General features: G+C 70.3%; 51 protein-coding genes, 8 pseudogenes and 1 riboswitch (2 of these 60 cut by a window edge). Of the genes and pseudogenes, 32 read left to right on the top strand and 27 right to left on the bottom strand.

All coding sequences use genetic code 11. From position 1 onward, the window contains the following. A pseudogene (locus tag E4N62_RS37900) lies at positions 1-263 on the top strand (NAD(P)/FAD-dependent oxidoreductase); its annotated part reaches 417 nt to the left of the window's first position; the annotation flags it as partial. Between the two features lie 15 nt (positions 264-278). Here E4N62_RS37900 and E4N62_RS37895 read toward each other — a convergent pair. Then, positions 279-461, bottom strand: a pseudogene (locus E4N62_RS37895) (MFS transporter); the annotation flags it as partial. Positions 462-513: 52 nt separating this feature from the next. On the opposite strand from E4N62_RS37895, the pseudogene E4N62_RS37890 reads away from it, so the two are divergent. Next, positions 514-1,177 (top strand): annotated as a pseudogene (locus tag E4N62_RS37890) (pentapeptide repeat-containing protein); the annotation flags it as partial. Between the two features lie 232 nt (positions 1,178-1,409). Here E4N62_RS37890 and E4N62_RS37885 read toward each other — a convergent pair. After that, positions 1,410-1,910 carry a hypothetical protein gene (locus tag E4N62_RS37885; protein ID WP_230221913.1) on the bottom strand — a complete coding sequence of 167 codons (501 nt, stop codon included), beginning with the start codon at positions 1,908-1,910 and terminating at the stop codon, positions 1,410-1,412. Between the two features lie 7 nt (positions 1,911-1,917). Between E4N62_RS37885 and E4N62_RS37880 the strand changes: the two genes are divergently transcribed. The 7 genes from E4N62_RS37880 (at position 1,918) to E4N62_RS37850 (ending at position 9,247) form a co-directional block, all read left to right on the top strand. After that, complete coding sequence (locus tag E4N62_RS37880; protein WP_268270275.1) at positions 1,918-3,411, top strand: M1 family metallopeptidase; 1,494 nt, start codon at positions 1,918-1,920, stop codon at positions 3,409-3,411. Positions 3,412-3,681: 270 nt separating this feature from the next. Further along, complete coding sequence (locus E4N62_RS37875; protein WP_230221909.1) at positions 3,682-4,308, top strand: prephenate dehydratase domain-containing protein; 627 nt, start codon at positions 3,682-3,684, stop codon at positions 4,306-4,308. Continuing rightward, on the top strand, positions 4,305-4,982 hold the full coding sequence (locus E4N62_RS37870) for a cupin domain-containing protein (RefSeq protein WP_230221907.1): 678 nt from the start codon (positions 4,305-4,307) through the stop codon (positions 4,980-4,982). Before E4N62_RS37875 ends, E4N62_RS37870 begins: the two co-directional genes overlap by 4 nt. Positions 4,983-5,002: 20 nt before the next feature. Continuing rightward, the gene (locus tag E4N62_RS37865) at positions 5,003-5,773 is read left to right on the top strand and encodes an SDR family oxidoreductase (RefSeq protein WP_230221905.1); all 771 of its coding nucleotides are present in this window, start codon (positions 5,003-5,005) and stop codon (positions 5,771-5,773) included. Positions 5,774-5,787: 14 nt separating this feature from the next. Next, positions 5,788-6,537 (top strand): SDR family NAD(P)-dependent oxidoreductase, encoded by a 750-nt coding sequence (locus tag E4N62_RS37860; RefSeq protein ID WP_230221903.1) that lies wholly within the window; start codon positions 5,788-5,790, stop codon positions 6,535-6,537. 98 nt (positions 6,538-6,635) lie between these two features. Further along, on the top strand, positions 6,636-8,090 hold the full coding sequence (locus tag E4N62_RS37855; RefSeq protein WP_230221900.1) for an MFS transporter: 1,455 nt from the start codon (positions 6,636-6,638) through the stop codon (positions 8,088-8,090). Then, positions 8,087-9,247, top strand: a complete 1,161-nt coding sequence (locus E4N62_RS37850) for an aminotransferase class I/II-fold pyridoxal phosphate-dependent enzyme (RefSeq protein WP_230221898.1) — start codon at positions 8,087-8,089, stop codon at positions 9,245-9,247. The genes E4N62_RS37855 and E4N62_RS37850 overlap by 4 nt, the downstream gene beginning before the upstream one ends. Here E4N62_RS37850 and E4N62_RS37845 read toward each other — a convergent pair. After that, on the bottom strand, positions 9,225-10,298 hold the full coding sequence (locus E4N62_RS37845; RefSeq protein WP_374117171.1) for a GNAT family N-acetyltransferase: 1,074 nt from the start codon (positions 10,296-10,298) through the stop codon (positions 9,225-9,227). The two genes, E4N62_RS37850 and E4N62_RS37845, sit on opposite strands and share 23 nt — an antisense overlap. 186 nt (positions 10,299-10,484) lie before the next feature. Here E4N62_RS37845 and E4N62_RS37840 point away from each other — a divergent pair, with 186 nt between their 5' ends. Then, the gene (locus E4N62_RS37840) at positions 10,485-10,748 is read left to right on the top strand and encodes a hypothetical protein (protein WP_230221893.1); all 264 of its coding nucleotides are present in this window, start codon (positions 10,485-10,487) and stop codon (positions 10,746-10,748) included. A gap of 72 nt (positions 10,749-10,820) precedes the next feature. Here E4N62_RS37840 and E4N62_RS37835 read toward each other — a convergent pair whose 3' ends face one another. After that, a complete protein-coding gene (locus tag E4N62_RS37835) occupies positions 10,821-11,396 on the bottom strand; it encodes a TerD family protein (protein WP_230221891.1) in 576 nt (191 codons plus the stop codon). A 213-nt stretch (positions 11,397-11,609) separates the two neighbouring features. Here E4N62_RS37835 and arfB point away from each other — a divergent pair, with 213 nt between their 5' ends. Continuing rightward, positions 11,610-12,038 (top strand): alternative ribosome rescue aminoacyl-tRNA hydrolase ArfB, encoded by a 429-nt coding sequence (gene arfB / locus E4N62_RS37830; RefSeq protein ID WP_230221889.1) that lies wholly within the window; start codon positions 11,610-11,612, stop codon positions 12,036-12,038. A 15-nt stretch (positions 12,039-12,053) separates the two neighbouring features. Here arfB and E4N62_RS37825 read toward each other — a convergent pair whose 3' ends face one another. Further along, positions 12,054-12,566 carry a flavin reductase family protein gene (locus E4N62_RS37825; protein ID WP_230221887.1) on the bottom strand — a complete coding sequence of 171 codons (513 nt, stop codon included), beginning with the start codon at positions 12,564-12,566 and terminating at the stop codon, positions 12,054-12,056. Between the two features lie 692 nt (positions 12,567-13,258). On the opposite strand from E4N62_RS37825, the gene cdgB reads away from it, so the two are divergent. The 3 genes from cdgB (at position 13,259) to E4N62_RS37810 (ending at position 17,990) form a co-directional block, all read left to right on the top strand. Beyond that, positions 13,259-15,007, top strand: coding sequence for a diguanylate cyclase CdgB (gene cdgB, locus E4N62_RS37820; protein ID WP_230221885.1), 1,749 nt, complete (start codon positions 13,259-13,261; stop codon positions 15,005-15,007). Between the two features lie 539 nt (positions 15,008-15,546). Further along, positions 15,547-17,010 carry an RNA-guided endonuclease IscB gene (iscB, locus tag E4N62_RS37815; RefSeq protein WP_230221883.1) on the top strand — a complete coding sequence of 488 codons (1,464 nt, stop codon included), beginning with the start codon at positions 15,547-15,549 and terminating at the stop codon, positions 17,008-17,010. Further along, positions 17,007-17,990 carry a CBM35 domain-containing protein gene (locus E4N62_RS37810; protein WP_230221881.1) on the top strand — a complete coding sequence of 328 codons (984 nt, stop codon included), beginning with the start codon at positions 17,007-17,009 and terminating at the stop codon, positions 17,988-17,990. The genes iscB and E4N62_RS37810 overlap by 4 nt, the downstream gene beginning before the upstream one ends. Before the next feature lie 140 nt (positions 17,991-18,130). Here the strand turns inward: E4N62_RS37810 and E4N62_RS37805 are convergent, their stop codons facing one another. From E4N62_RS37805 to E4N62_RS37790, 4 genes are all read right to left on the bottom strand, one after another. Further along, entirely contained in the window at positions 18,131-18,316 is a 186-nt protein-coding gene (locus E4N62_RS37805) for a hypothetical protein (protein ID WP_230221879.1), read from the bottom strand. Positions 18,317-18,627: 311 nt separating this feature from the next. Then, entirely contained in the window at positions 18,628-19,560 is a 933-nt protein-coding gene (locus E4N62_RS37800) for a 1-phosphofructokinase family hexose kinase (RefSeq protein ID WP_230221877.1), read from the bottom strand. Positions 19,561-19,723: 163 nt separating this feature from the next. Then, positions 19,724-20,995, bottom strand: a complete 1,272-nt coding sequence (nagA, locus tag E4N62_RS37795) for an N-acetylglucosamine-6-phosphate deacetylase (RefSeq protein ID WP_230221875.1) — start codon at positions 20,993-20,995, stop codon at positions 19,724-19,726. Between the two features lie 7 nt (positions 20,996-21,002). Next, positions 21,003-21,989, bottom strand: coding sequence for an ROK family protein (locus E4N62_RS37790; protein WP_230221873.1), 987 nt, complete (start codon positions 21,987-21,989; stop codon positions 21,003-21,005). A 261-nt stretch (positions 21,990-22,250) separates the two neighbouring features. Here E4N62_RS37790 and E4N62_RS37785 point away from each other — a divergent pair, with 261 nt between their 5' ends. From E4N62_RS37785 to otsB, 3 genes and pseudogenes are all read left to right on the top strand, one after another. Continuing rightward, on the top strand, positions 22,251-23,474 hold the full coding sequence (locus tag E4N62_RS37785) for an extracellular solute-binding protein (RefSeq protein ID WP_230222085.1): 1,224 nt from the start codon (positions 22,251-22,253) through the stop codon (positions 23,472-23,474). Between the two features lie 286 nt (positions 23,475-23,760). After that, positions 23,761-23,988, top strand: coding sequence for a DUF3263 domain-containing protein (locus E4N62_RS37780; protein ID WP_184892514.1), 228 nt, complete (start codon positions 23,761-23,763; stop codon positions 23,986-23,988). A 17-nt stretch (positions 23,989-24,005) separates the two neighbouring features. Beyond that, a pseudogene (gene otsB / locus E4N62_RS37775) lies at positions 24,006-24,879 on the top strand (trehalose-phosphatase). A gap of 92 nt (positions 24,880-24,971) precedes the next feature. Here otsB and E4N62_RS37770 read toward each other — a convergent pair. Both E4N62_RS37770 and E4N62_RS37765 read right to left on the bottom strand, forming a co-directional pair. Then, positions 24,972-26,384, bottom strand: coding sequence for a trehalose-6-phosphate synthase (locus E4N62_RS37770; RefSeq protein WP_230221871.1), 1,413 nt, complete (start codon positions 26,382-26,384; stop codon positions 24,972-24,974). A 229-nt stretch (positions 26,385-26,613) separates the two neighbouring features. Continuing rightward, positions 26,614-27,558, bottom strand: coding sequence for a glucosyl-3-phosphoglycerate synthase (locus E4N62_RS37765; protein ID WP_230221869.1), 945 nt, complete (start codon positions 27,556-27,558; stop codon positions 26,614-26,616). 131 nt (positions 27,559-27,689) lie between these two features. Continuing rightward, positions 27,690-27,861: riboswitch (SAM riboswitch) on the top strand. A gap of 17 nt (positions 27,862-27,878) precedes the next feature. Here E4N62_RS37765 and thrC point away from each other — a divergent pair. The 6 genes from thrC (at position 27,879) to E4N62_RS37735 (ending at position 34,441) form a co-directional block, all read left to right on the top strand. Beyond that, positions 27,879-29,180 carry a threonine synthase gene (thrC, locus tag E4N62_RS37760; RefSeq protein ID WP_230221866.1) on the top strand — a complete coding sequence of 434 codons (1,302 nt, stop codon included), beginning with the start codon at positions 27,879-27,881 and terminating at the stop codon, positions 29,178-29,180. A gap of 94 nt (positions 29,181-29,274) precedes the next feature. Beyond that, entirely contained in the window at positions 29,275-29,550 is a 276-nt protein-coding gene (locus E4N62_RS37755) for a MoaD/ThiS family protein (RefSeq protein WP_059080349.1), read from the top strand. A gap of 460 nt (positions 29,551-30,010) precedes the next feature. Next, entirely contained in the window at positions 30,011-30,217 is a 207-nt protein-coding gene (locus E4N62_RS37750; RefSeq protein ID WP_046709519.1) for a cold-shock protein, read from the top strand. A gap of 365 nt (positions 30,218-30,582) precedes the next feature. Continuing rightward, positions 30,583-32,205, top strand: coding sequence for a chaperonin GroEL (groL, locus tag E4N62_RS37745; RefSeq protein WP_184892522.1), 1,623 nt, complete (start codon positions 30,583-30,585; stop codon positions 32,203-32,205). Positions 32,206-32,483: 278 nt separating this feature from the next. Then, entirely contained in the window at positions 32,484-33,626 is a 1,143-nt protein-coding gene (locus E4N62_RS37740; protein WP_230221864.1) for an NADH:flavin oxidoreductase, read from the top strand. Positions 33,627-33,817: 191 nt separating this feature from the next. Then, positions 33,818-34,441 carry a superoxide dismutase family protein gene (locus E4N62_RS37735; protein ID WP_230221862.1) on the top strand — a complete coding sequence of 208 codons (624 nt, stop codon included), beginning with the start codon at positions 33,818-33,820 and terminating at the stop codon, positions 34,439-34,441. 24 nt (positions 34,442-34,465) lie between these two features. Here the strand turns inward: E4N62_RS37735 and E4N62_RS37730 are convergent, their stop codons facing one another. The 4 genes from E4N62_RS37730 to E4N62_RS37715 all read right to left on the bottom strand — a co-directional run bounded on the left by E4N62_RS37730 (position 34,466) and on the right by E4N62_RS37715 (position 37,290). Continuing rightward, positions 34,466-35,308, bottom strand: a complete 843-nt coding sequence (locus E4N62_RS37730) for a hypothetical protein (protein ID WP_230221860.1) — start codon at positions 35,306-35,308, stop codon at positions 34,466-34,468. A gap of 306 nt (positions 35,309-35,614) precedes the next feature. Next, positions 35,615-36,160, bottom strand: a complete 546-nt coding sequence (locus tag E4N62_RS37725; RefSeq protein ID WP_230221857.1) for a DinB family protein — start codon at positions 36,158-36,160, stop codon at positions 35,615-35,617. Positions 36,161-36,185: 25 nt separating this feature from the next. Continuing rightward, entirely contained in the window at positions 36,186-36,467 is a 282-nt protein-coding gene (locus E4N62_RS37720) for a DUF397 domain-containing protein (RefSeq protein ID WP_230221855.1), read from the bottom strand. After that, on the bottom strand, positions 36,451-37,290 hold the full coding sequence (locus tag E4N62_RS37715; RefSeq protein ID WP_230221853.1) for a helix-turn-helix transcriptional regulator: 840 nt from the start codon (positions 37,288-37,290) through the stop codon (positions 36,451-36,453). Before E4N62_RS37715 ends, E4N62_RS37720 begins: the two co-directional genes overlap by 17 nt. Before the next feature lie 115 nt (positions 37,291-37,405). Between E4N62_RS37715 and E4N62_RS37710 the strand changes: the two genes are divergently transcribed. Further along, entirely contained in the window at positions 37,406-37,642 is a 237-nt protein-coding gene (locus tag E4N62_RS37710) for a hypothetical protein (protein WP_230221851.1), read from the top strand. Positions 37,643-37,874: 232 nt separating this feature from the next. On the opposite strand, the pseudogene E4N62_RS37705 reads toward E4N62_RS37710, so the two are convergent. The 3 genes and pseudogenes from E4N62_RS37705 to E4N62_RS37695 form a co-directional block, all read right to left on the bottom strand. After that, positions 37,875-38,450: pseudogene (locus E4N62_RS37705) on the bottom strand (hypothetical protein). Positions 38,451-38,561: 111 nt separating this feature from the next. Then, positions 38,562-39,602, bottom strand: a complete 1,041-nt coding sequence (murQ, locus tag E4N62_RS37700; protein ID WP_230221848.1) for an N-acetylmuramic acid 6-phosphate etherase — start codon at positions 39,600-39,602, stop codon at positions 38,562-38,564. 104 nt (positions 39,603-39,706) lie between these two features. Next, positions 39,707-40,639, bottom strand: a complete 933-nt coding sequence (locus E4N62_RS37695; RefSeq protein ID WP_230221846.1) for a MurR/RpiR family transcriptional regulator — start codon at positions 40,637-40,639, stop codon at positions 39,707-39,709. A 55-nt stretch (positions 40,640-40,694) separates the two neighbouring features. Between E4N62_RS37695 and E4N62_RS37690 the strand changes: the two are divergent. Then, positions 40,695-41,051, top strand: a pseudogene (locus tag E4N62_RS37690) (hypothetical protein); the annotation flags it as partial. 22 nt (positions 41,052-41,073) lie between these two features. Beyond that, a pseudogene (locus E4N62_RS37685) lies at positions 41,074-41,334 on the top strand (DUF4031 domain-containing protein); the annotation flags it as partial. A gap of 66 nt (positions 41,335-41,400) precedes the next feature. Here E4N62_RS37685 and E4N62_RS37680 read toward each other — a convergent pair. Both E4N62_RS37680 and E4N62_RS37675 read right to left on the bottom strand, forming a co-directional pair. Then, complete coding sequence (locus E4N62_RS37680; protein WP_230222083.1) at positions 41,401-42,534, bottom strand: GNAT family N-acetyltransferase; 1,134 nt, start codon at positions 42,532-42,534, stop codon at positions 41,401-41,403. A gap of 110 nt (positions 42,535-42,644) precedes the next feature. Continuing rightward, a complete protein-coding gene (locus E4N62_RS37675; RefSeq protein WP_230221844.1) occupies positions 42,645-43,325 on the bottom strand; it encodes a hypothetical protein in 681 nt (226 codons plus the stop codon). Between the two features lie 96 nt (positions 43,326-43,421). Here E4N62_RS37675 and E4N62_RS37670 point away from each other — a divergent pair, with 96 nt between their 5' ends. Next, a complete protein-coding gene (locus E4N62_RS37670; RefSeq protein ID WP_230221842.1) occupies positions 43,422-44,099 on the top strand; it encodes a maleylpyruvate isomerase family mycothiol-dependent enzyme in 678 nt (225 codons plus the stop codon). 23 nt (positions 44,100-44,122) lie between these two features. On the opposite strand, the gene E4N62_RS37665 is transcribed toward E4N62_RS37670, so the two are convergent. After that, positions 44,123-44,926: an SGNH/GDSL hydrolase family protein gene (locus tag E4N62_RS37665; RefSeq protein WP_230221840.1), complete on the bottom strand. Its 804-nt coding sequence runs from the start codon at positions 44,924-44,926 to the stop codon at positions 44,123-44,125. 216 nt (positions 44,927-45,142) lie between these two features. On the opposite strand from E4N62_RS37665, the gene E4N62_RS37660 reads away from it, so the two are divergent. Continuing rightward, on the top strand, positions 45,143-45,520 hold the full coding sequence (locus E4N62_RS37660) for a beta/gamma crystallin domain-containing protein (RefSeq protein WP_220648032.1): 378 nt from the start codon (positions 45,143-45,145) through the stop codon (positions 45,518-45,520). On the opposite strand, the gene E4N62_RS37655 is transcribed toward E4N62_RS37660, so the two are convergent. Both E4N62_RS37655 and E4N62_RS37650 read right to left on the bottom strand, forming a co-directional pair. Continuing rightward, positions 45,514-45,729: a DUF397 domain-containing protein gene (locus E4N62_RS37655; RefSeq protein ID WP_230221837.1), complete on the bottom strand. Its 216-nt coding sequence runs from the start codon at positions 45,727-45,729 to the stop codon at positions 45,514-45,516. The two genes, E4N62_RS37660 and E4N62_RS37655, sit on opposite strands and share 7 nt — an antisense overlap. Beyond that, complete coding sequence (locus E4N62_RS37650) at positions 45,689-46,552, bottom strand: helix-turn-helix transcriptional regulator (RefSeq protein WP_230221835.1); 864 nt, start codon at positions 46,550-46,552, stop codon at positions 45,689-45,691. Before E4N62_RS37650 ends, E4N62_RS37655 begins: the two co-directional genes overlap by 41 nt. Before the next feature lie 171 nt (positions 46,553-46,723). Between E4N62_RS37650 and E4N62_RS37645 the strand changes: the two genes are divergently transcribed. Continuing rightward, on the top strand, positions 46,724-47,440 hold the full coding sequence (locus E4N62_RS37645) for a copper homeostasis protein CutC (RefSeq protein ID WP_230221833.1): 717 nt from the start codon (positions 46,724-46,726) through the stop codon (positions 47,438-47,440). A 380-nt stretch (positions 47,441-47,820) separates the two neighbouring features. On the opposite strand, the gene E4N62_RS37640 is transcribed toward E4N62_RS37645, so the two are convergent. Continuing rightward, a complete protein-coding gene (locus E4N62_RS37640) occupies positions 47,821-48,606 on the bottom strand; it encodes an NPP1 family protein (protein WP_374117167.1) in 786 nt (261 codons plus the stop codon). A gap of 339 nt (positions 48,607-48,945) precedes the next feature. Between E4N62_RS37640 and E4N62_RS37635 the strand changes: the two genes are divergently transcribed. Continuing rightward, complete coding sequence (locus E4N62_RS37635; protein ID WP_230221829.1) at positions 48,946-50,202, top strand: serine protease; 1,257 nt, start codon at positions 48,946-48,948, stop codon at positions 50,200-50,202. A gap of 256 nt (positions 50,203-50,458) precedes the next feature. On the opposite strand, the gene E4N62_RS37630 is transcribed toward E4N62_RS37635, so the two are convergent. After that, complete coding sequence (locus tag E4N62_RS37630) at positions 50,459-52,423, bottom strand: AAA family ATPase (RefSeq protein ID WP_230221827.1); 1,965 nt, start codon at positions 52,421-52,423, stop codon at positions 50,459-50,461. Positions 52,424-52,836: 413 nt separating this feature from the next. Between E4N62_RS37630 and E4N62_RS37625 the strand changes: the two genes are divergently transcribed. Continuing rightward, complete coding sequence (locus E4N62_RS37625) at positions 52,837-53,034, top strand: hypothetical protein (protein ID WP_184892567.1); 198 nt, start codon at positions 52,837-52,839, stop codon at positions 53,032-53,034. 271 nt (positions 53,035-53,305) lie between these two features. On the opposite strand, the gene E4N62_RS37620 is transcribed toward E4N62_RS37625, so the two are convergent. Beyond that, the gene (locus tag E4N62_RS37620; protein WP_374117165.1) at positions 53,306-53,647 is read right to left on the bottom strand and encodes a type II toxin-antitoxin system RelE/ParE family toxin; all 342 of its coding nucleotides are present in this window, start codon (positions 53,645-53,647) and stop codon (positions 53,306-53,308) included. A gap of 17 nt (positions 53,648-53,664) precedes the next feature. Beyond that, entirely contained in the window at positions 53,665-55,308 is a 1,644-nt protein-coding gene (locus tag E4N62_RS37615; protein ID WP_230221825.1) for a DNA repair helicase XPB, read from the bottom strand. Between E4N62_RS37615 and E4N62_RS37610 the strand changes: the two are divergent. After that, positions 55,223-55,721, top strand: a pseudogene (locus tag E4N62_RS37610) (TIGR00645 family protein) (its annotated part continues 224 nt past the right edge of the window); the annotation flags it as partial. The gene E4N62_RS37615 and the pseudogene E4N62_RS37610 sit on opposite strands and share 86 nt — an antisense overlap.

The raw sequence follows: 55,721 nt of genomic DNA, 5'->3' as shown, positions 1-55,721 counted from the left end.
CCGGGGTCGCCACGACCAACCTCGCGGGCCGCACCCTGCGCGACCTCGTCCGGCGGGACTCCGGGCAGGGCGGCGCCACCGAGCTGACCTCGCTGCCGTGGGTGAACCACCGGGTGCGCAAGTGGGAGCCGGAGCCGTTCCGTTGGCTGGGCGTGCAGGGGATGTACGCGACCTACCGCACCGCCGACCGACGCGAGACCGCCTCCCACAGCGGGGAGTCGTCGCGGTTGGCGCGGTGGGCGGACCGGGTGGCGGGGCGGTAGATCGCGTACCTCCCCGCTCACGATCGTCGCGTCCAGGATCACCATCAGCTGGGCGAGCGCGATGACGACGAGGGACCACCAGCGGCGGGGGTCGGGGAGCGTCTCGGTGCCCGTGACCTCGGCGGTCCCGGGGCGCCCGGGTGAGGCCGGCGAAGCCGCCGCAGATGACGGTGAGGGGTGTGGACGGGGGCGGGGCAGGGGTCGGGGCGTGGTCGGCGGGATTGTCAGTGGTGGGGTGCACGATGGGGGGATGGTGAGGGCGAGGTCGGTGGTGAAGGCGGCGCGGCGGCCGGAGGTGCGGTTGCCGGTGCTGGAGACGTACGCGGGCGGTGAGCTGGAGCCCGACGGGGACTACGACGGGCTGGAGTTCCGCGAGGAGGACTTCGTCGGGCAGGACGGCGGGGGTGCGCGGTTCATGGACTGCGCGCTGACCGGGTGCGCGCTGGACGAGACGCGACTGCACCGCGCGCGGGTGCTCGACTCCGTCCTCACGGGGATACGGGGCGTCGGGACGGATCTGTCCGAGGCGACGTTGCGGGATGTCGAGGTGGTGGAGGCTCGGCTCGGTGGGGTGCGGTTGCACGGGGCCGTGCTGGAGCGGGTGCTGGTGCGTGGGGGGAAGATCGACTTCCTGAATCTGCGGGAGGCGCGGCTCAAGGATGTCGTGTTCGAGGACTGTGTGCTGGTGGAGCCGGACTTCGGGGGTGCGCGGCTGGAGCGGGTCGCGTTTGTGGGGTGTGCCTTGCGGGGGGCGGATCTGAGTGGGGTGAGTCTGGTGGATGTGGATCTGCGGGAGGCGGCGGTGGTGGAGATCGCTCGGGGGTGGGGCGGTTGTCGGGGGCCGTGATCAGTGCGGCTCAGTTGGTGGATCTGGCGCCGGTGTTGGCGGGGAGATGGGGATTCGGGTGGAGGGTGAGGGGGTGCGGTGCGGGCGCCTGATAGCCCGGGGGTTCGGGTGCGTTGGCGGGTGCGGGTGCGTGGGGCGTCTCGCGCGGTTCCCCGCGCCCCTGAAAAGCGGGGCTCCGCCCCTGCTTTTTCGGCCCGAAAGGGCCGTGGGCCCGTCAGGGCCTGCGGCCCTTTCAGGGGCGCGGGGAACCGCGCGAGAAGCCCCACGCACCCGCAGACGAACGACGCGCCCCTTGATCCCTACGGCACCCTCGGGAACCGCGCCTGCAGCGTCCAGATCGCCGGATTCTCGGCCAGCGCGTCGTGCAGATCGCACAGGTCGGCGATGACGTCGTGGAGGAAGTCGCGGGCCTCGCGGCGGAGTTCGGCGTGGGAGAAGGTGAGCGGGGCCTCCTCCGCCGGCATCCAGTCGGCCTCGACGTCCACCCACCCGAAGCGGCGCTCGAAGAGCATGCGGTCCGTGGACTCGGTGAAGTCGAGTTCCGCGTGCTGGGGTCGGGAGGCGCGGGACCCCGCCGGGTCCTGGTCGAGCTGTTCCATGATGTCGCACAGCGCCCACGCGAAGTCCAGCACCGGCACCCATCCCCAGGCTGTGGACAGCTCCCGGTCCGCCTTGGTGTCGGCGAGGTACACATCACCGCAGAACAGGTCGTGCCGCAGCGCGTACACGTCCGCGCGCCGGTAGTCCGTCTGCGGCGGGTCCGGGAAGCGGTTGGAGAGGGCGTAGCCGATGTCGAGCACGTAGGCGATGGTGTCATGTCCTCATAGGATCGCCGACGTGTCCCGATCCGCACCGGTTGTCCCGGCCGCCGCCCTGCTCACCGTCGCGCTGGCTCTGACTCTTGCTTCGTGCACCGGGGGTGGCGGCGGGGCCGGGGCGGCCCCGGGCTCCGCCGGTCTCCGGGACCCCTACTTTCCCCGGCTCGGCAACGGCGGCTACGACGCCGGCCACTACGCCCTCACCCTCGCCTACGACCCCGAGGCGGGCGCCACGCTGCGCGGCACCGCCGTCATCACCGCACGGGCCACACGGGACCTCGCCTCCTTCAACCTCGACCTCAAGGGGCTGGACGTCGAGTCCGTCGCCGTCGACGGTGTGACGGCGCGGTGGAAGCGGGCCGGGCAGGAGCTGACCGTCACCCCCGCGGACGCCGGTCTCGACGAGGGGAAGACGTTCCGTACGACCGTGCGCTACTCAGGCGCCCCGGAGACGCTCACCGATCCCGACGGCTCCCGCGAGGGCTGGCTGCCCACCGCCGACGGCGCCCTCGCGCTCGGCGAGCCGGCGGGCTCGATGACCTGGTTCCCCGGCAACCACCACCCCTCCGACAAGGCCGCCTACGACCTCACGGTCACCGTCCCCGAGGGCCTGCACGCCGTCTCCAACGGGGAGTTGCGGCGCGAGTCCACCGAGGACGGCCGTACGACCTTCTCCTGGCGCACCGCCGAACCGATGGCGAGCTATGTGGCCACGCTGGCGATCGGCACGTACGAGATCCGGCGCTCGACGGCGGGCGGGGGAGAAGGAGAGGGCTCGGGGCGGCTTCCCGTGTACGTCGCCGTCGATCCCTCCCAGGCCGAGGACAGCCGTGCCGTGCTCGGGCGGATTCCCGAGGTCGTCGCATGGGCGGAGAGGTACTTCGGTCCGTATCCCTTCTCCTCGACCGGGGCGATCGTCGACAGGCCGGAGGACTCGGCGTACGCGCTGGAGACCCAGAACCGGCCCGTCTTTCCCGGTGCCCCCGACCTCCCCCTCCTGGTCCATGAACTGGCCCACCAGTGGTACGGCGACTCCGTCACCCCGAAGAGCTGGCGGGACATGTGGCTCAACGAGGGGTTCGCGACGTACGCCGAGTGGCTGTGGGAAGAGGACCACGGCGGTGACAGCGCCCAGGAGGTCTTCGACGCGCTGTACGAGGGCGACCACTTCCCGGACGCCGCCTCGAACGAGGCCGTCTGGGACTTCCCGCCCGCGCGCCCGCCGAGCGCCGCCCGGATCTCCGACAGCCCGGTGTACGAACGCGGCGCCATGGTCCTGCACCAGGTCCGCGAGGCCGTCGGCGACGACGCCTTCTTCGAGTTGATCCGGGGCTGGGCGGCCGCGCACCGCCACGGCAACGCGGACACGGCCGACTTCACGGCGTATGCGGAGAAGTTCGCGGAGGAGGCGGCGCCGGGCGCGGATCTGACGCCGGTCTGGGACGACTGGCTGTACGGCGACGGAAAGCCTCCGCTGGCTTGATCCCATCGCCGTGACCGTGCGTCGGATTTCGCGTGATCCGATTCCGCCGAGGTCAGGCGGGACCGCGGTGAGAGCTGGAGGATTCCCGTCCGTTTCTATGCCGCGTATTCGTGGCGGAATTGCTTCACTCGCGATGTGCGGTGGGCAGGCCGAAAATCGATGGCGTGATCGATGGGGCAACTTGTTGTTGCGTGCACGGAATCTGGTGGAAACAATTTTTCGTGAGGCTTGCGTGTGCTCTCCTGTGCTGGCTCTGGGTGAAGGTGAGGTATGGAGACGCTCCGCATATCCGGTGACGAGAAACGTGCGCTGATCTCGCTCATGGGGGACGAATCGCACCGTTCCTTGAAGCTCGGCACCTTGGGTCCCGAGGGGACCAGCAGTGAGTACGTGGCCCGGCTGATGACACGATTATTCGGTGACCGAGGACGCTTCGGAATAGTTCTTGAAGAGACCTTCGAGCACTGCATGGACGCGCTCACCGAGGGGCGTATCGATCTCGCGCTGGTGCCGCACGCCTACGCCGGTATCAACGCCTTCTACATGAATCCGCTGCTGGAGCCGTCGATCGTGTTCCGTGGGAGTACACCGGAATACGGATTGGCCGCGCGGTCCGACTTCGCCTTTCGTGAGGAACTGCTCTTCACCGACACCGTGGTGACCCATCCGGCCCCCATTCCGCTGCTGGAGTACTACTTCGACCGGCCCGTGAAGCTGGTCACGACGACCTCCACGAGCCAGGCGGCCGGCCAGGTGGCCGACGGTCTCTACAACATCGCCATCACCAATGAACAGGCGGCGAGACAGCACAATCTCAAGTTCGTCTACCGGTTCTCACCGATCCCCATGACGTGGACCGTCTTCTCGAAAAGAATCGAAAAGGAAGGACCGCGATGACCACGCACGTGTATGAGCGCCCCTATTTTCCCGACTCCGCCGTGGTGTTCCACGACAACGGGATCCGGATGGAGTCCTACCGGCGCGGCGACACGGAGGTGCTGGTGTCGTACCTCCCGCCCGGTGCCGTCGTGGCACCCCACTCCCACAGGGAAGCCCAGGTGGGGATGGTCGTCAGGGGTGAACTCTCCATGACGGTCGGCGGGGTGACCAGGCTGATGCGGGCCGAGAAGGACGTGTACATCGCCCCCTCCCATGTCGAGCACTCCGCGGTGAACCCGACCTCGGAGGAGACCGTCGCGCTCGACATCAAACGCTACAAACCGGGGGAGAACTACACCGCGCCGAGCGAGTACTTCCTCGGGCCGATCGAGTCGCGCAAGTTCGTCGGAATGGACGTCACGTTCTTTCTGGAGAACTGGATCGAGTTGATGATCGCCGACATTCCGGGCGGCGGTGAGATGCCGTACCACAAGCACTCCCACGAACAGATCGGGGTCTGCCTGGAAGGCCGCTACGACATGACGGTGGAGGAGACGACCCACGAACTCGTCTTCGGCGCCACCTACTTCTGCGAGAGCCAGGAGGGGCATGGTGCCGCGAATCCGCACGAGGGTGTGGCGCGCTCCCTGAACATCTTCATTCCGCCCCGGTACCACCGGGTCCCCAAGTAGACGGACGGCAGAGGAGATCGGTGGCGCGCGTAGCGATCGTGCTGGGGGCCGGCAGCGGTATCGGACGGGCGACCGCGCTGCGGCTGTTGTCCGGGGGCTGTACGACGGTCCTCAGCGCCCGCGGCCGGGACGCGCTGGAGAAGGTGGCGCGAGAATCCGGCGTCGAACGGAACACCTATGTCGTTCCGGGTGACATCACCTCGCCGAAATTCCGTGCCGAACTCGTGGAGAAGGTGGAACAACGATTCGGCCGGATCGATGTCCTGGTCAACAACGGGCCCGGCCCGGCACCCGGCCCGTTCGACGGGATGCGGGTGAACGACGACGTATGTGCCGCGATGCATCAGAAACTCGTGCCGTATCTGGATCTCATCGGATCCGTCGCGCCCGTGATGACGAGAAACGAATTCGGCAGGATCATCAATGTCGTCGGCAACATCGGAAGGGAACCCCTGCCGGGCATGTTCCTCTCCGGTCTGGTCAACGCGGCCATGGCGAACGCCGGGAAATATCTGGCGAGCCAGTACGCCGCGCACAACATCACGGTGAACTGCGTGCACCCCGGGACCATCCGGACCCCGCGCTACGACCAGGCCGTCCGGCACCTGAGCCGGGACGGCGGTCTCCCGGAGCCCGAGGTCGAGGACCGTCTCGTACGGGCGGTCCCCATGAACCGGCCGGGACAGGCCGACGAGGTCGCGGCCCTCATCGGATTCCTGGCCTCCGATGAGGCGTCCTACATCACCGGCCAGCAGATCTCGGCCGACGGCGGCCAGTTGAAGAGTGTGTGAGGAGGGACCGAGTCTTGTTCGAGGACAAAGTCGTCGTGGTCACCGGTGCCGCGTCGGGGATCGGGAAGCGGACGGCGGTGGAGTTCGCCCGGCAGGGCGCCACGGTCGTCGTGGCGGACGTCGACGGGACGAACGGACCCGAGGTCGTCGCCAAGCTGACCAGCGACGGGCACCGCGCGGTCTTCGTCCGGGCGGACCTGACCGCCGAGGCGGACTGCGAGCACCTGATCGGCGTCGCCGCGGAGCGGACCGGCCGGGTGGACGTCCTGGTCAACAACGTCGGCATCGAGATATCCACCCCGATCCACGAGATGCCGGTGTCCGAGTGGGACCGGCTGTTCGACACCAATCTGAAGAGCATGTTCCTGTGCTCCAAGTACGCGCTGCGCCCGATGATGGCGGCGCAGAGCGGGGCGATCGTGAACGTCTGCTCGGTCAGCGGGCTGGTGGCCTGGCCCGGTATCGCCGCGTACAACACCACCAAGGGCGGCGTGCTGATGCTCACGAAGTCCCTGGCCGTCGAGTACGCGAGCCACGGCATCCGGGCCAACTGTGTCTGTCCCAGCATCATCGACACCCCCATGACGGACGCGTCCATCGGTCACGACGCCACCGTCAAGGAGGCGAAGGCGAAGCTGAATCCGGTCGGCCGTCTGGGCACGCCCGAGGACGTCGCGAACGCGATCCTCTTCCTCGCCTCGGACCGGTCGTCCTTCATCACCGGCGCCGCGCTCACCGTGGACGGCGGCTACACGGCCGTCTGAGCGGGCCGCGGGAAGCGCCACAGGGAAGCAGATGAGCAACAGCGAGTGAGTATGAGCAAGTGAGCAACAGCGCACGTGGGCGGGAAAGGTTGGCTGGAGTGGCGGATCGCTTGGACGGCGGGCAGCGCGCGGCGGGGTTCCCCCTGCTGACGGTCCTCGCACTCATGGCGGGGATCTTCGCCGTCGGCTCGGAGGAGCTGGTGGTCTCCCCGCTGCTCCCGGACATGTCGGAGTCGTTCGACACCTCGGTCGCCGTGATGGGGCTGTCGGTCAGCGTCTACGGGGTCTGTACGGCGATCGGCGCCCTGATCTTCGCCCCGCTCGGGGACCGGGTGTCCCGGCGGGTCGGACTGGTGACCGGGATGACGGTGTTCGTCCTGGGCACGCTGCTGTGCGCGTCCGCCGGTTCCCTGGGCGTGTTGTTCGCCGGGCGGGCGCTGGCCGGTCTGGCCACGGGCGCGTTCGTACCGACCGCGTACGCGTTCGTCGGCGACCAGATCCCGTACCGGCACCGGGCCAGGGCCATGGGCATCGTCGTGTCGAGCTGGTCGCTCTCCCTCGTCCTGGGCGTGCCCACGGGGGACTTCGTCGGACAGCGGGTCGGCTGGCGGTGGACCTTCGGGCTGCTCTGCGTGCTGGGCGTCCTCGTGATCGGCGTGCTGTTCCGGGCCGGCGGACGCGCCCGCCCCGAGCCCGCCGACCCGCAGGGCACACCGGACGACGCCACGCGGACATCGGACGGCGCCGTGCGGACGGACGACGCCGTGGGAACAGCTGCGCCGCAGGGCGACGGCGGCTGGAGCCGCTCGGTCGTCCAGGCCTTCCGCGCCCCGAAGGTGCTGGTGTACGTCCTGGCGACGTTCCTGAACATGCTCGGCTTCTACGGCATGTACACGTACCTCGGCAGCGCGCTGCAGTACCGGTTCGGCGACGAGAGCTCCTCGACCTCTCTGATGATCCTGCTGTACGGCCTCGGCTTCGCGACGAGCTTCGTCACCGGGAAGTGGGCCGACGACCTCGGCAAGGAGCGCGTGCTCGTCGGGCTGCTGGCCGGCCTGGTCCCGGCGCTGGCCGTGATCCCGCTGGTCGACCATCTCACCCCGCTGCTGGTGCTCTGCCTCTTCCTGTGGGGAGCGATGCAGAGCCTGGTCGTCACCCTGCTGAGCACCCTGCTGAGTGAGTGCTCGCCGGCCCACCGAGGGACCATCCTCGCCTTCTACACCCTCGCGACCAACCTGGCGGTGGCCCTGGGCGCCGCCCTGCTCGGCCCGCTGTTCACCGAGTACGGCTTCTCCGCCGTCGGCTTCGTCTGCGCGGGCATCACACTCGCCGCCTGCGGCCTGAGCCAGTGGGCGCGCGGTCGGGACACCGAAGCCCCCACCGGAACCGACCGGCCCGAGCCCGGAACCGAGCCCGGAGCCGAGCCCGTCACCGAGGGCAGCCGTGTGGCAGTGACCGAGGGCAGCCGTGTGGCAGTGACCGAGGACCGTCGCGTGGCAGTGACCGAGGACCGCCGTCCGGAAGCGACCGCCGACCGTGAGGACCGGCCATGAGGATCGAGTCCGCCCACCGGCTCCGGGACCTGCCCAGGAACTCGTTCGCGTCGACCGTGGCCAGGATCGACCGGCTCGTGCGGTCGGGCGAGGACGTCGTCAACCTCTGCCAGGGAAACCCCGATCTGCCCACGCCCCCGCACATCGTCGAGTCGCTGCGCACCGAGGTCCTCGATCCCGCCACCCACCGGTACGGCTCCTTCTCGGGCCTCCTCGAACTCAAGGCCGCCATCGCCCGGTGGTACGCCACGAACCACCGGGTCGAGCTGGACCCGGAGACCGAGGTCGCGATCCTGTTCGGCGCCAAGGCCGGACTGGTGGAGCTGAGCCAGTGCTTCCTGGACCCGGGCGACGTGTGTCTGATGCCGGACCCGGCCTTCCCGGACTACTGGGCCGGTGTCGCCCTCGCCGGGGCCCGGATGCACCCCCTGCCGCTCCGCCGGGAGAACGGCTTCCTGCCCGACTACACGGCCCTCGACCGGGCGACACGCGAGCGGGCCCGGCTGATGTTCCTCAACTATCCCAACAACCCCGCCTCGGTGACGGCACCGCCGGAGTTCTACGCCGACACGGTCCGGTTCGCGGACCGGCACGGCGTGCTCGTGGCCTCCGACTTCGCCTACGGTGCCCTGAGCTTCGACGGCGAGGCCCCGGTGTCGTTCCTGCGGGCGGACGGGGCGAAGGAGGTGGGCGTCGAGTTCATCTCGCTGTCGAAGATGTACAACATGGCGGGCTGGCGGGTCGGCGCCGTCGTCGGCAACCGCGCCGTCGTCGCCGCGATCGACCTCCTCCAGGAGCACTACTTCGTCTCGCTCCCGCCCTTCATCCAACGCGCGGCGATCACGGCCCTGACCGGGCCCCAGGACTGTGTCCACGACCTCTCGAAGATCTACGAACGCCGACGCGACGTCTTCGTGTCCGGTGTACGGGAGGCGGGATGGGACCTCGACGTCCCCCGGTCCGTCTTCGCCTGGCTGCCGACACCGGCCGACGAGCCCTCCGTCGCCTTCGCCGACGCGCTGCTCGACCGGGCCGGGGTGGCCGTGTCGCCGGGCCGCTGGTTCGGGGAGCACGGCGAGGGATACGTACGGGTGAGTCTGCTGGCCCCGGAGGAACGGCTCCGCGAAGCGGTCGTCAGGCTGGCCCGGTTCCGCTGACGTCGGCCGGCGCCGGCCGACGGTCCCCTGCGTCGGGGCCCCCGGTGTCGGCGGCCGTCCCGAGCTCCGCCAGCAGCCGGGGCAGTTCCGGCGGCCAGACGGGCTCGGCCGCCGGGTCGGCCAGGTCCGCGGGGGTCCACCAGCGCCAGGTCAGGATGCCCTCCTCGGCGCGGGTGGTGGTGAGGAGGCCGCCGGCCGGCTCGCGGCGGGGGCCCCGGGCCACGTAGATGTCGTCGTACTGGCGGACGGGGATGCCGGCGCGGGTGAAGTCGTGCTCCCAGGAGCAGAGGAAGGCGCCCGGCTCCACGTCCGTCCAGCCCGTCTCCTCGCGCAGTTCCCGCAGGGCACCCTCGCGCGGTGACTCGCCCTCCTCCAGACCGCCGCCGGGCAGGGCCCAGTGCGGGCCCGTCTCGTCGTCGACGTACCGGAAGAGGAAGACGGCACCCTCCGGATCGAGTACGGCGATCCGCGCGGCCCGGCGCGATCTGCGCGGCGGCTCGCTCGACGGTTCGCTCAGCGCCTTGCGCAACACCGTGCAGGGGCGCCCCAGTTGGCGGTCCCGGCGGTGTTCGACGAACTCGTAGCCGAGGGAGGTCCAGAAGGACAGGGCGCCGGGGTTGTTGTCGAGCGCCGCCAGCCGGACGGCGGCACGCCCCGCCCGCCGGAACCGTTCCTCGACGAGGGCCGCCAACTGGCCTCCGTACCCCCGGCGTTGGGTCGACCCGTCGACGAGCAGCAACCCGATCCACGGGTCGGGGTCGGCGGGATCGGGGTGCCGCGCGAGGGTGATGGCGACCCCGACGAGCCGCCGGGGAGCGGGGCCGTCCCCGTCCTCCGTGCCCTGCCTCGCGAGCAGGATCTCCACGTCCGGGTTGGCCAGCTCCATCGCCAGCGCCGCGGCCACCTGTTCGGGACGGATGTCGTTCGCGTCCGGGAAGTCACCGCTCAGGGCGTAGAAGTCGCGGTTGGAGGCGTGCAGGGCGGTGAGTTCGGTGAGGAGGGGGCCGGGGATGGTTCCGTCCTCGGCTGTGCGGAGCGGTTCGAGCAGCAGCATGCCCGCACGTTATCGATCAGGGGACCTGTCGGTGGACCTACAGTTCCTCCGGATACGAAGGAGCGGAGGGGCGTGTGGAACAGCGCGTGTGTGTGCACAAGGCGCGGCTGGGCGGTGACGAGTTCCGGGTGATCCGGCCGACCCCGTCGGCGGCACGACTGGCGCTGCGCGACGACCACCACCTTGCACCACCGTTCGTACCGCGACCAGCTCGCCTTCGGCATCGCGGCGCACACCCTGTTCGTCGTGGGCAGCCCCACCGCGTTCCGCGAGCGCGGTACCGCGCTGCGGGGTCTCGTCGACGAGGCACCGTCGTTCCCGCAACCGGCACCCGGACGCCGGGCACTTCTGCGTCGAACTCGACCCGGGGCCTGGTCCCGGATACGGAACCGGCGGCGTGTCCCCGCCTCGCTGCACATCCGGTACTGCGCCGGCTGGCGTGTATGACGGCCGAAGGCCCCGCCGTGCGCCGGCGGGGCCTTCGGTGAAGCGTGAAGCGGTAGTGCGGTGGTGCGGAACTCAGACGTTGACGCCGAAGTCCTGGGCGATGCCGACGAGGCCCGAGGCGTAGCCCTGGCCGACCGCGCGGAACTTCCACTCCGCGCCGTTGCGGTACAGCTCGCCGAAGACCATGGCGGTCTCGGTGGCGGCGTCCTCGGAGAGGTCGTAGCGGGCGATCTCGGCGCCGCCGGCCTGGTTGACGATACGGATGTAGGCGTTGCGGACCTGGCCGAAGTTCTGCGAGCGGTTCTCCGCGTCGTAGATGGAGACCGGGAAGACGATCTTGTCGATGTCGGCGGGGAGGCCCGCGAGGTTGACGTTGATCGCCTCGTCGTCGCCCGCGCCTTCGCCCGTGCGGTTGTCGCCGGTGTGGACGATCGTCTGGTCCGGGGTCTGCTTGTTGTTGAAGAAGACGAAGTGGCCGTCCGAGTAGACCTTGCCCTGCGTGTTGACCGCGATCGCGGAGGCGTCGAGGTCGAAGTCCGTGCCGGTGGTGGTGCGGACGTCCCAGCCGAGGCCCACGGTGACGGCGGTCAGGCCCGGAGCCTCCTTGGTGAGCGAGACGTTGCCACCCTTGGACAGGCTTACAGCCATGGTTGGGAGTCCTTCCCTCGTTGCGTACGTGCCTTACGGGCTTCGTGCCGGGGACGAAGCTACCTGTACCTCTATGAACGTCGGGAGGGGCGCCAGAGGTTCCAGCGGTTTTTACTTTCTTTACCCGTGGAACCCGTGGAACCGGAACACGAGGAACCCGGGTGCCGTGAAAAGGGCGTGACGTGGACCGGACATCCGCGCGACCATGGGGGCATGTCCGGTCCTTACGTCATCCGTGGCTCCGTCTCGCTTCCCGAGGCCGAGCTCATGTGGCGCTTCTCCCGCTCCTCCGGTCCCGGCGGACAGCACGTCAACACCAGTGACTCGCAGGTCGAGCTGCGGTTCGACCTCGCGAACACCGAGGCGCTGCCCGAGGTGTGGAAGGCGCGGGCGCTGGACCGGCTCGCGTCGCGGCTCGTCGACGGGGTGGTCAGCGTCCGCTCCTCCGAGCACCGTTCGCAGTGGCGCAACCGGGAGACCGCCGCCGTACGGCTGGCCGCACTGCTCGCGGAGGCGACGGCGCCGCCGCCCAAGCCGCGCCGGGCCACCCGTATCCCGCGCGGGATCAACGAGCGGCGGCTGCGGGAGAAGAAGCAGCGCTCGGACACGAAGCGGGGCCGGTCGGGGCAGGGCTGGGGCTGAGGGCCGGGGCCCGGCCTACTGGGACAGTTGCCGGTAGCGGCCGCGGAAGTAGGTGAGCGGGCCTGTGTCCGGGCCCGGGAGGGTCGCGGTCAGGACTCTGCCGATGACCAGGGTGTGGTCGCCCGCGGTGACGCGCTGTTCCGTGTGGCACTCCAGGGTGGCCAGGGCGCCGTCGAGCAGGGGCGCGCCGGTGGCCTCGCCCCGGGTGTGGGGGACGGAGTCGAAGAGAAGGCGGTCGCTCACGCGGTTTCGCATGGCGAAGCGTGCCGCGACGGTGTGCTGGTGGTCGGAGAGGACGGAGACCGCCCACCGGGGCTGCTCGGCGAGCAGGTCGTCCATGCGGGAGCCCTCGCGCAGGCCCACCAGGACGAGGGGCGGGTCGAGGGAGACGGACATGAAGGAGGTGGCCGTCATGCCCACGTCCTCGCCGCGCGGCCCGTCCGGATCCAGCGCCGCCTCGTGCGCGGTCACCAGGACCACACCCGCCGCCAGTCGGGACATCGCGGCACGGAACTCGTCTTCGCTCACCCTCTCAGCATGCCCGCCGGGGAGGGAACCGGGGGCGGCCGGGGTGCGCTGGGCCACGGGCGCGTTTGCGAGAGGAACTGTCTTCGACACGCTCGCACGCTAGCCCGCGGCGAGGGCCTCCCGCATCGGGCAGAGGCCCCACCCCGCCCCGGACCTGCGACCTAGGGCGTGTTTCGGAAGTCCCTTCTGCTCTGCGACGCCCGGCACGCTCCCCCAGTCTCGGCTGGCGCTCGACCGGGAGGTACCCCCACCGCCGCACCGGACGAAAGGCGAAGTACACCCAGTACGAGGCCTTTCGTCCGGCGCGCCGAGAGCACGCACCGGACGCCGCAGAGCCGCCCTTCGGGCGACGAAGGGACTTCCGAAACACGCCCTAGGGCAGCCGCCGGAGCCGGGCGGTCAAGGTCACTCACAGTGCCTACACAGAGTTCTGAATCCTGTTCAGGAAGCGCATGCGGGAAACGCATAAACTCCACTCAATTGCTCAGGTTCCGCTGTGACTTGAGTCACAGGAGCCATATTTTGTTGACCCTGTGTACCGAGTGGGCTTCGCGCTGTGATTCAGTGGCGGGGAAGCTGGAACCTGTAAGCGGGAACTGTAAGCGGTAGTAAGCCCGCGAGTTAAGCACTCGAGCAGGTTCCGCAGGGTACCTGGAGCCTGGAGCTGCCACGAGATCTCGGGGGGAGGGCGAATGGAGACCGAGTCGGAGCCCTACGTCCGTCTGACGACGCTGCGGCAGCTGCACCAGGTGATGGCGGACATGAACACCGCGCGCAGCCTGGCCGACACACTGCAGACCGTCGCCGACGGCGTGGTCAACGGCCTGGGCTACGAACTGGCCTGCGTCAACCTCGTCCGCCCCGACGGCGACCTGGTCGTCGCCGCCCTCTCCGGCAACAGCGCCGCCGAGGCCCTGATCACCGGCCGCGTCGGCTCCCGCGCCTCCTGGGACCGCCGGCTGAACATGGGCGAGACCTGGGGCGACCTGCGGTTCATACCGCACACCGAGGGCTGGGTGCTCGACGAGGACGACGTCCCCCAGTGGTACACCGACGGCCCCGCGCCCCGCTTCGAGGACGAGTGGCACCCCTCCGACCGCCTCTTCGCGCCGATGTACACGCCGGGCGCCGGCGGCGCCTCCTGCGGCGAGCTGGTCGGGGTCATTTCCGTGGACCGACCGCGAAACGGTCGCCGACCGGGCGCGTGGGGACGCGAAGCGCTCCAGATGTACGCCTTCCAGGCCGCCATCGCGATCAGTAACGCTCGGCTGCGCGCCAACATGCAGCGCGCACTGGTCAGGCTCGAAAGGGAGCAGCAGGCGCTGCGCGCCAGCGAGGAATCCTTCCGGCAGGCGTTCGAGTACGCCCCGAGCGGTATGGCCATCGCGGAGATGGGCGGCGACCAGCACGGCCGGATCCTGCGGACCAACGACGCCCTGTGCCGGCTGCTGGGCCGGCCCGCCTCCGCCATGCGGCGGTACGCCTTCTCCGACCTCGTCCACCCCGAGGACATAGGCACCCTCCTGCGGACCTCCGCCGAGGGCGGGCGCGCCGAGCTGCGGCTCGGGCGCCGCGACGGGACGTACGTGTGGGTGTCCCTGCGCAACAGCGTGGTCGCGGACGCCGCCGACGGGCCCCGCTTCCTGCTCACCCACGTCGAGGACATCGAGGAGCGCAAGCGGCGTGAGCTCCAGCTCGCGCACCGGGCCTCGCACGACGCCCTCACGGGCCTGCCGAACTCCGCCGAGCTGCGCTCGCGCCTCTCCGCCCGTATCTGCCAGCGCCCCCAGTCCCTCCCGGCCGACGCGGCGGCCGACTCCATGAACGCGGCCTTCGGGCAGTTCGGCGAGCAGGGCGAGGGGGGCGGGTTCGGGGAGTACGGCGCCGAGCACACGGCGCGGCTGCCGCACCCGTCGTTCGACGCCTACGAGGCCGCCGGACACAGCGGGCACGCCTTCGACTTCCACGCGGTCGGCGGGCCGTACGACGCCTTCGACCACCATGTGCACGCCGTCGCGCCCGAGGACGAGCGGGACGACGGGACCAAGGGGCTCGCGGTGCTCTTCTGCGACCTCGACGGGTTCAAGTCGATCAACGACCGGTTCGGGCACAACGCGGGCGACGCCGTCCTCATCGAGGTGGCCCGGCGGCTCAGCCGGGGCGTGCGCGACGGCGACACCGTGGCCCGGCTCGGCGGTGACGAGTTCGTCGTCCTCGCCGACGGCCTCGGCCGCGCCGACGCCCAGGACCTCGCCGTACGCCTGCGCAACGAGATCATCCAGCCGATTCGCGTGGACGGCCGGGCGATGCGCGTCGGGGCCAGTTTCGGCATCGGATGGGCCCACTGCGGAATGACGGCGGACGAGGTGTTGAAATCAGCTGACGAGCGGATGTACGTCGAGAAACGATCTCGTCCCAGACAGCACAGGCGGGCCGGATAGAGCCCGGTGTGACAGCGGAGACACCGGCAGAAAAGCCCAGGTCAGAGCGCGAAGGCGGCCGAAAAGCGCCTGGTCGGCGCTGGGCCGGCCAGGTGATGAGGTCCGAGTCACCCGTTTGGACCATCACGAGCGGGTAGGCTCGCTCGCATTGAGGAGACCTAGGGGTCATTCGCTCCCCGGTCAGGTGGCCGGGCCTCGCTCACGCCGTGGATGAGGCTCTGAATGACCAGCCCGAGCCGTCGCTGATGAGGGGGTGACCTTGATGGCTACGTTCCGTGTGGGTGTGCCGACCCACCTGGCCGTGCTTCCTCAGCGGCCTGCTCTGGAACCTGTACCTGCAGACACCTCTTGGAGCAGGGACGAAACGGGGTACAGGGCCCTGTCTTGATCAAGGCAGGGAAGTCGGCACGGAACATGGGCGAGGGGATACCCGCGACGCGATCACCTTCGCATGCGGGAGTCACACCGCACTCAGGCTCTGGCTGTGAGCGCGGGAGAACGCGCTGTCGGTGACGGCAGCACCATCAGCGAGGGAATGGATGACGCACCACGACAGGGCACCGGGCCCACCAGAGCTGGGCGAGCGGTCAGCGCCCGGCGCAGGGGCGCCAAGGGTGTTCGTTCTGGACCGCAAGGGGCGACCGCTCATGCCCTGCCATCCGGCTCGTGCTCGTGAACTCCTGAGGAAGGGAAGGGCGGTTGTGGCCCGGCACACCCCCTTCACCATCCGTGTCAAGGACCGTCTCCTGGAGGACTCGGAAGTCGGGGGCGTCGCTGTGCGTATCGACCCAGGATCGAAGGCCACGGGTACTGCTCTGACTGACGACATCACTCGGGTGTCCGACAGCAGTGGTGAAGTCATGGTTCTTCGACGTGGTCTGTATGCGGTGGAGCTGGTACACCGTGGTGCGGCCATCCGGAAGGGTATGGAACGGCGCGCGGGCTACCGGAGGCGGCGGCGAGTGGCCAACACACGCTATCGAGCCCCGCGTTTCGACAACCGTCGCTCCGCTCAGGGTTGGTTGCCTCCTTCTCTGCAGCACAGGGTTGACACGACTTGGTCTCAAGTGCAGCGCCTGACACGGCTCGCTCCCCTGACCGAGGTCCACGTCGAGCGGGTTGCGTTCGATACTCACGCCATGGCGGCCGGACGGGAGCTCAAAGGCGTCGAATACCAACAAGGGACCCTTGCCGGATACGAGCTGCGTCATTACCTGCTTGAGAAGTGGGGACGGAGTTGCGCCTATTGTGGCAAGAGTGATGTCCCCCTACAGGTCGAGCATGTTCAGCCCAGAGCGCGGGGCGGATCAAACCGTGTCTCGAACCTCACGCTGTCCTGTGCTCCTTGCAATCAGGTCAAAGCGTCCCGACCAATCGAGGAATTCTTGAAGGACCGCCCCGAGGTTGTCGCGAAACTCAGGCGGGAAGCCAAGATCCCTTTGCGGGACGCGGCAGCGATGAACGCAACCCGTGATCGGCTTTCTGAGCGGCTTCGTACGCTTGGGCTCCCGGTCTCGTGCTGGTCCGGCGGGAGAACGAAATACAACCGGGATCTGTTCGGACTGGCCAAGTCGCACACGCTCGACGGGCTGGCCGTCGGCGAGGTCGGGCCGAGGTGTCGCGTTGTCCGCTACGCGTCGAGTGTGTTGATCGCCGTCGCCACCGGGCGCGGTGACTACGCACGGACCCGTACGGACAAGCACGGCTTTCCGCGCCTCGCGCTGCCTCGCACGAAGTCTCATTACGGCTTCCGGACGGGCGATCTCGTGCGGGCGGTCGTGCCCGTCGGCAAGAAGGCAGGCACGTACACGGGCAGGGTCGCTGTCCGATCGTCAGGACGTTTCAACGTCCGCACCTCACACGGCATCGTGCAAGGCGTCGGCCATCAACATGTGAGCCTGCTCCAGAGGGCGGATGGCTATAGCTACGCCGTTCGCGCAGAAGAACAGAACGCACAGGCCCCAGTCGCATCCGCTGGCGGTCAGGTAGGAGATGTCCGATGACGCCCGGCAACAACGGCGCGAGCACGCCCGAGGACGACGACCCGTTCGGCTACCTCTACGCCGACGGGCAGGCCCGAGGAGCCCAGCCGCCCAGCGCGAGCTACGGCTACCCGAACGCGGTCAACCGGGCGCGTCCGGTCGGCGAACGCCAGTACGGGCAGCAGACCCAGCAGGCACCGCAGGCCGCCACCGCGCAGTACGGGCAGGTCCCGCAGCAGGGTTACGGCCAGCCGCAGGGCGCCCCCGGCCGGCCGAACGCGCACTACCAGGCCCCCGAGAGCTTCTCCGGCGGTGCCCAGACGACGCGTCAGCAGGCGTACGGCAACGGCGGGGGCGGCGGCCGGGGCCGTGGCCCCAACACCAAGGGCCTCCTCATCGGCGCGATCGCCGTGGTGGCCGCCGTGGTGATCGGCATCAGCGTCGCCATGCTCGGCGGCGACGACTCCGACGGCGCCTCGGGCAACGACACCGGTGCCTCCACCGGCCCCACCACCCAGGAGAGCGCCGACCCCAGCCCGTCGGCCAGCAAGTCCAAGAAGCCCGAGACCGCCGAACTCCCCAAGGCCGAGGCCAAGACCCTCCTCCTCGGCGGCAACGCGGCCATCGCCTCCGACGTCCCCGGCGCGAAGTCGGAGGGCGGGTTCTACGTGGGGAACTTCAACTCGGTGGGTTCGTCCATCACCTGGAAGATGGAGGACGTCCCGGCGGGCGGCAAGTACACGCTCTACGTCAACTACGGAGTCCCGGGCAAGAAGGCCGACGCCACCCTCACGGTCAACGGCACGGCCCAGACCCGCCCGCTCAACCTGGACAACTTCGCCAAGGGCCCCGAGGGCGACTACGAGAAGGGCTGGACGAACACCTACGCGTCCATCCAGCTCAACAAGGGCAGCAACGAGATCAAGATCTCTTGCGAGGACGGCAACTCCTGCGACGTCAACTTCGACCAGTTGTACCTGAAGAAGGGCTGGACGAACTAACGGTTCCGGCGCAGCTATCTTTGGATTTCGCCCCGAGACTGCAAAGAGGCCCCGCGCATGCGTCATGTGCGGGGCTAGTCTTGTGCAGAGCTTATCTCGTCAGGCCATGTTTCTCGATAACACTCCTGACGAGAAAGCTCCTACCAGTCTATGCAGGAATTAAGCTTCTTATCTTTTTCGAATCGAGCCACTTCCACGCCAGCTTCAAAGATCCCTCTATCGTCTTCTGCGGTAGTGTCGAAGGTGATGGTGCCCACGCCACTGGTGTTCTTGCGCCATGGCCAGTAGTGGATGGAGCCATCTGCCCGTTCGGTGAGGAGACGCATGCGAGCGTGGTGGCCGTCTGATTTGCTGTCTGTGAGCTCGCCGTGAATCCTAATCCTGGAGCCAGGGTCATTCCAGTTTGATATCGCCAATAGGCCGGAGGCGCCCGTGGTGCTGCATCCGCGGAATGAATCCGCGTATGCAGAACCGGCCATACTCACGGTGAGGAGTAGTGCTGCTCCGATGCTCCCGGCTGCGGTAACCGATTTGCGCACTCTGCGTCTCCTTCTATGAGGCCGAAACTCACTTGATGTATTCAGATCATATTTGTCGTTAGCAGGTAATGTCAGGGATTCCTGTGGTGCCAGCAGGCTCACCCGGCTTCGTGAAGGAGGTCTTGCGTCACGGTCACTCTGGTCACAAGGTCGTCGAAAGCCGCCCGGTCGAACTCGCCCGCCACCGGGGTCAGTACGGTCGCGGCCGACAGGGCCGTCGCGCGGGCCAGGCGGTCGGGCCAGGAGAGGCGGTCGACCAGGCCCGACAGGAGGCCCGCCACCGCCGAGTCGCCCGCCCCGGTCGGGTTGCCGCGCAGACGGCGGGGCGGGGCGGCCCGCCAGAGGCCCTCGGGGGTGTGGGCGAGCAGACCGTCGGGGCCGAGGGAGGCGACGACCGCCTGCGCGCCGCGGCGGCGGGCGTCCCGGGTCGCGCGGGACGGCTCGTGGGAGCCGGTGAGTTCGGCCAGTTCGTCGGTGTTCGGCTTCACCAGGTCGGGGCGGGCCGCCACTCCACGACGCAACGGCTCACCGCTGGTGTCCAGCAGAACCGGCACGGACAGCGTGCGGGCCGTACGGACCAGGCCCGCGTACGCCCCCACCGGCACCCCCGGCGGCAGACTGCCGCACAGGGCCACCACCGAGGCGGAGCGCAGCAGATCGACGTACGCCTCCTGGAAGGCGGACCACTCGACGGGCGAGACGAGCGGGCCCGGTTCGTTGAGCTGAGTCGTGTCACCGCTCGCGTCGGCCACGGCGATCGTCCGGCGCGTCGCACCCTCGACCGGCATCAGCGCGTCCACCACGCCCGGTGTGTGCGTGAGCCGGTCCTGTACGGCCCGGCCGGTCGCGCCGCCGACGAAACCGGTGACGGTCACCTCGTGGCCGAGCGCCGCCAGCACCCGGGCCACGTTCAGGCCCTTGCCGCCGGGCCGTTCGATGACATCGGTCACCCGGTGCGTGGCGTGGGGCCTGAGGTCCCGTACACGGTAGGTGAGGTCGAGAGCGGTGTTCAGTGTGACCGTGAGGATCACCTGGGCCGACCCCCTTTTGGTGCTCGTGAGCGCGCCTGCCGAGTAACAGAGTGCGCTCGCCCGGACGCGGTTGCGCAGGCTCGATCATGCCAAAAGAGCGGCGGTCGTCCCAGCCCCCGGGACAACCGCCGCACTCCGCACTTCATGCCAACAACCAGGCGAATCACCCCAGTTGGGGATCGACCACCCACTCGCCCTTGCGCAGGACCCCCTTGAGGTCGAAGTGTGCGTCGAGGAGGACGAGGTCGGCGTCCTTGCCGGGGTCCAGGGAGCCCACGCGGTCGTAGAGGCCGAGGAGTTTCGCCGGGTTGGAGCAGAGGGCGGCGACGGCGTCCTCGACGGGGAGGCGATCGAGGGTGACGGCCCGTTTGAAGGCGCGGTCCTGGGTGAGGGTCGAGCCCGCGATCGAGCCGCCCTCCACCAGACGGGCCACCCCGTCCACGACCTCGACCGCCAGCGGGCCCAGCGTGTAGCGGCCGTCGCCGAAGCCGGCGGCGTCCATCGCGTCGGTGATGAACGCGACGCGGTCCGCGCCCGCGTGACGGAACGCCAGCTGGAGGGCGGCGGGGTGGAGATGGGTGCCGTCGTTGATCAGCTCGACGGTGATCCGCTCGTCCTCCAGGAGCGCGGCGATCGGACCGGGGTCGCGGTGGCCGAGCGGTGGCATCGCGTTGAAGAGGTGGGTGGCCACGGTCGCGCCCGCGTCGATGGCTTGAACCGTCTGTTCGTACGTCGCGTCGGTGTGCCCGATCGCCGCGATGACGCCGTGTTCGGCGAGGAGCCGTACGGAGTCGAGGCCGCCGGGGAGTTCGGTGGCGAGGGTGACCATCGCGGCCCGGCCGCGCGCCGCGTCGATCAGCTTGCGGACCTCCGCCGGGTCGGGGTCGCGCAGGAGCTCCTCCGAGTGCGCGCCCTTGCGGCAGGGGGAGATGAAGGGGCCCTCGAAGTGGATGCCGGCGATGTCGCCCTGTTCGGCGAGTTCGGAGAGGAGGCCGGCGCGGTGGGCGAGGCCGTCCATGTCGCTGGTGACCGTGGAGGCGACGAGGGTGGTGGTGCCGTGCAGGCGGTGGGTGCGGATGCCCGTGAGCACGTCGTCGACGGTGCCGGAGGTGAAGGAGGCTCCGCCGCCGCCGTGGTTGTGGAGGTCGACGAAGCCCGGGACCACCCAGTGGTTGCTTACGTCGATGGTGTGGGCGTTCGCGGGGATGCCGGCGGCGATCTTGGTGCCGTGGATGGTGAGACGGCCGTTTTTGACGACGCCGGTGGGGAGGGCGACGTGGGCGCCTTCCAGGACGAAGGGCTGGGAAGGGTTCGGCGGCTGCGGCTGGGTGGGGGCTGGTCGCGCCCGCGCGGCGGTAGCCGCATGTTCAGCGCTGCCCCGCGCCCCTGATGGGGCGCTGGTGTCGGACCCGGTGTCGGAAAAGGCGGGGGCCATCAGGGGGTTACCTCCGAAGGGTCCGTCGGGGTTGTGGGGTCGTGGGGGCGATCAGGTCCCAGGCCATCAGGCCGGCGCCCAGGCTGCCCGCGGTGTCGCCCAGGGCCGCGGGGACGATGGTGGGGACCTTCTGGAAGGTCACCCGGTGTTCCACGGCGGCGCGGAGAGGGTCGAACAGGGTGTCACCGGCCTCCGCCAGGCCGCCGCCGATGATGAGGGTGCGGGGGTCGAGGAGGGTGAGGGCGGTGACGAGACCGTCGGCGAGGGCGTCGACGGCGTGCTGCCAGACGGCGCTCGCGCGCGGGTCGCCCGACTCGACGGCCTTGGCGCAGTCCGCCGCGTCGGCCTCGGGTTCCCCGCACGCCTCCGCCCAGGCCTGGCTGACGGCCGCCGCCGAGGCGTACCGCTCCAGGCAGCCGTACTGCCCGCAGGGGCACGGGATGCCCCCGGGCCGTACGACGATGTGGCCGATCTCGCCCGCGAAGCCGTGGGCGCCCGCCTCCACCCGGCCGTCGACGCCGATCGCGCCGGCGATCCCGGTGCCGAGCGCCACGAAGAGATAGCGGTCCGCGCCCCGGCCCGCGCCCACGCGCCCCTCCGCGAGTCCTCCGGTGCGCACGTCGTGGCCGAGGGCGACCGGGACGCCGCCGAGGCGTTCGGCGAGGAGCGCGCGCAGCGGGACGTCGCGCCAGCCGAGGTTGGCGGCGTAGACGGCGATGCCCCGCTCGGCGTCGACGATGCCGGGCACGGCGACGCCGGCGGCGAGGGCGGGCTCGCCGAAGTGCCGCTCGCCGTATGCGCGCAGCTCGGCGGCGAAGTCGAGGATCGACGCGACGACGGCCTCCGGCCCGCGCTCGCGGCCGGTCGCCCGGCGTGCCTGGTGCAGCAGGACGGGGACCCCGGGGGGCGCGCCCCCGGAGGCCGCGCTGTCGGCCCCGACCAGTGCGGCCTTCATCCCGGTGCCGCCCACATCGAGGGCGATGACATGTCTCACGGAGGACAGTGTGGCCCTTGGACCCGCGAGAGGTCTAGTCCACTCGCATGGTCTAGACCTCATGAGAGGAGTGGTGTAGACCTTATGGAGGGTTCGGGAAGTTGAGTGATCAACGGCCTTGAGCGGAGAGCCGGTGACCCAGGCTGGTTCACGCGGGGTACGTGCGACGGGTTTGGGGCAGGACGAGTGCGACAGCGACAGAGGCGGACGAAGACCGGCGTCAGGAACAGCGGGACGGCGGCACTGACCGTGCTGGGCCTGATGGCGACGCTTGCGGGCTGCGGCGCCGCGTCGGCCGACGGCCCCGGCGTCACCCTGAAGCTCGTCGCCGCCGACTACGGCGACTCCAGGGCCAACAGCTCCCGGAAGTACTGGGACGAGGTCGTGAAGGCGTACGAGAAGAAGACCCCGGGCGTCACGGTCGACGTCACCGTGTACTCCTGGAACGACGTCGACCGCAAGATCAAGGAGATGGTCGCAGCCGGTGAGGCGCCCGACATGGCGCAGGCGGGCACCTACGCGGACCACGCCGCCGCCGACCGGCTCTACGAGGTGGACGACCTGCTCTCCATCCCCGTCCAGGCCGGGTTCCTGCCCCAGCTCGCCGACGCGGGCAAGGTGCGGCGCGTCGCCTACGGGATGCCGTTCGCCGCGTCCACCCGCGTCCTCTTCTACAACAAGAAGCTCTTCGCCGAGGCGGGCCTCGACGGCGCCCCGCGCAACTGGAGCGAGCTGGCGGCCGACGCCGAGGCCCTCGACGAGGCCGGGGTCAAGACCCCCTACGCGCTGCCGCTCGGGCCCGAGGAGGCCCAGGCCGAGACCATGCAGTGGCTGTTCAGCGGCGGGGCGGGCTATGTCGACACCGTCGGCAACTACCGTCTCGACTCCGAGGAGAACGTCCGGACCTTCACCTGGCTGAAGGAGAAGCTGGTCGACCAGGGGCTCACCGGGCCCACGGCGCCGGCGGAGCTGAACCGGGCCGACGCGTTCGCCGCGTTCGCGCGGGGGGAGGTCGGCATGCTCAACGGGCACCCCAGCCTGATGCGGATGGCGGCGGACGAAGGGGTCGACTACGGGACGGCCACCATGCCGGGGTACGGCGGCGGGCGGCACGCCACCATGGGGGTGGCCGACTGGATGATGGCCTTCAAGAAGAACGGCCACGGGGAGGAGATCGGGCACTTCCTCGACTTCGTCTACAGCGACGAGAACGTTCTCGACTTCTCCCGGGAGTACGACCTGCTGCCGGTGACCGTGTCCGCGTCCGCGGAGATGGCGGCGGACAAGGACGAGGCGGACCTCGGGCCGTTCCTCGACGCGCTGCCGGACGCGGTGCTGCCGCCGGTGGGCAAGACGTCCTGGGCGGATGTCAGCGCGGCGGTCAAGGAGCAGATCGGGCGGGCGGTGCGGCCGGGGATTGAGCCGGGGGTTGTGCTGGAGCAGTTGCAGAAGACGGCGGAGGTGGCGGATCGGGAGGGTTATTAGGGCGCGACGGGGTGGGTGGTTTCGGTGCGTGGGCGGCTGCCTACCGGTGGGGCTTCTCGCGCAGTTCCCGCGCCCCTGAAAGACCCAGGCGCTGCCTACCTGGAAGACGGCGGGCTGCGGGCCTGAAAGGCGACGGGGCTGCGGGCCGAAAAGCACGGGGCGCAGCCCCTGCTTTTCAGGGGCGCGGGGAACTGCGCGAGCAACCACGAATCACCCGCACCCGCCGACGAACCCGCACCCCCGAGCTGGCACGCGCCCTGTCACCCCCCTCCGCTACGGTCGACCCATGGACGCGCTCGAACCCCGTGAACAGGCCATCCTCGCCGTGGAACGGCAGTCGTGGGCGGGGCCGGGGGCCAAGGAGCGGGCCATAAGGGAGCGGCTCGGGATCGCCCCCGTGCGGTACTACCAGCTTCTCAACGCCCTGCTCGACGACCCCCGCGCCCTCGCCCACGACCCGGTCACCGTCAACCGGCTGCGAAGGGTGCGAGAGGCCCGCCGCGAGGAGCGATGACGGATAGGGTCGAAGCCATGGGCAGCCACAAGGACGCAGAGAACACGCATGGTGCGAACTCCGGGGCCACCTTGCCGACACCCGTGACCCCCGCCGGGCGGGACGCGCTGGACGCGATCCTCCGACGACCCGACCGTACGGTGATCGCGCTCGACTTCGACGGCACCCTCGCCCCCATCGTCCCCGACCCGAACAGGCCCGCGCCCACCCCGACGCCGTGGCCGCGCTCGCCGCACTCGCCCCAAGGTCGCCTCCGTCGCCGTGGTGACCGGTCGCCCCGCCGCCGTCGCCGTCCGCCACGGCGGCTTCGCCGACGTCCCCGGTCTGGAACACCTCGTCGTCCTCGGCCACTACGGCGCCGAACGCTGGGACGCCGTCACCGGCACCGTCAGCGCCCCCGCCCCGCACCCCGGTGTCGCCGCGGTCCGCGCGGAGCTCCCCGGGCTGCTGGACGGCGTCGGCGCGTGGCAGGGCACCTGGATCGAGGAGAAGGGCCGCGCGGTCGCCGTCCACACACGCCGTGCCACCGACCCGCAGGCCGCCTTCGAGGCCCTGCGCGCCCCGCTGGCCGACCTCGCCGGCCGGCACGGCCTCATCGTCGAACCCGGCCGCCTCGTCCTCGAACTGCGCCCCCCGGGCATGGACAAGGGCGTCGCCCTCCACGAGTACCTCAAGGAGACCGCCGCCGAGTCCGTCCTCTACGCCGGCGACGACCTCGGCGACCTCCCCGCCTTCGCCACCGTCGAGAAACTCCGCACCGAGGGCACGCCGGGCCTGCTGGTGTGCAGCGGCAGCGCGGAGGTGAGCGAGCTGTCGGAGCGCGCGGACCTGGTGGTGGACGGCCCCGCGGGCGTCGTCCACCTGCTGGCAACGATCGCCGAGCACGTGTAGCGAGAGGGGGACCCGGTGCTTTTCAGGGGTGCGGGGTACTGCGCGAGCAACCACGAATCACCCGCACCCGCCAACGCACCCGGCCCCCCGAGCTACTGGCCGCCCTCCAACGCCCCCAACTGATCCAGGAACCACCGCGTCGGCGGCAACGCGGTCGCCGCCCCGGCGAGCCGCTTCGTCCGCTCCGCCCGCTCGGCCCTCGGCATGCTCAACGCCTCGTGCAGGGCGGCGGCCGTGCCCACCACGTCGTAGGGGTTCACCACCAGCGCGTCGTCCCCCAGCTCCTCGTACGCCCCGGCCTCCCGTGACAGCACGAGCGCGCACCCCTCGTCGGAGACGACCGGCACCTCCTTGGCGACGAGGTTCATGCCGTCCCGGATGGGGTTGACCAGGGCCACGTCGGCGAGCCGGTACGCCGCGAGGGAGCGCGCGAAGTCGTCCTTCAGGTGGAGGACGACCGGGGTCCAGTCCGGTGTCCCGTACCGCTCGTTGATGTCGTCCGCGACCCGCTGGACCTCGGTCATGTAGTCCCGGTACACCGCGAGGTCCTGCCGCGACGGGTAGGCGAGGGCGATGTGCACGACGCGCTCGCGCCAGTCCGGCCGCTCGTCGAGAAGCTGCCGGAAGGCGTGCAGGCCGCGCACGATGTTCTTGGAGAGTTCCGTACGGTCGACGCGGACGACCGTACGGCGCGGGGAGCCGTCGGGGGCCGTACCGATCTGCTTCCGCAGCGTGGCGATGCGGTCGTCGACGTCCGCCTGGTGGGCGCGGGCCCGCAGGAAGTCCGCGTCGGCGCCCAGGCCGTGCACGCCGATCCGGGTGCCGGACGGGGCGTCGGGGCCGAGGACGGCGCGAGCGCACTCGGTGAACGCGTCGGCCCACCGCCGGGTGAGGAACGCGGCCCGGTCGGCGCCGAGGATGCCGTCGAGCACCTGGGCGGCGATGTCGTCGGGCAGCAGCCGGAAGTACTCGACGGGCGCCCACGGGGTGTGGGAGAAGTGGCCGATCCGCAGGTCGGGGCGGAGCTCGCGGAGCATCCGGGGGACCAGGGTGAGGTGGTAGTCCTGCACGAGCACGGACGCGCCGTCCGCCGCCTCCTGGGCGAGCGCCTCGGCGAAGGCACGGTTGTACGTCTCGTACGACGCCCACTGGCGCCGGAACTCCGCGTCGAAGGACGGCTCCAGCGGGGTCTGGTACAGCATGTGGTGCACGAACCACAGCGTGGAGTTGGCGACGCCGTTGTACGCGTCGTGGTGCACGTCGGCGGGGATGTCGAGCATGCGGACGCCGGGCTCGCCGACACCGCGGCGTACGGCCTCGCGGTCGCCGTCGCCGAGGGCGGAGCACACCCAGACGGCGCCCGCGTCCGGGTCGATCGCGGAGAGGCCGGAGACGAGGCCGCCGCCGCCGCGCTTCGCTGTGAGGGCGCCGGATTCGTCCTCGGTGTACGTGATGGGGCCACGGTTGGAGGCGACGAGGATCCGCGCGCTGTGCGTCGATGCCATACGGCTCAACCTAGCCCCTGGGTTCGCCGGTCAAACGTACGGTTCGGCCGTCTACGGGGTGCCTATGGGGTGGGGGGTGCCTGTTTCGTCTGTGGCTGCGGGTCCGGTGGGGGCTTCTCGCGCAGTTCCCCGCGCCCCTAAAGACCAGCCCCTGCTTTTCAGGGGCGCGGGGAACTGCGCGACCAGCCCCCACCGGACCCGCGCCCGACAACGCACCCCGGCCCCACCCCTACGCCGCCTTTCGTTCCGCGTACTCCTCGATCTCCAGCATCGGCTGTCGTTCCTCCAGGTCCACCGAGTACGTGCGCGGCTCAAAACCCTCCCGGCCCCGCTCGAACTGCGTCAGGACGGGACGGATCAGGTGCCCCCGGGCCAGCCGCAACTGAGCCGTGCGGTAGATCGCCGCCGACATGCGGCCCAGCGCCGCCCCGTCCTGGTGCCGGTGTTTGCGGACGCCCACGTCGACCTGCGCGAGCGCGTCGAGGCCGACCAGGTGCAGCGCGTCGACCAGCATGCCCAGCTCGATGCCGTAGCCCACCGGGAACGGCAGTCGTTCGAGCAGTGAGCGCCGCGCCGCGTACTCGCCGCCGAGCGGCTGCACGAAGCCGGCCAGCTGCGGCCAGTGCATGTTGAGCAGGGGGCGGGCCATGAGCTCCGTCACACGCCCGCCCTGACCGGCGGCCGAGCCCAGGGGGCGGTCGTACATCCCCTTGACGAGGTCGACACCGGGGTCGGTGAGCAGCGGGCCGACGATCCCGGAGACGAAGTCCGACGAGAACTCCCTGAGGTCCGCGTCGATGAAGCAGACGATGTCGCCGGAGGTCACCATCAGCGACCGCCACAGGACCTCGCCCTTGCCGGGCACGGCCGGGATGCGGGGCAGGATGTCGTCGCGGTGGACGACCGTCGCCCCGGCGGCCGCCGCGACCTGCGACGTCCGGTCGGTCGAGCCGGAGTCGACGACCACGATCTCGTCGACGAGCGGGACCTGTCGCATGAGGTCGTGACGGATGATCGCGACGATGTCGCCGACCGTCTCCTCCTCGTTCAGCGCGGGCAGGACGACGCTGACCGTCTGTCCCGTGGCGCGTTTCGCGGCCATGATCCGGTGGAGCGGGCGGTCGGACGTGGACCAGGAGCGGGTACTCAGCCAGCGCTCGACTTCGTTCAGCACAGTGCGCGGCTCCTCTGCGTTCATCTCGCGGTTCGGACGGCTCTCTCAACTGTCCTGGCCTTCGGTTACAGTCTTGGACAACGCTGGTGACCATCGCATGTCGCTGCTGGTCGGCGTATACAACCAAATACCGCTCATCCAGAGGGGCAGAGGGATACGGCCCGATGAAGCCCCGGCAACCCTCCAGCCGGTCTGACCACGACATTCGCGCATCGTCGCGTCATCGTCATCGTGGTGAGGCTCCCGGCTAGGGAAGGTGCCAAATCCGTCTCACGGCGAAGTGCGTCGTGAGGAAGATGAGGAGAAAGGGCCTCGCCTCCATGGCTGCGCAGACTGTTGCAAGCACCACCGACTCCCTCGGCTCGACCTCCACAGTAGACCTCGGCCCCGCCGCCGCTCTGAGCTGTCGTGAGTGCGGTCACCGCGTACCCCTCGGCCCGGTCTTCGCGTGCGAGGAGTGTTTCGGGCCGCTGGAGATCGCGTACGACTACTCCGCCTACGACACGGAGGAGCTGCGCAAGCGGATCGAGTCCGGTCCCGCGAACATCTGGCGGTACGCGCCCCTGCTGCCCGTCCCGGCGGACGTGGCCACCAAGCCGAACATCAACCCCGGCTGGACCCAGCTCGTCAAGGCCGACAACCTGGCCGCCGCGCTCGGCGTCGACGCCGGCAAGCTCTTCGTCAAGGACGACTCGGGCAACCCGACGCACTCCTTCAAGGACCGGGTCGTCGCACAGGCCCTGGAGGCGGCCCGCGCCTTCGGCTTCACCACCCTCTCCTGCTCCTCCACGGGCAACCTGGCCGGTGCCGTCGGCGCCGCCGCCGCCCGCGCCGGCTTCCGGTCCTGCGTGTTCATCCCGCACGACCTGGAGCAGGGCAAGGTCGTCATGGCCGCGATCTACGGCGGCGAGCTCGTCGGCATCGAGGGCAACTACGACGACGTGAACCGCTTCTGCTCCGAGCTGATCGGCGACCCGGCCGGCGAGGGCTGGGGCTTCGTGAACGTCAACCTGCGGCCGTACTACGCCGAGGGCTCCAAGACGCTCGCGTACGAGATCTGCGAGCAGCTCGGCTGGCAGCTCCCCGACCAGCTGGTCGTGCCGATCGCCTCCGGGTCGCAGCTCACCAAGATCGACAAGGGGCTGCAGGAGCTGATCAAGCTCGGGCTCGTCGAGGACAAGCCGTACAAGATCTTCGGTGCGCAGGCCGAGGGGTGCTCGCCGGTGTCGGTGGCCTTCAAGGCCGGGCACGACGTGGTGCGCCCGCAGAAGCCGAACACCATCGCCAAGTCGCTCGCGATCGGCAACCCGGCGGACGGGCCGTACGTGCTGGACATCGCGCGGCGGACCGGTGGGGCCGTGGAGGACGTGACGGACGAGCAGGTCGTCGAGGCGATCAAGCTGCTCGCGCGGACGGAGGGCATCTTCGCGGAGACCGCCGGTGGCGTGACCGTCGGTGTCACGAAGAAGCTGATCGAGGACGGGCTCCTCGACCCGACGCTCACCACGGTCGTGCTCAACACGGGGGACGGTCTGAAGACGCTGGACGCGGTGGCCGGGACGGGGCTGACCGCGACCATTCGGCCCAACCTCGACTCGTTCCGTGAGGCCGGCCTTGTCTGAGGCCTGGTAGTCGTTCGTCTGCGGGTCCGTGGGGGCTGGTCGCGCAGTTCCCCGCGCCCCTAACTCTTCTGCACCGACCCGGAGGTCACAAGTCATGAGCGTCAGCGTCCGCATCCCCACCATTCTTCGTACCTACACCGGCGGGCAGGCCGAGGTGAGTGCGGAGGGCGCCACCCTCGCCGAGGTCATCGCCGATCTGGAGAAGAACCACAACGGGATCGCCGCCCGGGTGCTCGACGATCAGGGCAAGCTGCGGCGGTTCGTGAACGTGTACGTGAACGACGACGACGTCCGGTTCGAGCAGGGTCTGGAGACGGCCACGCCGGACGGTGCGGGTGTGTCGATCATTCCCGCGGTCGCCGGTGGCTGACCGCCGTCGTACCGGCCGGTAGTAACCGTCGGTAACCTTGATTACCGAGAGTTCATCGAATTGCCCCCTCCGTGAGAGAAGCGGAGGGGGCAATTCTCTATGGTTGAGCACTGTAGAGTTGGGGAACCCGGTCCGATCACCGTAGTGATTCCTTGCCGGGCGCATATCTGATCGCGCCGCACGCCCTATATGAAGTAGCCAAAGTGTGCAGGCCTTTTGCGTATTTCGTTCCTTTTGTGGGGCCCGACTTGCCCTGAATTCAGACGAATTGTTCGTACATTCCCGACCGGTCGTGTCCAGAATTCTCGTCCGATTGACCTGTTGCAGAGGGCAGTTGGACAGATACATTCGGCCGCGGTCGACGCGTTCCGGCGCACGCCCCCAACCGTTGGGGGGTGAGGTCTGACCCGGATCCGCGAAGTGTGGATCTGTGCAAGGGCCAGTAATAGGGGAGTTAGGCATGGCTCAGGGCACCGTCAAGTGGTTCAACGCGGAGAAGGGGTACGGCTTCATCGCGGTCGACGGTGGTGCGGATGTATTCGTCCACTACAGCGCGATCCAGATGGACGGTTACCGCACCCTGGAAGAGGGCCAGCGGGTCGAGTTCGAGATCTCGCAGGGTCAGAAGGGACCGCAGGCGGACATGGTCCGGCTCGCGGTCGGCTGAAGTAACGCGCCGGGTTTCACGCAGCGACGTTCTTCGTCTTTTTCGGGAGGGCTCGCACCCCGTCAGGGGTGCGGGCCCTCCTGCGTGTGCTGCGGACCCTCCTGCGTGTGAGGGGTGTGCGGGGCCACCGGGGCGGCGCGTGCGCGGGCGCGTTCACCTGCGGATCATCGAGAGCCGCTTGCACTCGGCATGGTCGAGTGCTAATCATTGGCGTTAGCACTCTGAAGGTGAGAGTGACAACGAGGACCGGGTCGGTGAGGCCCGCAGGCCGGGTGGGGCAAGGAACCACGAGGCAGGCAGGCCGTCCGTCGCGGGCGCCAGCGCGGTCCGGAGCAATCCACCCCAGTCCGGGAGGACCACTTCACATGGCCAAGATCATCGCGTTCGACGAGGAGGCGCGGCGCGGCCTCGAGCGCGGCATGAACCAGCTCGCGGACGCCGTCAAGGTGACGCTCGGCCCCAAGGGCCGGAACGTCGTCCTCGAGAAGAAGTGGGGCGCCCCCACGATCACCAACGACGGTGTGTCCATCGCCAAGGAGATCGAGCTCGAGGACCCGTACGAGAAGATCGGCGCCGAGCTGGTCAAGGAAGTCGCCAAGAAGACGGACGACGTCGCCGGTGACGGTACGACCACCGCGACCGTTCTCGCCCAGGCGCTCGTACGCGAGGGCCTGCGCAACGTAGCCGCCGGCGCCAACCCGATGGCCCTCAAGCGCGGCATCGAGAAGGCCGTCGAGGCCGTCTCCGGTGCGCTGCTCGACCAGGCCAAGGAGGTCGAGACCAAGGAGCAGATCGCCTCCACGGCCTCCATCTCCGCCGCCGACACCCAGATCGGCGAGCTGATCGCCGAGGCCATGGACAAGGTCGGCAAGGAAGGCGTCATCACCGTCGAGGAGTCGCAGACCTTCGGTCTGGAGCTTGAGCTCACCGAGGGCATGCGCTTCGACAAGGGCTACATCTCGGCGTACTTCGCGACCGACATGGAGCGCATGGAGGCGGTCCTGGAGGACCCCTACATCCTCATCGCCAACTCCAAGGTCACCAACGTCAAGGACCTGCTCCCGCTCCTGGAGAAGGTCATGCAGTCGGGCAAGCCGCTGCTGATCATCGCCGAGGACGTCGAGGGCGAGGCCCTGTCGACCCTGGTCGTCAACAAGATCCGTGGCACCTTCAAGTCCGTCGCCGTCAAGGCTCCGGGCTTCGGTGACCGCCGCAAGGCGATGCTGAACGACATCGCCATCCTCACCGGCGGCGAGGTCATCTCCGAGGAGGTCGGCCTCAAGCTGGAGAACACCACCATCGACCTCCTGGGCCGTGCCCGCAAGGTCGTCATCACCAAGGACGAGACCACCATCGTCGACGGGTCCGGCTCCTCGGAGCAGGTCCAGGGCCGGGTCAACCAGATCCGCGCCGAGATCGAGAACAGCGACTCGGACTACGACCGCGAGAAGCTCCAGGAGCGCCTGGCGAAGCTCGCGGGCGGCGTGGCCGTCATCAAGGCCGGTGCCGCGACCGAGGTGGAGCTCAAGGAGCGCAAGCACCGCATCGAGGACGCCGTTCGCAACGCGAAGGCGGCCGTCGAGGAGGGCATCGTCGCCGGTGGTGGCGTGGCCCTGCTGCAGGCCTCCCAGGTCTTCGAGAAGCTGGAGCTGGAGGGTGACGAGGCGACCGGCGCCAACGCCGTGAAGCTCGCGCTGGAGGCCCCGCTCAAGCAGATCGCCGTCAACGGTGGCCTTGAGGGCGGCGTCGTCGTGGAGAAGGTCCGCAACCTCCAGGTCGGCCACGGCCTGAACGCCGCGACCGGTGAGTACGTCGACATGATCGCCTCCGGCATCATCGACCCGGCGAAGGTGACGCGTTCCGCTCTGCAGAACGCCGCCTCCATCGCCGCGCTCTTCCTGACCACCGAGGCCGTCATCGCCGACAAGCCGGAGAAGGCCGCCGCGCCCGCCGGCGGCGGCATGCCGGGCGGTGACATGGACTTCTGATCGACCCCGGTCGATCACCGTCCTGCGGTACCGAGGGCGGCACTCCCTGGAATCGGGGGGTGCCGCCCTCGGGCGTTTCCTGCGGCGAGCGGGTGGGTGAGCGAGCCGGCGGGTGAGCGGGCGGGTGGGGCGGCGCCCGTGGCATGGCGTGTCCGGGGTCACAGCGCGTGGGGGTGGTGGGTGGAATTCCGTGGCGGTGGGGGTGGTTGTGCGGAGGGACGCGCGCTATATGCGTGCGCATGGAATGCATTCCGCTCTCCCCTCCGAGGAGTCCCCACGTGACCACCGCTTCCACCGCCTCCACCACTGGTTCCACGTCCCGAGCCGCCGAGGTGCTGTCCCGGCCCGTCACGATCAACGGGCTGACCATCCCCAATCGGATCGCGATGGCGCCGATGACGCGGGTGTTCTCGCCCGGGGGTGTGCCCGGCGCGGACGTCGCCTCGTACTACGGGCGGCGGGCGGCCGCGGGGGTCGGGCTGATCGTGACCGAGGGGACGTACGTCGGGCACGAGACGGCGGGGGACCTCGACGGGGTGCCCCGGTTCGCCGGTGAGGAGCAGCTCGCCGGGTGGGCGAGGGTCGCGGAGGCCGTGCACGCCGGGGGCGGGACGATCGTGCCGCAGCTGTGGCACATCGGGACCGTCCGGCAGCAGGGCAAGCTGTTCCCCGAGGCCCCCGTCCTCGGCCCCTCCGGTCTGCGGCCCGACGGCACCGAGGCCGAGGGCGGCCGGGCGATGACCCAGGCCGACATCGACGAGGTCGTCGCGGCCTTCGCCAAGTCCGCCGCCGAGGCCGAGCGCATCGGCATGGACGGCGTCGAGATCCACGGCGCCCACGGCTACCTGGTCGACCAGTTCCTCTGGGAGCACACCAACCGTCGCACCGACGCCTACGGCGGGGACCTCGTCGCCCGTACCAAGTTCGCGGCGGAGGTCGTGGCGGCCGTACGGGACTCCGTGTCCGCCGACTTCCCCGTCATCTTCCGCTACTCGCAGTGGAAGCAGGACGCGTATGACGCGCGTCTCGCCGAGACGCCCCAGGAGCTGGAGGCGATGCTGAGCCCGCTGGTGGCGGCCGGTGTCGACGCCTTCCACGCGTCCACGCGCCGCTACTGGCAGGCGGAGTTCGAGGGGTCCGAGCTGAACCTCGCGGGCTGGACGAAGAAGCTCACCGGCAAGCCGACCATCACGGTCGGTTCGGTCGGCCTGGACGGGGAGTTCCTCGCCGTGTTCACCGGTGAGGGGGCGGCGGCGAAGGGGATCGACGACCTGCTGGACGGGCTGGAGGCGGAGGAGTTCGACCTCGTCGCCGTGGGCCGTGCGCTGCTCCAGGACCCCGAGTGGGCGGCGAAGGTGCTCCAGGGCCGCTTCGACGAACTGAAGACGTTCGAGCCGTCGGCGCTGGGCTCGCTCAGCTGAGTCGCCCCCGCGCCGGGGATCTTTCGCCAAGTCTCCCCAGTACCCGGCGGTAGCGAGCCAATTCCGTCATATGTGTCGTTGTAGTGTCGTGGCACAGCGCCGTCGGCGCCTCAACTCCGTTGCAGTCAACGGTAGTTGAGGCGCCGAGCTGTTGATGATCCCGTTCACCCCCCACGAATCGGACAATCCCCATGGCACGACACAAGCTCACTCTGAAGAACAAGCGCCTCATCGCGGCCGGTGCCGCCGTCGTGGCCGTCGCCGGTGGACTCGGCGTCGCCGCGAACGCGGGCGCCAGCGAGACCGTCGCCGAGAAGGTGCCCGTCCCGAAGCTCGTCGTCAAGACGGTGTTCGCCCCGGCCGCCACCGCCGACGTGGCGCCCGCCGTCACCTACAACGCCGATCTGGTGCCGGTCGCCGGCCGGGTGCAGGTGAAGGAGGAGCTGCGGCGCGACGGCGGTACGCGGGTCGAGCTGCGGCTGCGGGATCTCGTCGCGAACCGCGCGTACGGGGCGCACGTCCACACCAAACCCTGCGGCAGGCTGCCCGCCGACGCAGGGCCGCACTACCAGGACGAGGCCGACCCGAAGCAGCCGTCCGTCGACCCCGCCTACGCCAACCCGGAGAACGAGGTGTGGCTGGACGTGCGGACGAACGAGGACGGTTCGGCGCGCTCCGTCGCCGTCGTCGACTGGCGGTTCCGGGAGGGCGGGGCCCGGTCCGTGGTGCTGCACGAGGCGGCGACCTCCACGCACGAGGGGCACGCGGGGACGGCGGGGGCCCGGCTGGCCTGCGTGAACGTTCCGTTCCGGTAGGAGTTCGGCTCACTGTAGGAGCGGTCACACGGGCGTCCCCTCTCGTGGCTGTTGTGACATCGCCGCACGGATCTGGGCCACGTGGGTACGGACCGCGTCGGCGGAGGGGCGCCTTGGGGCGGGCGGGGCGCGTTCGCCACGGCACGCGCCGCACACGCCGCCCGGCAGGCCTCCGGGCGGCCCGGGCGCGGCAGCGGGAGCATTCCAGCATGCGGAGGGAGGGCGGGACGGGGGTGACTCCGGGGTGTGTGCCGGTGTCGGTAGTGGTTCTGGGGGGAGTTTGTCGCGTAGGCGGGTGCGGATCAGGGCCGCCGGGCTGTGGACGGGGGTGGGCAGGCCCGCGGTGAGAGCCCGGTTGATCTGCTCGTCCGTCGCGCCTCGCTCGAACCACGGGGTCAGGAGCGGGGCCAGGGTCACGCAGTCGGCCTGGGAGAGGGACAGCGCCGGGGTCGTACGGCCCAGGGCGGCCAGCAGGATGTGGGCGCGGGAGCGGGTGGGGCGGGCTCGGTCCGGTTCCTCTTCGGGTACGTCACCCCGGGTGAACCTCGCCCACCAGGTGTCGTCGCGCGCGGTACGGGAGAACCACGTTCGGGTGATCCACTGCGATGTCCCCGACTTGGCGGTCAGGTGCTCCCGCCCCCGGCGCAAGTGGCCCGCGTCCTGGATCCTGTTGAGGGCCGTACGCAGCGCGCATTGGCCGTACGACAGCTCCTTGGCCAGCGTCTTCACGCTGATGTCGGCGCCGTCGGGCAGGCGGTCGAGGTACGCGGCGATCGCCGCCTCGCGGGGTGGGAGGTCGGCGAAGTCGTGGGCCGTGCGCGGGAGTTGGCCGGGGGCGGTGCGCTTGCCGTAGCCCGGGTTGGCCATGGGGTGACGGTGCGGAGGGTGCGGGTCCGCGTGCGCGGGCAGGGGAGCGCCACTAAGGTTGGCAGTAGCCATGGGATCGAATTCATCCTTCGATCTTGTAGGTCAAGCCCCCGCAGGTGCTGGTAACACCTGGCGGGGGCTGTTTCGTCTGCGGGCACCGTATCAGCACCGTCACGGTGCGTGGCAAGTCGAACGCGTCAAGTCAACTCGCCGGGTGGGAGGGTGGGTTGAGGCCCTCCACCCCTTCCGAAGAAAGAGCGCTCGCGGCTGGTGGCTTGAGCCTCGGGGCGGTCGGGCATCGGTGCGTCAGGCCATGCTCTGGGCGCCGTCGAGGGATTCCCTGATGATGTCCGCGTGGCCGGAGTGCTGGGCCGTCTCGCCGATGACGTGCAGCAGCACCCTGCGGGCCGACCAGTGCGGCTGGCCCTCGAACCAGGGAGCCTTCGGCAGCGGGTGAGAGACGTTCAGGTCGGGCAGGGCGGCGATCACCTCGTTCGTGCGGTCCGCCGTGCGCGCGTATGCGTCCAGTACGTCCGCCAGGGTCTCGCCGGGCAGCATGCGGAACTCGTCCGCGCGGCGGGCCCAGTCGGCGTCGGTCATCTTGGTGAAGTCGGGCATCGACGACGTGCCCTCCAGGATGAACGTCACCCACTTGTGCTCCACCGAGGTGACGTGCTTGACCAGGCCGCCGAGGCACAGCTCGCTGGCGGTCGTGCGTCGGCCGGCCTGCTCGTCGGTGAGGTCGCGGGTGGTGAGGCGCAGGAAGTCGCGGTGCTGCGCCAGGGCGTCCAGCAGGGTGGCGTGCTCTTCGGTGGGGAGGGTGCGGGCCGGGGTGTCCGTGGTGGTGTTCATGGCTCCACGCTAGGGAGCGTGTAGGTCAGATCCTGACCTCGTTGACCTCGCTCTTCAGTTGCTCGATGAACAGGGACCAGCTCGCGGCTCGGAACACGAGCTTCGGGCCGAGGGGGTTCTTGGAGTCGCGCACGGGGATGTGGGTGGGGTGGGCGAGGGCGACCTCCAGGCAGTTGCCGCCACTGCCGTCGCTATACGTCGACTTCCGCCAGCGGGCGACTTCCAGGCAGTCGCCGCCGCTGCCGCCGCTATAGCTGGACTTGTGCCAGACGGCTGCGTCCAGGTCGTACTCAGAGAGGTTCCTCATGCGAGTAATCCTGGGCCATGGCTTCGAGCATGACCAGGGACTTCTCAGGCGAGAGAGCTGCGGCGGTGAGGAACTCGTATGTGCGCCGCTGGTAGCGGACGGTCCCTGGGTCGTCCTCCAGCCGTCCAGAGCCGACCCCCTCGAAGTAGAGCAGCGGCGGGGAGTCTGCGAAGTCCATCAACTTCATGGACCCCTCCATCGAGGCATGGGCCCCTGCGTCGAACGGCGGCACCTGCACGATGACTTGGTTCTGCTGGACCAGGGCCGCAATGTGGTTCAGGGCCTCCGCCATGACCTTCCGGCCGCCCGTTACTCGGCGTAGGGCGGCCTCGTCAATGACGGTCCACAGCAACGGAGCTGTTGGACTGTCGAGGAGATGGGCTCGGTCAAGGCGAGCAGCCACCAACCCTTCGATCACCTCGACCGATGCCGTGGGCCGGTACGCACGGAACACGGCTCGCGCGTATGCGGCCGTTTGTAGTAGTCCAGGGATCAGAAGCGGCGAGTACTGGCGGATCTCCGTAGCCGACGCCTCTGCTTCTACTGCCTCGGCGAAGTGTTCCGGGTACTTCGACTTGGCGGTGGCCAGGCAGTTCCGTGAGAAGAAGTCCCCCGTGTCCAGCGCGACATCGATCAGCCGCGCGATCTCCGGCTGCATGCGCCGTACCGCCGACTCCAGCTGACCCACGAACGAACCGCTCACGAACAGCCGCTGGCCCAGGTCCTCCTGGCTCAGTCCCGCCCGCTCTCTCGCATGGCGCAGCTCCGCGCCCAGGAGCGCGCGCGGTGACGACGACGGGTCGAGGTCCTTCGATCCTGGCATGGGCACTACCCCCTGTACAGCAGTCCCCCTGTTGGGGCGTCGTATCTGGCCAGGTTAGGACGTGGTCGGACACGCTGTGTTGTGAATCTGCAACCCAGCGTGGAGGAATGGCGACGTGAAGAACAGAGCGGTGAGCGGGCGGCGGCGGCGCCGGTCCGCGTTCTCGACGGAGGACGCCGTGGAGCAGCTCGACCAGGCCCTGCGCGGGGTCGGGATCATCCTGCCCTCCCTGCGCGTCGATCCGATCACCGGCGCCAGTGAACTGCCTTACCCGCTTGTCGAGTTGGGGCGCTGCAACCTCCAGGTCGCCGCCAGGCTCGCCGCCGTCCTGCGCAAGGCGGCCGAGACGTGACCGCCCCGCGGGGCTCGCGGTCGTACGCCGTGGACGTACGGGACGGGCGGCTCGGGGAGGTCATGGGTCACGAGGGCGGTTACGCGCAGTTGCGGCCGGTCGGGGGCGGGCGGGAGTGGGACTGCCCGCCGGGTCGCTGCGCGAGGCCACGCCGAGGGAGGTGCTGCGGGCCCGGGTACGCAGGGTCAACGAGGAGGGCCGGCTGCCGTGCTGAGCGACGGTGTCCCGGGGCTCACACGTTCCCCAGGGGCTCGATGTCCATGCGGACCGGCTCGCCCCAGATGCGGGTGACGTCGTAGTCGGTGAACTCCTGGACCAGGCGGTAGGCGATGGCGGGGCGGGGCCGCGGCGCTGGGCGGCGAGGTAGAGCTCGGCCTCGCGGCGGTCGCGGCGGGGGTGCCGCACAGCTGCCAGACCTGGCCGTTCCACGCTTCCGGGAGCCAGCGCTGCTGGGGTTCGGGGCGGTCGTCCCGGATGCCGTAGCGGGACGGGGCCGGAGTGGTGGGGCCCGCGGGGCGGGCGGGCCGTAGCTGTCGTTCAGCTGGGTGCGGCGGGCGGCTCGGCGGCGGGTCTCGCAGAGCAGGCAGCGGTCGGGGGCCTCCTCGTCCACCGGGCCGTTCGGGTGCTCGGCGCAGCGGGTGGTGGGGGCGGCCGTCGTGACCGTCTCGTCCAGCAGCTCCAGCGCTCGCTTGATGTCGGCCTTCACCTCGTGCAGCCGGGCGTCCGGGGTGTCGGCGTTCAGCGACTCGCCGTGCTCCCCGAGGACACGCAGGGCACGGCCGAGAGCGGTGAGCTGGGCGTGGTTCACGGGTTCGGTCCTTCCCGGAGGGGCGAGGGAGACGACTACGACCCCACCACCGTGCCACACGCCACTGACAGCGGACGCCGCACGCGGCGGCGGCCCCCTGCGCGGGCCCCTTCAGCCCGTCCGCATCGCCGCCGCCAACGCCGCCCTCAGGTGGCCCTCGTTCTCTGCCAGGAGGCGGGTCGCCGTGGGGGCGTCCACGCCGCTCAGGATGGTGAGGATGGCGTTCTTGACCTGGCCGTTCGTGGCGGTGAGGGCCGTTTCGATCTCGTCGTCCGTCGCGCCGGTGGCGAGGGCGACGATGCGGTGGGAGCGGGCGCGGAGCTTGTCGTTGGTGGCCCGGACGTCGACCATCAGGTTCCCGTAGGTCTTGCCGAGGCGGATCATCGTGATCGTCGAGAGCATGTTGAGGACGAGCTTCTGGGCCGTGCCCGCCTTGAGCCGGGTCGAGCCGGTGACCAGCTCGGGACCTGCGACGATCTCGATGCCGTGGTCGGCGGCCGCCGCGAGCGCGCTGGCCGTGTTGCAGGACACGCCCACTGTCAGCGCGCCGGCCGCCCGCGCGTGCTCCACCGCTCCCACCGCATACGGGGTGCGGCCCGAGGCCGAGACGCCGACCACCGTGTCGTCGGGCGTCAGCGCGAGCGCGTCGAGGTCGGCGCGGGCCAGTTCCGCCGAGTCCTCCGCGCCCTCGATCGAGGTGACCATGGCCTCCCGGCCGCCCGCGATCAGGCCCACGACCTGCGCCGGGGCCGTGTTGAACGTCGGCGGGCACTCGGACGCGTCCAGTACGCCCAGGCGGCCCGCCGTGCCCGCGCCCGCGTAGATCAGCCGGCCGCCCCGGGCCATCCGTTCCGCGATCGCGTCGATCGCGGCCGCGATCAGCGGCAGCTGCGCGGCCACGGCCGTCGGCACCGCCGCGTCCTCGGTGTTCATCAGCTTGGCGATGTCGAGCGTCGGAAGCTGGTCGATGTCGGCCAGCTCCGGCCGGAACGCCTCGGTCGTCAACGCCTCCAACTCGGCACGTACGGCGAGGTGGTTGGCGAGGGCGGAGGAATTCGGGAGGGCGGAGGAGTTCGGGAGGGCTCGGTCGGACGCGCCCGGTGAGTCGGAGGTGTCGGGGCGAGGGGAGGCGTTGGGGCAGGTGGGTGGCATGGTGACTCATTCCGTGCAGGTGGAGCGACGGTGCCTGGTGCCTTCGGGGCGGGTGCCGGGCGCTGCCGTGAAGGTCGGCCGCGGGCGCCGTGAGCGTCGGCCGGCTACCGCGACGGGCCCCCGGTCCGATGCCGGTGGGCCAGCGCCTCGTACGACGCCGACAACGCCGGCGCGGCCGACTCGTACGTCCGTTGCGCCACTCCGACGAACAGGCAGTCCACGACGAGCAGTTGGCTCGTCCGGGACGACATCGCCGCCGGTCGCAGCTCGCTCTCCCGTGCCGTGGAGGTGGTCAGGACGTGGTCGGCGTACTGGGACACCGGTCCGTCCGGGCGGCCGGTGATCGCGACCGTCGTGGCCCCGTGGTCGAAGGCGACCCGCAGCGGCTCGATGACGTCGCCCGTCGAGCCGGAGTGGGTGATCGCCACGGCCACGTCCTTCGCGCGGAGCTGCACCGCGTTGGTGACGGCGAGGTGCGGGTCGCTGTGCGCCTGGGCTATCAGCCCTATGCGGAGCAGTTTCTGCGTGAGGTCCTGCGCGACCAGCCCGGACGCCCCGACCCCGTACACATCGATGCGCCGCGCCCCGGCGAGCGCTCCGACCGCCGCGCCGAGCTGGCCCATGTCGAGTCCGGCCGCCGTGTCCGCGAGGGTCTGCTGCTCGTCGTACGCGAGCTTGGCGACCACGTCGGGCAGCGGGTCGTCCACCGCGATGTCGGCCGTGACCGAGGGCGCGCGGCCCGACTGCTGGTGCGCGGCGAGACCCGCGAGGGCGAGCCGCAGATCCCGGTAGCCCGGGTAGCCGAGGAGGCGGGCGGTGCGCACGACCGTCGCCTCGCTGGTCCCCGTGAGCTCGGCGAGGCCGGTGACCGTGAGCGCCGCGCAGGCGGCCGGGTCGTTCGCCACAGCCTCCGCGACGCGCTGCATGGAGCGGGTCATGGAGGGCGCCAGCGTCCGCACCTTCGCCGCGAGGGCGGCGGGGCGGGCGGCGCGGGGACCGGACGCCGGGGAGAAAATTTCCTTCACGTCATCGCTCACATCTTGAAAGATATTTTCTGCCGGGCTGGATGGTCAAGGGCCGCACAATGGACGCATGAGTACCGGCAGTGACCCCGTGAGCCCCCTTGAGCAGGCGCTGCACGCCGCCCGCGCCCTCGTGCTCGCCGATCTGGTGTCCGGGCAGGTCGCCGAGGCGGATGTCGTCTCGATGGTCGAGGAATCCGTCGTACAGCGCCGCTGGTGGGTCGAGCAGTGGCCGGACGGCGCGGCGTACGTCGCCGGGCTCGTCGCCCAGGACGTCCAGGACGCCCTGCTCGAACGGTACGGCCGCTGGCCCCTCTGCCCGGTCTGCGGCACCGGCGACCCGCACGCGCTCGACGTGGAACCGGAGCTCGGGCCCGATCCGCAGTGGGTATGCCACAAGGCGGGGGTGCGGGTCGCGGCGCTGGGGCTCTCGGCGGGGCGGCGGCCACGTGACCCTCTACGTCGATCCGCCCACCTGGCCGGGGCACGGGCGTATGTGGTCCCACCTGGTGAGCGACGTGTCCTTCGACGAACTGCACACCTTCGCCAGGGAGTTGGGCATCCCCGAGCGGGCCTTCGAGCGCGACCACTACGACATCCCGTCGCACCGCTACGCGGAGGTCGTGCGGGCGGGGGCCGTGGAGGTGGGCTCGAAGGAGCTGCTGCGCCGGCTGACGGGGGCGGGGCTGCGGCGGCCGAAGCGGCGGGGACACCGGCCTGAGGGTGCCGGGCCCCGGCCGGGGGCGATCGACCGGAGCGGTTGGGCCCGGCGTACGTCAGGCGCGCAGACGGAGTTCGTACGCGAAGTGCTCCCCGTGTTCCCCGGCCTGCTCCCCGGTCTGCCCTCCGTCACCCCGGTCGTCGCTCACCTTCGCGAATCCGGTACGCGAAACGACGCCCTGCGAAGGCAGGTTGGACTCTTCGACGACCGCGAACAGCGACCGTACGTCGCCCCGCTCCCGGCCCCGCTCCCGCGCCCAGTCGGCCAGCGCGCGCACCGCCTCGGTCATGTAACCGTGCCCGCGCGCCCCCTCCACCAGGTCGTAGCCGATCTCGACGCGGCCCTCCTCGTCCGGCGCCCCGTGGTAGCCGAGCGCGCCGACGGCCAGTCCGTCCTCCTTGCGGACGAGCACGAACATGCCCCACTCCGGCCGGTGCACCCCCGCCTCGTACGCCTGGAACACCAGGCCCGCGCCGGTCCGGGTCCCGTCGACCGGGCCGCCCGCGATCCAGTGGAAGCCGCCGGTGCCGCCCTCGGTGAGATCGGCCGCGGCGGCCGGGTGGACGCCCTGGAGGACGAGGCGCCCGGCGTCGATGTGCAGCGGGTTGCTCCACTTCCACTCCGTGACGGGCGCCCGGCCCGGCAGGTCGCCCCGGCCGGTGGCCCACAGCAGCGTCGCCCAGGGGTCGTCACCGGGCCTGACGTGCGGGAAGAGACGGGCGAGCACGGTCTCGCACAGGCCGAGCCCGGCGGGCGGCACGGCCGCGGACGCCGGGAGCCCGAGGCCCTCGACGATGTCGTGCGTGTGCAGCAGCACCTCGGCGACGCCCATCGCGGCGAAGCCCTCGCGGTCGGCGGCGCGGAACGGGTACGGGTGGAAGGCGCGGACCGTCCGGGGCGTGGTGTGGACGACGGCCGTGAGCAGGGCGCCGGTCGTCCGGATCACCTCCAGCAGGTCGGCGTTGTTCTCGCACTCCGCCATGTCGATCTCGAACGGTACGTAGCGCGCGGTCGGCCGCCCCGCCAGCTGCGCCGCGTACGCGATCAGGTCCGACGCGACGTGCTCGGCGGTCTCCCGGCAGCTCCAGTCCAGCCGGCCGGCCTTGGTGCCCTCCCAGTCCCGGTCGGCCACCGCCCCCAGCACCGCGAGACAGTGTTCGACGGCTTCCCGTACCTGTTCCCCACCCATTGGTCGCATGGCGGCGAGGATAGGCGGGGCCAGGCGTCCGTACGTACCGGATTTACGCCGCGGTCACCCGTTCCCGGTGCGCAACGCGGCCGGGCGTCAGCGCCGCCGGTTCAGCTGTCGGCCGCCGGTCCTGTCGGCCCCGTCAGACCCGCCAGTTCCGCCCGCAGGTTCTCCCGGGCCCGGTCCTCCCACTCCCGCCGGCCGTATGGAGTCCTGAACAGCCTTGGCAGGTCCAGGAGTTGGCGCAGTACCGCCGCCCGGCCCGCTCGGAACGCGTCGTCCGGGACGAAGCCGTACTCCTCCCGTACGGCGGCCGCGTACGCGGCGTACGCGGCCGGCGGTGACGCCAGGATCGCGAGGTCCGCGTCACACAGGACCTGGCCGTTCGGGTCGTCGTCGGCCGGATCGTGCGTGACGGTCAGACGCACCAGCCGCGCCACCTCCGCCGTCCGCTCCCGCGACACCCCGGCCTCCGGCAGCGCCCGCTCGGCGAGCCGCGCCGACCGCTCCTCGTTCTCCGACCGGTCCGGCAGATACACCGCGTCGTGGAACCATGCGGCCAGCCGGACGAGGTCCGGGTCCGTCGCGTGGTCCTCCAGCACCTCGACACGGTCCAGCACCGCCGTGAGGTGGTCGAGGGTGTGGTACTTCCGCTGCGGTTCCGACCACCGCGCGATCAGGGCGTCGGCGTACGGCAACGGCGGGGGATCGCAGGCCCCGTCCCGGGCCGACAGCAGCGCGGGCAGCCAGCGGTGGCGGAGGATTTCCCTGGGGGACTGGGAGTCGGGCATGTACGCATTGTGCCGTGGAGGTGAGCCACGGTGGCGCGGCGTGGTCGAGCGCCGTGGTCGTGCGCCCGGCGGCCCTCTGCCCCTAGCGTGGGTCGCATGACGACTGTGGCTGATACGCACGATGTACGGGACCCCGGACTCCCCGCGCGGCTGCTGGCCGGTGAGCGGGACGCGCTGGTGCCGCTGCTGCGGGACCGTCCGGAGGCTGACTTCGGGGCGGCGACCTGTTGTCCCGGGTGGAGCGTGCGGGACATGCTGGCGCACTGTTCCGCCGTGTTGTCGCGGGTGGTCGAAGGCCGGCTGGAGAAGGGAGTCTTCAGCCCGGAGTCGAACGCCCGGGACATCGCCGAGCGGGTCGAGTGGCCCGTCGCGCGGATCGTGGACGAGTTGGAGCGGGGCATGACCGACGCGGGCCCGGTCATCGCCGACGCCGGTGGCGTCCTGGACGGCGTCGCCTTCGGCGAGTGGGTGCACGCCGGTGACGTACGCGAGGCGTGGAGTGTGCCCGGTGCGTACGAGGGTCCCCAACTAGGTCTGGCGGTAGAGCTGTTGGCCCACCTCAGCCGAGCCCATGGCACCCGCCCGCTGCACGCCGACCTCGACGACGCCGACACGCCCCTGTTGCTCGGCGCCCCGAGCGGCGACGCCCCGCCCGCCCGCTACATCGGCGACGCCCCCACCCTCGTACGCCTCTACTCGGGTCGTCGGCCGCCCACCGGGACGTCGTACGAACTGGCCGGCGCGACCGAGGCCGAGCTCAGCCTCTATCCCTGAGCGTGGCCACGGTCACCGGCCGGTCAGCCCCAGGTGGAGATGAACTTCGCCGCGTAGCCCTTCTCGTGGCCCGCCGCGTTGGGGTGGAAGGTCGCCGTCATGTCGGACGTGTTGACACCGTGGACCCACGGGTCGGTCCCGCACGCCCCGTGGCCGGCGAACGGCTTGCGCATGTCCACGAAGTAGACGCCCGCGTCGACCGCTGCCTTCGCGGTGCCCTCGGCGAGGGCGTCGGCCAGCCCGTTCATGTCGGCGCGCTTCTTTGCGCTGAGCTCGATCGGGGAGCACGCGCCGGTGGTGGAGAGCGTCTGCGGGTAGCCGAAGACGAGTATCAGGGCCTTCGGCGAGCGCGCCTTGATGTCCTTGTAGAGGCCGCTGAGCTCACCCACGAGCTGGTTCCTGGCGACAGCCGACATCCACCCGGTGGCCAGCGCGCAGGCGCTCTCGGTGTCGGTCAGGCACGTCCTGACCACCGTCGAGAACTGGGTGTCGTTGCCGCCCACCGTGAGCGTGACGAGGTTCGTCGACGCGCTCAGCGCGGACAGCTGCTCGGCCCGTACGTCCGCGATGGTCGCGCCGCTGCAGGTGACGTCCTTCAGCGTGTACTCGGGGTTGGCCGCCGCCCACAGGTGGGGGTAGTTCTTCGTGCTCCGCTTGCAGTCGCCGCTCCCCGGGTCGTACGAGCCCGCGCCGACGCCGGAGGCGTACGAGTCGCCGAGCGCGACGTACTCGGCGGTCGGCGTCGCCGCCTGGGCCGGGGCGCCCGCCGCGACCAGTCCCGCGAACGTCATCAGACCTGCGGCGACGGCCGCTGTGATTCTGCGCATGACTTCCCTCTGCGTCGATCTCTGAAGCTTGAAGCCGGAACTGATCGCAGAGCGTACAGCGGGAAACGGTCCCCGCAATTCACTGTGCACGGGAGGGCAACTGCCTCTGCCTTCAAGGGCATTGGTGCGAAAAGTTCGCCGATACGAAGCAACCTGACGAGCTTTCCGGCACTCTCACTTGCCGCATACCAGTCGTGAGAGCCAGAGGGGTCCTCGATGAACCGTTCGCTCGCCCGCCGCGCGCTCCGCTTCGCCGGTGTCACCGGTGCGGCGCTGGCGGCCACCGTCGCCACCGCGCTGCCCGCGCACGCCATCAACCGAGTGGACTGCGGGGACCGGAGTGACTTCCTGTACTTCGAGGTCGACGGCGTGAATCCCTGCTTCGCCAACGCCGGCACCATCGATGTCGCCATCTACGGCGTGGGCTGGATGAACACCGGCAACAACGAGGTGAGCTTCAAGTACCGCACGGTTCTGGGCGGCCCTCAGTGGGACTCGGGCCGCCTCCCGAAGTGGTACGCCTTCGACCTCGGCCTCGCCTCCGGTTCCCCCAGCGGCAAGGTGCACAAGATCGAGCAGATCACCATTTACTGAGCGGCGCGGAGTTCCCGGGCCGCCGCCGCGACAAAGCACGACCAGGCGGCGGCCTGGAATACGAGAACATCGCCGGTCGCGTTTTTGCTGTCGCGGACGGGGACAAGTCCGGGGATGTTGTCGCCGACTTCCACGCACTCGGCACTGGTGCCGCCGCTGTAGCTGCTCTTACGCCACTTCACGGTCCTCAGATCGGGTGCGATGCGCATCCTCGTACTCCTTGGCCGCCTGCTCGATCAGGGCGAGGGACACGCCAGGCGACAGCGCCGTACCCCCAAGCAGATCGTAGGTCAGTACGGAACGGGTCACCACAGTCGGATCGTCGAACAGGCGGCCAGTTTCGGACGCTTGGTTGTACACGAGCGGCGGGGCGTCCTCGAAGGTCATCAGCTTGAAGATGCCCTCCATCCCCGCATTCGCTCCCTCCGCCAACGGCAGCACCTGGACGATGATCCGGTGCCGCCGCGCCATCCCGGCGATGTGCCGGAGCTGCTCCGCCATGACCCCCGGGCCGCCCACCGGCCGTCGTAGGACCATCTCGTCCAGGACCGCCCAGTACCGCGGCTTCGTCGGGTCGCGGAAGATGTGCGCGCGGGCCCGGCGGGCGGCCACGCGCTCCTCCACGACCTCCTCGGCCAGGACCGGGTCGTACGCCCGGACCACCGCCCGCGTGTACGCCGCCGTCTGAAGCAGGCCGGGGACGAGGATCGGCGCCCAGTCCTTGATCGTGTGGGCCAGCGCTTCGAGTTCCACCACGTCCGCGAAATGGTGCTCGTACGGCGACTTCCGCGCCGCCTCCAGGTTCCGCGTGAAGAACCCGTCCGCGCTCAGCACCTCGTCCGCCATCCTCGCGAACTCCGGCTGCATCCGGCGCGTCCCGACCTCCAGCATCCCCACGTACGCCCCGCTGATGAACATCGCGGCCCCCAGGTCCTCCTGGGACAGGCCCGCCCGTTCGCGCCGGTGGCGCAGTTCCGCGCCGTACATCGCTCGCGTGGACTGGGACGGGTCGATGGTCCTGGGCTTGGGCATGGGGCAACTCCCTCTCGGACAGCCGGTCTTGTTGCTGCGCGCCGATTCGAGGGTAGATGCGGACAGTGGTCGGGCGCGTGCTGAACGTGACGGCCGCGTCCAACAGCCCGGGTTGTTGGTAAATTGGACTAGACCTGTTGTCGTCACGTGAAGCCCGAAGGAAGGGGCCCCATGACCACGCGCGCGCTTCTGGAGGTGATCGCCCTCGACGCCGAGGACGCCGTCGCCGCCCAGGCCGGAGGTGCCGACCGGCTGGAGCTGGTGGCGGACATGGCGGCCGACGGGCTCACCCCGACGGTCGCGACGTTCGTGGAGGTGCAGGCCGCCGTCGACATCCCCGTACGGGTCATGCTGCGGCTCGCGGACGGGTTCGCGGCGGGGCGGGTGGACGCGTTGGTGCGGGTCGCGTGCGACATGCGGGCGGCCGGGGCGGAGGAGTTCGTGCTCGGGTTCCTCGGGGAGGACGGCGGGCCCGATCTGGACGCGGTGGAGCGGGTGGTCGCCGAGCTGGACGGGCGCTCGTGGACGTTCCACCGGGCGATCGACCGTGCCGCCGACCGGGACGCCCTGCGCAAGCAGCTCGCCGACCTGCCGGGGCTGGACACGTATCTGACGGCGGGGTCGGCGCGGGGCGTGGACGACGGGATGCCGGTCCTGCTGGCGGAGGCCGCGAGACGCGGGGATCCCGGCTACACGCAGCGCCTCATGATCGGCGGTGGTCTCCGCCTCGACCACATCCCCCGGCTGCGCGCGGCCCGCGTGGACGCCTTCCACATCGGCGGCGCGGCCCGCCCCGGGGGGTGGGCCGCGCCGGTCGCCGCCGAGGCCGTACGCGCGTGGCGCACGGCCCTCGACGCGCGCCCGGCCCGCGCGACCGCATCGCGCTGACGCGCGGGGGTGCGTTGCCGGCCGCGGGCCCGGCGGGGCTTCTCGCGCAGTTCCCCGCGCCCCTGAAGGGCAGGCCCCGCGGGCCTGAAAGGCGACGCGGCTACGGCCTGAAGGCGGCGGGGCGGCGGACCCAATAGTGGCGGGGTGGCGGGCCTGAAGGTGGCGGGGCTGCGGGCCTGGAAGGCGGCGGGGCGGCGGGGTGGCGGGGTGGCGGGGTGGCGGGGTGGCGGGGTGGCGGGGTGGGTGGTGGGTGGCGGGGTGAAAAGCACGGGGCGCCCCGGCTTTCAGGGGCGCGGGGAACTGCGCGAGAAGCCCCACCCACCCGCACCCGACAACGCACCCACCCCACAGCGCACCCCCCGGCCAAGCAGCCCGCAGGGCTAAGCGTTGGGGTCGAAGGCGATCCCCGACGGCTTCGCCTTGGCGAGGTTGGAGGCGAAACTCCCGTCCTTGAGGCCGAAGTTGGCGCTGCCGAAGTCGTGCGAGACGAGGATGTCGCGGATGCCGGACGGGTAGCCGTTCCAGCCGACGAGCGGCGGGTACTGCCAGGTGCCCTTGTGGTTCTCCGGCGGCTCGTCGTTGGAGCCCGCGAGCCGGAAGCAGTGCGTCCGGATGCCGTCCTTGTGGTAGACGATCTTCGGGTGCGTACCCTCCCAGCGGACCGAGGACGCGGCGTGCACGCTGAAGCCGCCGTGGGCGGAGGTCGAGACGTACTGGGCCGTGCCGTTCTGCACCCAGACCACGACGTGCTCCCAGTCGTGCCGGTGGCCGCCGATGCTGCTGCCCGAGACCGCCTGGTCCTTCTCGAAGTAGAGGTCGTACATGATCGCGCACCAGCCGTTGTTGCACTTGTAGCGCGAGTAGCCGTTGGTGTTGTCCAGGTCGGACCGGTCGCGGCAGTCGCCGCTCAGTGAACCGGTGGGCTTCAGACCGCCGTTGACCGTGCCCGTGGGGCCGATCGCGGGCGTCGAGTAACAGCCGTCCGTGTCGTAGTCGTACGCCGGCTGCCACGTCGTCTCCAGGGCCTCCGCGTTGGCGGGCAGCGCGGCGGGCGGGGCCGCGAACGCGCTGCCGGCGACGCCGACCACCAGGGCGACGGTGGAGCCGAGCACAACGGCGGATCTGCGAAAACGACGCGAAGTGCGCGAGTGCGAACCTGTCTTCACTACGGCCTCCTGAGCCTGCCGCGAGGGATGGCGTATGTCATGTCATGCGCCATGGCATGCGCAGGTCAGATTGGCGCTACTCGCGGGTAGTGCACAAGGGTCCGGAGGTGTCGGAGTGATGAAGAATCAATCATTGTGAAAACCCTGTGAGTTGTGACCCAGGGGTGGGGACCGGCGCGGACACGCCACATCACAGGTAGATATCCGCCACGTAGTTGTTGTGTGCGAAGTCGCCGTGCAGGGCCTTCCGGAGATCATCGCGGGCTCCCGCGCGTGCATAGTTGTCTCGCCCCAGCCAAGCGGGGGCATGACAAGTTTCATCACACGGGGACGGGCTCCATGCCATTCATACGCCGCCGCGGCCTCACGGCCGCAGCCGCCGTGATCGCCGCGGTCATGGTCACTACCACCGCCTGCAGCAAGACCGAGGAGAGCGGGGCCAAGGCCTCCGACTCCACGACCGCCCAGGCGGACGCGGGCGACAACATCGACACCGGCGAGAACGAGAGCGGCGGTGACACGACCGTCGGCGGGTTCAAGCTCCCGAAGGGTGTGCCGACCGAGCTCACCGGTGACGCGCTGCAGAAGTGGAAGGACGGTGGCTGGCAGGACTTCAGCGGCGACTGGGCCTCCAAGGCGGAGGACTTCGCCAACCCGTACATCGAGAACTTCTGGACGCCGGAGCGCATCGCCGAGGCCAAGGAGAACCTGCCGGACCTGCCGGCGGTCGCCGAGGCGGGCAACACCGCCACCGGGGCCGGCAAGACCACCCAGGTCTGGCTGCCCGACGGCAAGGTCAAGAAGCAGCAGGCCGGCAGGGTCAAGGCCACGTACCACAAGTACGCGCCCCCGGTCGGCAAGCTCTTCTTCACCACGCCCCAGGGGTCGAGCGTCTGCTCCGCCGCGGTCGTGAAGGACCCGGCGCACCCGGGCAAGTCCAACCTGGTGTGGACCGCCGGGCACTGTGTGCACGCGGGCAAGGGCGGCGGCTGGTACCGCAACATCGCCTTCGTACCGTCCTTCAACAACACGGGCAAGCTGAACATCAGCCAGGCGTCCGCGAACTACCGCGCGAGCAACGTCTCCCCGTACGGCGTCGCCTGGGCCGACTGGGCCACCACCTCTGGCACCTGGATCAAGGGCGGCGCCGCCAGCGAGGGCACCGTGGCCGCCGCGTACGACTACGCGGTGCTGCACGTGAAGCCGGAGAAGGGCTCCAAGTCCCTTGAGGAGCGCCTCGGTTCGGCCCTGCCGGTGTGGTTCAACGCCCCCGCCGCCAACAAGGTCAAGAACATGAAGGTGCGCGGCTACCCGGCCGAGGCCCCGTACGACGGCTCGAAGATGTACCACTGCCAGGGCGCCACCAAGCGCTTCGTCCTCGGCTACAGCTACCCGAGCGACTACCCGGCCCAGTACATGGTCGGCTGCACCATGAACGGCGGTGCCTCCGGCGGCCCCTGGTTCATGTCCCACAAGGGCCGCACCTACCTGGTCTCCAACAACTCCCTGAGCGACCGCTCCACGTTCATCACGGGGCCGCGCCTCGGCAAGAACGCGAAGCAGGTCTACCTGGCGACCAGCAACAAGTTCAAGTAGGCGAAACCCACGCGCGAATGGCCCCCGGTGACCTTCGCGGTCGCCGGGGGCCGTCGCGTGCGCGTGTTCCCGTACTTTCGACGTCATGAACACGTCCGAGTGGTCCGAGTAGTGGGAACGACTGCCCGCAGGCAGCGGAGGCGCTGACCGAGGACCAGCACGACGAGTCCCGGACGCACGGCGGCGCGGGAACGTGGCCGGCGGAGGCACGACGTCAGCTGGGTGCCCTGCCCGGTGGCCCGGTGGCCCGGCGGGCCTAGGCCAACTGCGGCGGCAGCGGCGCCGCATGGGTCACGATCAGGCCCGAGACCGCTCGGGTGAGGGTGACGTAGAGGCGGCGTAGGCCCGTGCGTTCGTCCGGTTCGGCGTCGACGATCTCCTGGGGCTCGTCCAGGACGACGTAGTCGTACTCCAGGCCCTTGGCGAGCGAGGCCGGGACGAGCGTCAGGCGGGTCTCGTGCGTCGTCTCCTCGCCGGGGGACAGATGGGCGAGGCCCGCCGCCGTCAGCGCCTCGGCGAGGGCGGGGACACGGGTGTCCGCGGCGATCAGGCCGGTCGAGCCCTCGTTGCGGAGCAACTCCTCGCAGGCGGCGATGACGTGGGAGTCGTCGGTGGTCGGGCGTACGTCGAAGAAGCCCGGGTTCTCGCGGACCGACGCCACCGGGGTCAGGCCGGGCGCGATGTGCGGGAGGAGCCGGGAGGCGTACGTGATCACGTCCGTCGGGACGCGGAAACCGGCCGTCAGCTCCTCCACATGCGCCTCCCCCTTGCCGAGGTGCGCCAGTGCCTCCTGCCAACTCCGCGTCGCCCAGGGGGTCGTGCCCTGTGCGAGGTCGCCGAGGACCGTCGCCGAACCGGTGGTGCAGCGGCGGCCCACCGCCCGGTACTGCATGGGGGAGAGGTCCTGCGCCTCGTCGAGGACGACATGGCCGAGGGAGTGCGTGCGCTGCACCAGGTCCGTCGCCTCGTCGACCAGGACCGCGTCGGCGGCCGACCACTTCACCGACTTCACGCTCCGCGCCGGCTTCGCCCACAGGATCGTCTTCTGCTCGTCGTCCGTGAGGATCCCCTCCGCGTGCTCGGCCAGGAAGTCCGCGTCGGAGAGCAGCCGCAGCACGAGCTTCGCGGGGTCGACGGGTGGCCAGATCGCCTTGACGGCCGCCTTCACCGTCGCGTTGCGCGCCACCGCGTCCTGCACCCGGTCGTCGGGCGCCTCCCCGGACCGCTCCATCTGCACCAGCACCGCGTGCGCGATCCGCTGCGGCAGCGCGTCCCGCGCGGCCCCGTAGCGGATGTCCCGGTCCAGCAACTCCCGCACGATGCCTTCGAGTTCGTACGCCGGTACCCGCCAGCGACGCGACCCCCGGACGACCACGACGGGCTCGGTGGGCAGCGTGACGTGCGACCGTACGGCCCGGCGGAGCACCTCGGCCATCCGGGCGTCGCCCTTGACGACGGCGGCCGCCGCCTCGTCCGTGCCCCGCACCTCGACATGCGCGACGAGGTCGTCGACGGTCGCCTGCTTGACCTCCAACTCGCCCAGCGCGGGCAGGACCTGCTCGATGTAGTGCAGGAAGGAGCGGTTCGGCCCGATGACGAGGGTGCCGGTGCGGGACAGACGCTCCCGGTGGGCGTAGAGGAGATAGGCGACCCGGTGCAGGCCGACCGCGGTCTTCCCGGTGCCGGGTCCACCCTGCACGCAGAGGCTGCCGGACAGGTCCGAGCGGACGATCTCGTCCTGCTCCGGCTGGATCGTCGCCACGATGTCCCGCATCGGGCCGACACGCGGACGCTCGATCTCCTGCTGGAGCAGCTTGCTGGTGGCGGCCGCCTCGGCGGGGTCGGAGAGGTGCTCGTCCTCGTACGCGGTCAGGTCGCCGCCGGTGTACCCGAAGCGGCGCCGCAGCCCGACGTCCATCGGGTCCTTCTTCGACGCCCGGTAGAAGGGCTGCGAGACGGGGGCACGCCAGTCGATGACCATCGGGTCGCCGTCCGCGTCGTGCACGTGCCGGCGCCCGATGTAGAACTGTTCCCCCTCCGCGCCCTCCGCCCGGTCCGCGCCGGGGGCGTGCAGGTAGTCGAGCCGGCCGAAGAAGAGCGGGGTGTGGCTCAGGTCCGCCAGGGCCTTGATCCGCTCCTCGATCTGGCGGGCCAGCACCTCCGCGTTCACCCAGTTCGCGGTGACGTCCCTGATGTCCAGCGCCTCCGCGTCCTCCCGCATGGCCCGCAGCGCGGACCGGGAGGCGGCGAGGTGGGAGCGCTCGCGGGAGAGGGATCGGCCGGGTCGCTGAGGGCGGCGGGGCCGGCAGGGTCGGCGGTGGGCTGCGCGGACAAGGGGTGCCTCCGGGGCCTGCGGGGAGCTGGGGTACGCCTGACGACGGTGACCGACCGGTTTCCGTCCGGGCGGCGGCGCTCCACGGACGGGAGGCGGGCAAGAGCGGAGAGTGTAGGTGAGGGGAGGGGGCGGAAGCCAACGGATTTTTTTGCCGCCGCGTCCGCCGTGCCCGCCGTACCCCTAGGGGGCCCTACACCGCCGGTATTACGGGAGAGCTGGACCTGAGAGGGAGCCGGGGGCTCAGCGCGTTCACTCCGGAGACCGACGCGGTTCGAAGGCGGGCGTTCCACCATGGAGATATGAGTGCAGCGACCTTCATCCCAGCCTCGGCCTCCGGCCGACCCGGTCCGCCGCCCGGTGCGACCGGCCTCGACGACCACCACAACCGCCACCGCCTCGCCGACGCCCTGCGCGCCGTCAAGGTCTTCGCGAGCGCCGCGTTCGGCGTCGTCATCCTCGGCGAGTACGCGGAGGAAGCGGGCGTACGCCGCCGGTGAACGCCGGGACTCCCGGCCCACACCTCTCCGAGCCTCGCGCAGCTCGCGGGGCCGTCATCCCTGCCGGACCACCTGGCCCGACCCGGCCCGACGGAACACCCGGCCCGACGGAACACCCGCACCACCTGGAACACCCGCACCACCCGAGCCCTCGGCCGTCAGCCGCGCTCTCCCGGACGGCCGCCGCGATCGGATCCCGCCTGACCGTCCGCCTGACCACCCGCGCGGGCAACTCCCTACGGCCAGCCCTCCTCCGCCCCCGTCGGCGGTCTCAGCCTTCCTCGGGCAGCAGGATGTCCGCGTCGTCGAAGATCCGCAGCATCACCAGGAGCAGGCGACCGCGGGAGACCATGTACTCCGCGACGATCTGTGAGGTGAGCCGGATCTCGCGGTCCTGGTCGCCCACTCCTATGGTGCGGGACAGCTCGGTGTACGGATCGCGGGCGAGCAGTTCGATCGCCTTGTCGAGGGAGGCACGGCGCGTGGGGTCCAGCCGGTCGCGGTCACGAGCCGCCGGCTCCGTGTACAGCACCTCGTAGATCTCCTCGTGAGGCATGCCGCCCTCCTTGACCTGGCTCGCGCTGGTACGGCTCAGCGTACCGAGCGCGGGCATCCCCTGTGACCTGTCGCTCAGCCCTCCGCCAGGATCTCGTCCGCGTCCATGATCCGGTAGGCGTAGCCCTGTTCGGCCAGGAAGCGCTGGCGGTGCGCCGCGAAGTCCTGGTCGATGGTGTCGCGGGCGACCACGGAGTAGAAGTGGGCCTGGTGACCGTCGGCCTTCGGGCGCAGGACCCGGCCGAGACGCTGCGCCTCCTCCTGGCGGGAGCCGAACGTGCCGGAGACCTGGATGGCGACGGTGGCCTCGGGCAGGTCGATGGAGAAGTTCGCGACCTTCGACACGACGAGGACGTTGATCTCGCCCTCGCGGAACGCGTCGAAGAGCTTCTCGCGCTGGGCGTTGCTGGTCTCGCCCTTGATCACCGGAGCGTCCAGATGCGCGCCCAGTTCGTCGAGCTGGTCGATGTACTGGCCGATGACGAGGATCTGCTGGCCCGCGAAACGGCGGACGATCGCCTCGGCCACCTTCCGCTTGGTCGCGGTGGTGGAGCAGAAGCGGTACTTCTCCTCCTGCTCGGCGGTGGCGTAGGCGAGCCGCTCGGAGTCGGTGAGGTTCACCCGGACCTCGACACAGTCGGCGGGCGCGATGTAGCCCTGCGCCTCGATCTCCTTCCACGGCGCGTCGAACCGCTTGGGCCCGATGAGGGAGAACACGTCCGACTCCCGCCCGTCCTCCCGGACCAGCGTGGCCGTCAGCCCCAGCCGCCGGCGCGCCTGGAGATCGGCGGTGAACTTGAAGACCGGCGCGGGCAGCAGATGTACCTCGTCGTAGACGATGAGGCCCCAGTCGCGGGAGTCGAAGAGCTCCAGGTGCGGGTAGACGCCCTTCCGCCGGGTCGTCAGCACCTGGTACGTGGCGATGGTGACCGGCCGGATCTCCTTCCGCGTCCCGCTGTACTCGCCGATCTCCTCCTCGGTCAGCGACGTCCGCTTCACCAGCTCGTGCTTCCACTGCCGAGCGGAGACGGTGTTGGTGACGAGGATGAGCGTGGTCGACTTGGCCTGGGCCATGGACCCGGCGCCGACCAGGGTCTTCCCGGCGCCGCAGGGCAGCACGACGACCCCGCTGCCGCCGTGCCAGAAGTTCTCCACGGCCTGCTTCTGGTAGGGCCGCAGCGCCCAGCCGTCCTCGGCCAGCTCGATCGGGTGGGCCTCACCGTCCACGTACCCGGCGAGGTCCTCGGCGGGCCAGCCCAGCTTCAGCAGGGTCTGCTTGATCTGCCCGCGCTCGGAGGGGTGCACGGCCACGGTGTCGGGGTCGATCCGCGCCCCGACCAGCGGAGCGATCTTCTTCGACCGCAGGATCTCCTCCAGCACCGGCCGGTCGGTGCTGGTGAGGACGAGGCCGTGGGTCGGGTGCTTGGAGAGGGTGAGGCGGCCGTAGCGGTCCATCGTCTCGGCGACGTCCACGAGCAGCGCGTGCGGCACCGGGTAGCGGCTGTACTGCACCAGCGCGTCGACGACCTGCTCGGCGTCATGGCCGGCGGCCCGCGCGTTCCACAGCCCGAGCGGTGTCACCCGGTAGGTGTGGATGTGCTCCGGCGCCCGCTCCAGCTCGGCGAAGGGCGCGATGGCCCGACGGCACTCGTCCGCCTGCTCGTGGTCGACCTCCAGGAGCAGCGTTTTGTCAGATTGGACGATGAGGGGACCGTTCACGCGCGACACCTTTCGATTCGGCCAAACGTCCAGTGTGCCTGATCGTTCCCCCTGGCAGGGTTCCGGTCCTATTGGATGTCTATTCATTCCGATGAGTGGCTGGAATTCAGATTTGCGGCAGCGGTTCCGAAGAATGCGAACCGTGCACCCTCCCACCCAGGCCGACGCCGCTGAACCGGTCGCCCCGTCCATCGCCCCGTCCGTTTCGCCGCAGGGCACCACACTCGGCTACGCCCTCTTCGCCACGCGCTGGCTCCAGGCGCCGCTGTACTTCGGTCTGGTCGCGGCGCAGGGGGTGTACGTCTACAAGTTCTTCAACGAGCTGTGGACGTTAATCGTCCGCTGCGTGAGCGGGAGCGCCACCGAGACGTATGTGATGCTCGCCGTGCTCAAACTGGTCGACGTCGTCATGA

This window comes from Streptomyces sp. MNU76 (assembly GCF_020982545.1).
Lineage (GTDB): Bacteria > Actinomycetota > Actinomycetes > Streptomycetales > Streptomycetaceae > Streptomyces.
The sequence above is the reverse complement of the archived record's forward strand: the minus strand, read 5'-3'. Positions and strand labels throughout refer to the sequence as shown.

Excerpts from the sequence above, each read along its gene's own strand:
- E4N62_RS37730 (WP_230221860.1), bottom strand. The coding sequence starts at position 35,308 with ATGGCCAACCCGGGCTACGGCAAGCGCACCGCCCCCGGCCAACTCCCG.
- E4N62_RS37810 (WP_230221881.1), top strand. The coding sequence starts at position 17,007 with ATGACGCCCGGCAACAACGGCGCGAGCACGCCCGAGGACGACGACCCG.
- E4N62_RS37780 (WP_184892514.1), top strand. The coding sequence starts at position 23,761 with ATGGACGCGCTCGAACCCCGTGAACAGGCCATCCTCGCCGTGGAACGG.
- E4N62_RS37720 (WP_230221855.1), bottom strand. The coding sequence starts at position 36,467 with ATGAGGAACCTCTCTGAGTACGACCTGGACGCAGCCGTCTGGCACAAG.
- nagA (WP_230221875.1), bottom strand. The coding sequence starts at position 20,995 with ATGGCCCCCGCCTTTTCCGACACCGGGTCCGACACCAGCGCCCCATCA.
- E4N62_RS37755 (WP_059080349.1), top strand. The coding sequence starts at position 29,275 with ATGAGCGTCAGCGTCCGCATCCCCACCATTCTTCGTACCTACACCGGC.
- thrC (WP_230221866.1), top strand. The coding sequence starts at position 27,879 with ATGGCTGCGCAGACTGTTGCAAGCACCACCGACTCCCTCGGCTCGACC.
- E4N62_RS37805 (WP_230221879.1), bottom strand. The coding sequence starts at position 18,316 with ATGCGTCTCCTCACCGAACGGGCAGATGGCTCCATCCACTACTGGCCA.
- E4N62_RS37620 (WP_374117165.1), bottom strand. The coding sequence starts at position 53,647 with ATGCCCGCGCTCGGTACGCTGAGCCGTACCAGCGCGAGCCAGGTCAAG.
- E4N62_RS37870 (WP_230221907.1), top strand. The coding sequence starts at position 4,305 with ATGACCACGCACGTGTATGAGCGCCCCTATTTTCCCGACTCCGCCGTG.
- groL (WP_184892522.1), top strand. The coding sequence starts at position 30,583 with ATGGCCAAGATCATCGCGTTCGACGAGGAGGCGCGGCGCGGCCTCGAG.
- E4N62_RS37750 (WP_046709519.1), top strand. The coding sequence starts at position 30,011 with ATGGCTCAGGGCACCGTCAAGTGGTTCAACGCGGAGAAGGGGTACGGC.
- E4N62_RS37630 (WP_230221827.1), bottom strand. The coding sequence starts at position 52,423 with ATGCGGGAGGACGCGGAGGCGCTGGACATCAGGGACGTCACCGCGAAC.
- E4N62_RS37785 (WP_230222085.1), top strand. The coding sequence starts at position 22,251 with ATGGCGACGCTTGCGGGCTGCGGCGCCGCGTCGGCCGACGGCCCCGGC.
- E4N62_RS37625 (WP_184892567.1), top strand. The coding sequence starts at position 52,837 with ATGAGTGCAGCGACCTTCATCCCAGCCTCGGCCTCCGGCCGACCCGGT.
- E4N62_RS37715 (WP_230221853.1), bottom strand. The coding sequence starts at position 37,290 with ATGCCAGGATCGAAGGACCTCGACCCGTCGTCGTCACCGCGCGCGCTC.
- E4N62_RS37725 (WP_230221857.1), bottom strand. The coding sequence starts at position 36,160 with ATGAACACCACCACGGACACCCCGGCCCGCACCCTCCCCACCGAAGAG.
- E4N62_RS37670 (WP_230221842.1), top strand. The coding sequence starts at position 43,422 with ATGACGACTGTGGCTGATACGCACGATGTACGGGACCCCGGACTCCCC.
- E4N62_RS37680 (WP_230222083.1), bottom strand. The coding sequence starts at position 42,534 with ATGGGTGGGGAACAGGTACGGGAAGCCGTCGAACACTGTCTCGCGGTG.
- E4N62_RS37850 (WP_230221898.1), top strand. The coding sequence starts at position 8,087 with ATGAGGATCGAGTCCGCCCACCGGCTCCGGGACCTGCCCAGGAACTCG.
- E4N62_RS37880 (WP_268270275.1), top strand. The coding sequence starts at position 1,918 with ATGGTGTCATGTCCTCATAGGATCGCCGACGTGTCCCGATCCGCACCG.
- E4N62_RS37665 (WP_230221840.1), bottom strand. The coding sequence starts at position 44,926 with ATGCGCAGAATCACAGCGGCCGTCGCCGCAGGTCTGATGACGTTCGCG.
- E4N62_RS37770 (WP_230221871.1), bottom strand. The coding sequence starts at position 26,384 with ATGGCATCGACGCACAGCGCGCGGATCCTCGTCGCCTCCAACCGTGGC.
- murQ (WP_230221848.1), bottom strand. The coding sequence starts at position 39,602 with ATGCCACCCACCTGCCCCAACGCCTCCCCTCGCCCCGACACCTCCGAC.
- iscB (WP_230221883.1), top strand. The coding sequence starts at position 15,547 with ATGACGCACCACGACAGGGCACCGGGCCCACCAGAGCTGGGCGAGCGG.
- E4N62_RS37875 (WP_230221909.1), top strand. The coding sequence starts at position 3,682 with ATGGAGACGCTCCGCATATCCGGTGACGAGAAACGTGCGCTGATCTCG.
- E4N62_RS37645 (WP_230221833.1), top strand. The coding sequence starts at position 46,724 with ATGACCACGCGCGCGCTTCTGGAGGTGATCGCCCTCGACGCCGAGGAC.
- E4N62_RS37675 (WP_230221844.1), bottom strand. The coding sequence starts at position 43,325 with ATGCCCGACTCCCAGTCCCCCAGGGAAATCCTCCGCCACCGCTGGCTG.
- E4N62_RS37735 (WP_230221862.1), top strand. The coding sequence starts at position 33,818 with ATGGCACGACACAAGCTCACTCTGAAGAACAAGCGCCTCATCGCGGCC.
- arfB (WP_230221889.1), top strand. The coding sequence starts at position 11,610 with ATGTCCGGTCCTTACGTCATCCGTGGCTCCGTCTCGCTTCCCGAGGCC.
- E4N62_RS37650 (WP_230221835.1), bottom strand. The coding sequence starts at position 46,552 with ATGCCCAAGCCCAGGACCATCGACCCGTCCCAGTCCACGCGAGCGATG.
- cdgB (WP_230221885.1), top strand. The coding sequence starts at position 13,259 with ATGGAGACCGAGTCGGAGCCCTACGTCCGTCTGACGACGCTGCGGCAG.
- E4N62_RS37635 (WP_230221829.1), top strand. The coding sequence starts at position 48,946 with ATGCCATTCATACGCCGCCGCGGCCTCACGGCCGCAGCCGCCGTGATC.
- E4N62_RS37660 (WP_220648032.1), top strand. The coding sequence starts at position 45,143 with ATGAACCGTTCGCTCGCCCGCCGCGCGCTCCGCTTCGCCGGTGTCACC.
- E4N62_RS37835 (WP_230221891.1), bottom strand. The coding sequence starts at position 11,396 with ATGGCTGTAAGCCTGTCCAAGGGTGGCAACGTCTCGCTCACCAAGGAG.
- E4N62_RS37655 (WP_230221837.1), bottom strand. The coding sequence starts at position 45,729 with ATGCGCATCGCACCCGATCTGAGGACCGTGAAGTGGCGTAAGAGCAGC.